Origin of the sequence: Arenibacter palladensis (genome assembly GCF_900129275.1) — a bacterium.
In the GTDB taxonomy this organism is placed as follows: Bacteria; Bacteroidota; Bacteroidia; order Flavobacteriales; family Flavobacteriaceae; genus Arenibacter; species Arenibacter palladensis.
Genome location: NZ_FQUX01000008.1, coordinates 1 through 57,671 on the forward strand (window position 1 = coordinate 1; position 57,671 = coordinate 57,671).

38 protein-coding genes (1 of these 38 running past the window's edge) are annotated in these 57,671 nt (G+C 39.9%); 12 read left to right on the forward strand and 26 right to left on the reverse strand.

Annotated elements, in window-relative coordinates; translation table 11 throughout:
* The 4 genes from BUA60_RS17900 to BUA60_RS17915 all read right to left on the reverse strand — a co-directional run.
* On the reverse strand, nt 1–462 hold a 462-nt coding region (locus BUA60_RS17900; RefSeq protein ID WP_317043213.1), incomplete at its 3' end, for a DUF2231 domain-containing protein.
* A 120-nt stretch (nt 463–582) separates the two neighbouring features.
* Nucleotides 583–2,091, reverse strand: a complete 1,509-nt coding sequence (locus BUA60_RS17905; RefSeq protein WP_072864115.1) for a RagB/SusD family nutrient uptake outer membrane protein — start codon at nt 2,089–2,091, stop codon at nt 583–585.
* A 20-nt stretch (nt 2,092–2,111) separates the two neighbouring features.
* Nucleotides 2,112–5,522 carry a TonB-dependent receptor gene (locus BUA60_RS17910; protein WP_218587950.1) on the reverse strand — a complete coding sequence of 1,137 codons (3,411 nt, stop codon included), beginning with the start codon at nt 5,520–5,522 and terminating at the stop codon, nt 2,112–2,114.
* 167 nt (nt 5,523–5,689) lie between these two features.
* Nucleotides 5,690–6,850 carry a FecR family protein gene (locus BUA60_RS17915; protein WP_072864133.1) on the reverse strand — a complete coding sequence of 387 codons (1,161 nt, stop codon included), beginning with the start codon at nt 6,848–6,850 and terminating at the stop codon, nt 5,690–5,692.
* 483 nt (nt 6,851–7,333) lie between these two features.
* Between BUA60_RS17915 and BUA60_RS17920 the strand changes: the two genes are divergently transcribed.
* Entirely contained in the window at nt 7,334–7,909 is a 576-nt protein-coding gene (locus BUA60_RS17920; protein ID WP_072864139.1) for an RNA polymerase sigma factor, read from the forward strand.
* A 395-nt stretch (nt 7,910–8,304) separates the two neighbouring features.
* On the opposite strand, the gene BUA60_RS17925 is transcribed toward BUA60_RS17920, so the two are convergent.
* The gene (locus BUA60_RS17925) at nt 8,305–11,073 is read right to left on the reverse strand and encodes an alpha-L-rhamnosidase (RefSeq protein WP_084532673.1); all 2,769 of its coding nucleotides are present in this window, start codon (nt 11,071–11,073) and stop codon (nt 8,305–8,307) included.
* Nucleotides 11,074–11,304: 231 nt separating this feature from the next.
* Here BUA60_RS17925 and BUA60_RS17930 point away from each other — a divergent pair, with 231 nt between their 5' ends.
* Complete coding sequence (locus tag BUA60_RS17930) at nt 11,305–13,059, forward strand: alpha-L-rhamnosidase-related protein (protein WP_072864141.1); 1,755 nt, start codon at nt 11,305–11,307, stop codon at nt 13,057–13,059.
* Between the two features lie 1,276 nt (nt 13,060–14,335).
* Here the strand turns inward: BUA60_RS17930 and BUA60_RS17935 are convergent.
* The 3 genes from BUA60_RS17935 to BUA60_RS17945 form a co-directional block, all read right to left on the reverse strand.
* Nucleotides 14,336–16,222: a cytochrome-c peroxidase gene (locus tag BUA60_RS17935; protein ID WP_072864143.1), complete on the reverse strand. Its 1,887-nt coding sequence runs from the start codon at nt 16,220–16,222 to the stop codon at nt 14,336–14,338.
* A 104-nt stretch (nt 16,223–16,326) separates the two neighbouring features.
* Nucleotides 16,327–17,997 (reverse strand): metallophosphoesterase, encoded by a 1,671-nt coding sequence (locus tag BUA60_RS17940; RefSeq protein ID WP_072864144.1) that lies wholly within the window; start codon nt 17,995–17,997, stop codon nt 16,327–16,329.
* Nucleotides 17,994–18,863 carry a tetratricopeptide repeat protein gene (locus tag BUA60_RS17945; protein WP_143153226.1) on the reverse strand — a complete coding sequence of 290 codons (870 nt, stop codon included), beginning with the start codon at nt 18,861–18,863 and terminating at the stop codon, nt 17,994–17,996. The genes BUA60_RS17940 and BUA60_RS17945 overlap by 4 nt, the downstream gene beginning before the upstream one ends.
* A 404-nt stretch (nt 18,864–19,267) precedes the next feature.
* On the opposite strand from BUA60_RS17945, the gene BUA60_RS17950 reads away from it, so the two are divergent.
* The 3 genes from BUA60_RS17950 (at nt 19,268) to BUA60_RS17960 (ending at nt 21,380) form a co-directional block, all read left to right on the forward strand.
* Nucleotides 19,268–20,128 carry a helix-turn-helix domain-containing protein gene (locus tag BUA60_RS17950; protein WP_072864147.1) on the forward strand — a complete coding sequence of 287 codons (861 nt, stop codon included), beginning with the start codon at nt 19,268–19,270 and terminating at the stop codon, nt 20,126–20,128.
* A gap of 96 nt (nt 20,129–20,224) precedes the next feature.
* Nucleotides 20,225–20,443: a hypothetical protein gene (locus BUA60_RS17955; RefSeq protein WP_072864149.1), complete on the forward strand. Its 219-nt coding sequence runs from the start codon at nt 20,225–20,227 to the stop codon at nt 20,441–20,443.
* A 25-nt stretch (nt 20,444–20,468) separates the two neighbouring features.
* Nucleotides 20,469–21,380, forward strand: a complete 912-nt coding sequence (locus BUA60_RS17960) for an NAD(P)/FAD-dependent oxidoreductase (protein WP_072864150.1) — start codon at nt 20,469–20,471, stop codon at nt 21,378–21,380.
* An 85-nt stretch (nt 21,381–21,465) separates the two neighbouring features.
* On the opposite strand, the gene BUA60_RS17965 is transcribed toward BUA60_RS17960, so the two are convergent.
* From BUA60_RS17965 to BUA60_RS18005, 8 genes are all read right to left on the reverse strand, one after another.
* On the reverse strand, nt 21,466–22,125 hold the full coding sequence (locus BUA60_RS17965) for a DNA alkylation repair protein (protein WP_072864152.1): 660 nt from the start codon (nt 22,123–22,125) through the stop codon (nt 21,466–21,468).
* 52 nt (nt 22,126–22,177) lie between these two features.
* Nucleotides 22,178–23,119 carry an NAD(P)-dependent alcohol dehydrogenase gene (locus tag BUA60_RS17970; protein ID WP_072864154.1) on the reverse strand — a complete coding sequence of 314 codons (942 nt, stop codon included), beginning with the start codon at nt 23,117–23,119 and terminating at the stop codon, nt 22,178–22,180.
* 652 nt (nt 23,120–23,771) lie between these two features.
* Nucleotides 23,772–24,710 (reverse strand): alpha/beta fold hydrolase, encoded by a 939-nt coding sequence (locus tag BUA60_RS17980; protein WP_072864157.1) that lies wholly within the window; start codon nt 24,708–24,710, stop codon nt 23,772–23,774.
* Between the two features lie 198 nt (nt 24,711–24,908).
* Nucleotides 24,909–25,709, reverse strand: a complete 801-nt coding sequence (locus BUA60_RS17985) for an alpha/beta hydrolase (protein WP_072864159.1) — start codon at nt 25,707–25,709, stop codon at nt 24,909–24,911.
* Between the two features lie 9 nt (nt 25,710–25,718).
* On the reverse strand, nt 25,719–26,837 hold the full coding sequence (locus tag BUA60_RS17990) for an alcohol dehydrogenase catalytic domain-containing protein (protein WP_072864160.1): 1,119 nt from the start codon (nt 26,835–26,837) through the stop codon (nt 25,719–25,721).
* 35 nt (nt 26,838–26,872) lie between these two features.
* Nucleotides 26,873–28,138: an NAD(P)/FAD-dependent oxidoreductase gene (locus tag BUA60_RS17995; RefSeq protein ID WP_072864162.1), complete on the reverse strand. Its 1,266-nt coding sequence runs from the start codon at nt 28,136–28,138 to the stop codon at nt 26,873–26,875.
* Between the two features lie 16 nt (nt 28,139–28,154).
* On the reverse strand, nt 28,155–28,463 hold the full coding sequence (locus BUA60_RS18000; protein ID WP_072864163.1) for a 2Fe-2S iron-sulfur cluster-binding protein: 309 nt from the start codon (nt 28,461–28,463) through the stop codon (nt 28,155–28,157).
* Nucleotides 28,464–28,479: 16 nt separating this feature from the next.
* On the reverse strand, nt 28,480–29,640 hold the full coding sequence (locus tag BUA60_RS18005; protein ID WP_072864404.1) for a cytochrome P450: 1,161 nt from the start codon (nt 29,638–29,640) through the stop codon (nt 28,480–28,482).
* A 227-nt stretch (nt 29,641–29,867) separates the two neighbouring features.
* Between BUA60_RS18005 and BUA60_RS18010 the strand changes: the two genes are divergently transcribed.
* From BUA60_RS18010 to BUA60_RS18040, 7 genes are all read left to right on the forward strand, one after another.
* Complete coding sequence (locus tag BUA60_RS18010; protein ID WP_072864165.1) at nt 29,868–30,710, forward strand: AraC family transcriptional regulator; 843 nt, start codon at nt 29,868–29,870, stop codon at nt 30,708–30,710.
* Nucleotides 30,711–31,026: 316 nt separating this feature from the next.
* Nucleotides 31,027–32,505, forward strand: a complete 1,479-nt coding sequence (locus BUA60_RS18015; protein WP_245802578.1) for an alpha-L-fucosidase — start codon at nt 31,027–31,029, stop codon at nt 32,503–32,505.
* A 78-nt stretch (nt 32,506–32,583) separates the two neighbouring features.
* Complete coding sequence (locus BUA60_RS18020; protein WP_072864168.1) at nt 32,584–33,591, forward strand: zinc-binding alcohol dehydrogenase family protein; 1,008 nt, start codon at nt 32,584–32,586, stop codon at nt 33,589–33,591.
* A gap of 173 nt (nt 33,592–33,764) precedes the next feature.
* Nucleotides 33,765–34,556, forward strand: a complete 792-nt coding sequence (locus BUA60_RS18025) for an SDR family oxidoreductase (RefSeq protein ID WP_072864170.1) — start codon at nt 33,765–33,767, stop codon at nt 34,554–34,556.
* Between the two features lie 29 nt (nt 34,557–34,585).
* A complete protein-coding gene (fucP, locus tag BUA60_RS18030) occupies nt 34,586–35,914 on the forward strand; it encodes an L-fucose:H+ symporter permease (protein WP_072864172.1) in 1,329 nt (442 codons plus the stop codon).
* Nucleotides 35,911–36,255, forward strand: a complete 345-nt coding sequence (locus BUA60_RS18035; protein ID WP_072864174.1) for an L-rhamnose mutarotase — start codon at nt 35,911–35,913, stop codon at nt 36,253–36,255. The genes fucP and BUA60_RS18035 overlap by 4 nt, the downstream gene beginning before the upstream one ends.
* A gap of 425 nt (nt 36,256–36,680) precedes the next feature.
* Complete coding sequence (locus BUA60_RS18040) at nt 36,681–38,246, forward strand: alpha-L-fucosidase (protein WP_245802579.1); 1,566 nt, start codon at nt 36,681–36,683, stop codon at nt 38,244–38,246.
* A gap of 170 nt (nt 38,247–38,416) precedes the next feature.
* Here the strand turns inward: BUA60_RS18040 and BUA60_RS18045 are convergent, their stop codons facing one another.
* The 10 genes from BUA60_RS18045 to BUA60_RS18090 form a co-directional block, all read right to left on the reverse strand.
* Entirely contained in the window at nt 38,417–41,719 is a 3,303-nt protein-coding gene (locus tag BUA60_RS18045) for a VCBS repeat-containing protein (protein ID WP_072864176.1), read from the reverse strand.
* A gap of 72 nt (nt 41,720–41,791) precedes the next feature.
* A complete protein-coding gene (locus BUA60_RS18050; RefSeq protein WP_072864178.1) occupies nt 41,792–43,348 on the reverse strand; it encodes a RagB/SusD family nutrient uptake outer membrane protein in 1,557 nt (518 codons plus the stop codon).
* A gap of 17 nt (nt 43,349–43,365) precedes the next feature.
* Nucleotides 43,366–46,449, reverse strand: a complete 3,084-nt coding sequence (locus BUA60_RS18055) for a SusC/RagA family TonB-linked outer membrane protein (protein ID WP_072864180.1) — start codon at nt 46,447–46,449, stop codon at nt 43,366–43,368.
* 351 nt (nt 46,450–46,800) lie between these two features.
* On the reverse strand, nt 46,801–47,796 hold the full coding sequence (locus BUA60_RS18060) for a family 43 glycosylhydrolase (RefSeq protein ID WP_072864182.1): 996 nt from the start codon (nt 47,794–47,796) through the stop codon (nt 46,801–46,803).
* A 142-nt stretch (nt 47,797–47,938) separates the two neighbouring features.
* Nucleotides 47,939–49,492 carry a sulfatase family protein gene (locus BUA60_RS18065; RefSeq protein ID WP_072864185.1) on the reverse strand — a complete coding sequence of 518 codons (1,554 nt, stop codon included), beginning with the start codon at nt 49,490–49,492 and terminating at the stop codon, nt 47,939–47,941.
* A gap of 1 nt (nt 49,493) precedes the next feature.
* On the reverse strand, nt 49,494–50,879 hold the full coding sequence (locus tag BUA60_RS18070; RefSeq protein WP_072864186.1) for a glycoside hydrolase family 28 protein: 1,386 nt from the start codon (nt 50,877–50,879) through the stop codon (nt 49,494–49,496).
* A gap of 6 nt (nt 50,880–50,885) precedes the next feature.
* Nucleotides 50,886–52,550 carry a sulfatase-like hydrolase/transferase gene (locus tag BUA60_RS18075; RefSeq protein ID WP_072864188.1) on the reverse strand — a complete coding sequence of 555 codons (1,665 nt, stop codon included), beginning with the start codon at nt 52,548–52,550 and terminating at the stop codon, nt 50,886–50,888.
* 11 nt (nt 52,551–52,561) lie between these two features.
* Nucleotides 52,562–53,314: a 3-keto-disaccharide hydrolase gene (locus BUA60_RS18080; RefSeq protein WP_178347028.1), complete on the reverse strand. Its 753-nt coding sequence runs from the start codon at nt 53,312–53,314 to the stop codon at nt 52,562–52,564.
* Between the two features lie 37 nt (nt 53,315–53,351).
* Nucleotides 53,352–54,920, reverse strand: coding sequence for a sulfatase family protein (locus BUA60_RS18085; protein WP_245802587.1), 1,569 nt, complete (start codon nt 54,918–54,920; stop codon nt 53,352–53,354).
* A gap of 235 nt (nt 54,921–55,155) precedes the next feature.
* On the reverse strand, nt 55,156–57,671 hold the 3' portion of the coding sequence (locus tag BUA60_RS18090; RefSeq protein ID WP_072864196.1) for a two-component regulator propeller domain-containing protein. It continues 1,741 nt past the right edge of the window; 2,516 of the gene's 4,257 nt are visible here — the last part of the coding sequence; its start codon lies off the right edge, out of view; it ends in the stop codon at nt 55,156–55,158.

A 57,671-nucleotide genomic window follows, 5' to 3' on the forward strand; every position in this document is an offset into this window, starting at 1 on the left:
GTAGGTATTGTTATTGCCCGGTAAAATGCTCGTCAAATAGTCTTCGCCGTGGGTTAGGTTTGCCCCCAAATGTCCTGCAATGGTCAGTACTACGACCGTTATAAAAAGTCCGAATCTATATACACGGTAATCCGGCAATTTTTTGTTTACCACATTCCTTAACAACAAGGCTGTTATTACGCCTAGGACAGCTGTTGCTATCCCCGTATATTGGTGGTAGTTCACCAGATCCCCGCTAAAGTCATCGTAATTACGAAGCAACCATCCCATTAAAGCAGCTACTGCAGCAGTCGCGGCCCCTATACACACCATCCAATAAATTCCGTCCCTTAATCCTTGACGCTTTCCTCCAATTGTGAACAGCTCAAAAATAAAGGCAACGACCAACAATCCTATTGGGAAATGTACTAGTAAAGGATGTAACCTGCCTAGAAATTGAAATATCCAATTAAAATCTTCCATATGTTATTCGTCCTTAATTCTCGTGGGATCTCCCTATATGTTAAGAGAGTAAACAATGGTTCTTCCTATGGGTATAGGAAGAACCTTATGCAAACTAATCTTTGTCAAATTAAACATAGCTTAGTACCCATTGTTTTGTTTTAATTTAGGGTTAACCAATAATTCATTTGCTGGTAATGGAAATAAAATTTCGAATTCCTCGAATATGTAATCTCCGGCTGAAAATCCGATTGAACCTCTTGGGGTTGTAGGATTTGCCATTTCTTCTTCTCCGTGTGCATTTAGAAATGCAACGAGCTCAGCAGAAGAAAGCATACGTTTGAGGTCGAACCATCTATGATTTTCAAAGGCCAGTTCAACTCTTCTCTCATCAAGTATTGCACTTTTAAATTGCTCTTTTGATAGACCTTCAGTTAATGGGCCTAAATCTGCTCTATCTCTAACTCTATTTACATGGCCATAAGCCTCAGCAGTGGGGCCAGATATTTCGTTTATTGCTTCAGCCAACATCAAAAGCACATCAGCATATCTAAAAACCGGCCAATTATCATCTGGACGCCTTACTATAGAATGCGGATTATGGAACTTCTCAATAAACGGTACAGCTACATAATCACCACTATTGTTTATATAACCTTCACTTAAAGATACGTCTTTACGTAAATCTCCACTTTCATAAGCGGCTATCATATTATTGGTAGGTATATTCCAGCCATTACCATCTATTCCTGGGAATCCGGTAACAGCTCCTTGTGAATACAAAGGGTAGAAATTATAAATAAAGCCACTGGATTCACCTAATTCATTGTTTCCTTGAAATTGAATTTCGAAAATAGATTCCGCATGGTTTTTATTGTTCGGGTCAAATATATCAGCATAATTAGGTAAAATATCATAACTATTTAAACTTACCAATTCATCTAAAGCTAATTTGCCTCCCGGAAAATCCTTTTGCGCAAACAATACTTTTGCTTTGAGCATTAAAGCGGCCCCTTTACTCAATCGACCAGCTTCGGAAGGAGGGATAATTGTAGGTAAAGTGGAAATTGCAGTTTCCAAATCACTTTCTATAAATTCATAAACCTCTGCAACTGGAGATCGCAAAAATTCAAAAGCTTCTGAAGGATTTTGTATAGGTTCATTTACGATAATAGCATCACCAAAATACTCCGCCAAAAGATAATAAAAATATGCCCGGATAAATTTTACTTCTCCTTCAAATACAGATTTAACGCCCGCATCGATATCAGCATCAGAGAGTTTAAACAACACTATGTTTATGTTTCCAATGGCTGAATATATATCAACATATATTTCATTAAATTTTCCGCTATTGGAATTATACTGCCAATATTCTATTGATTCTATGTTTGGTGCGTTTCCTCTATTCCCTTCGTTAAAATGAACAGTAGTGTTGTCGGTAATAAATTCTTGGAAAAACCATTGGTTGGCCACAACTCTTTGTAACTCACCATAAATTCCTATTACGCCTTGATTAATTTGATCTTCTGTTTGATAAAATGATTCAACACCAAGCTCTGTTGGGTTTTGCTTATCTAGAAAATCCTTACTGCAAGAAATCAGGGATACAGTTAAGACTATTGTTATGATTTTTAATGAAAATTTCATTTGTATACGTTTTAAAGTTGTTAAAATGATAGTGTTGCTCCTAGAGTTATCGACCTTGGTACAGGATAAGCTGAGTCATCCCTACCTGGATTTATTCCTCCTGCGGTACTAACTTGAGGATTACCGCCGGGAAAGGTTGTGAATACGTGAAGGTTATCACCGCTAATATACAATCTGGCATTACTGAATAGTGCATCTGATTTTAATGATAAGTTGTATCCTAATGAGATATTCCTTATCCACATATGGCTGGCATCATGCACATAAAAAGAGTTTGATTCCCTTTCCCATTTCCAGAAATTAGAGGTTGGCACTATTCCATTACCTGGGTTCTCAGCAGAACGAAAACGTTCCTTGGCCCGTACATCAACATTAAAAACACCATCTAGGTTAAGACTTGTTGATTCAAAATTTCTATATATATCATAATTTTGAGCCCCAGTCAATACCACATTAAGATCAAAGGCTTTATAATCAGCCCCAAAAGTAAATGCCCATACATATTCAGGATGCGGATTTCCAATTTCAACCCAATCGGTAGTATCATAAGACACTACTCCATCGCCAGTGTTATCAAAATAAATAAACGATCCAGGAATAGCGCCATCTTGCGTAGGTGAGGCGTCAATTTGTGCTTGATTTTGAAAAACCCCTAAATTCCTAAAGCCATGCAACATACCAATAGGGCGCCCTACTTTGGAGACATTATTCGTGCCATAAAATCCACCGTTTCTTATCTCATCATTGTCACCATTTATAGCCAATACTTTGTTTCTGTTGAATGAAATATTAAAGTTGCCTCTTAAACTTAGATCATCAATAATTTGTTTTCTGTACCCCAACGCAAATTCAAAACCTGTATTTTGCACCTTGCCAATATTAGTAAAGGTAGAGGTAAACCCCGATATTACTGGTATATTAACGGGAAGCAGCATGTTTTCAGTTTCTTTTTTATAGTATTCTGCTGTAAAATCCAGGCCATCAAGAATAGTTAAATCAAGACCGTAATTTATTTGATTGGATTCTTCCCAACCTAACTCGGTATTAGCTAAGGAACTTAAAATTTTTCCTGGTTGGAAAGTATTCCCAAACACATAGTTTTCGTTGGTAAGTGTTGAAAGACTACGATAATTTCCAATATTATTATTACCTGTTATACCGTAACTAGCCCTTAGTTTTAAATCGTTTAACCAGTAGACGTCTTGTAAAAAAGCTTCATCAGAGACTCTCCATCCCACAGAAACTGATGGAAAGCTCCCCCATCTATTGTTAGACCCAAATCTAGAACTACCTTCTTGTCGATATGTAGCAGACAGTAAATACTTATCTTTGTATGCATAATTTAGTCTCGCAAAATACGCTAACAAACTCCAACTACTTTCACTAGAATTTACGCTAAAAATCTCTGAATTTTGTAGAAATTGAATCTGATCATCAGGAAACTTTGACCCAGTTCCACTTATTTCCCGTACAGTGGCCTCTTGTGCCGAATACCCAAGTAGTACATCTACATCGTGATCTTCGTTGAATACTTTTGAATAAGAAAGTAATTGATCTGTAGACCAGTTTACTTCCTCCTGATACGTTTCACTCAATGAGGCATCTAGCGGAGGAGGTTGGTTAAATCCACCACCTGCAAGTGTTGATGGTCTAAAATTATTTGTTCTTAATCCTATAAGCGAAACATTTGCTAACGACTTGAACTTAAAAATTTTAAAGAAATCAAATTCAACATATGCATTAGTAAGCAATCTATTAATATGTCTGGAATTTTTGACCTCGTGTAACTCTTGAACTGGGTTCGAATGACCAAAAATTAAATCTCCATCACGATTATACCCTCCTAGATAATCATTAAAACTGCCATCTTCATTATAAACAGGTTCTCTAGGATCCGCCCAATATGCTTTTCCAATAACAAGATTCCTGCTACCATCATTTACAAATCTTTCATTGCTACGGGAACCAGTAACGTTTGCTCCAAATCTCAATTTATCAGTAACGTCGGTTTCTATATTCGCTCTTATATTATATCGTTCAAAATTCGTTTTTATAATGGTCCCGTCTTGATTTAAGTAACCTAATGATATAGCAGATCTTGTTTTTTCGCCACCGGAATTAATATTCAAGTTGTACTTTGTAAATAGTGCGGCCTCGTCTGTGATTTCGTCAAACCAATCGGTAGATGTAGTATACTGCTCCGGAGTTCTAATTCTTTCAGGTATTTCATTTTCAGAGGGCTCTCTACCTTCATTAAGGATAAATTTATCAATCCAGCTTTCTTTTTGAAATTGTCCAAACTCTTGAGCGTTCAACATTTTCTCCCTTCTTCCGTCTGGAATCTGCTGAAACCCTGATACAACGTCCAACGTTACGCTAGTTCGCCCTGCTTTGGCTTTTTTTGTATTGATCAAGATTACTCCATTGGAACCTCTAGCCCCATAAATAGCTGTTGAGGCAGCATCCTTTAAAACTGTAATTGATTCAATGTCGGCAGGGTCTACACTTGAACCTAATGAGTTTCCTACAGGAAAACCGTCAATAACATAAAGCGGCTTGCTAGTAGCGCCCAGTGAACTTAAACCACGTACAACGATATCCAATTCTTGCCCCGGTCTTCCCGAAGTCTGAGATACAACAACCCCCGGTGCTTGACCTAATAGTAATCGCGAAGCGTCTGATGCCGGCACATCCTTAACCTGTTTCATGTCAACCACAGAGACTGCGGAAACAATATCCTTTTTTCTTTGGGAACCATAACCTACTACTACCACTTCATCAAGTGCAGCCGTATTTTCAGAAAGAGTTACGTTAATAGTCTGTTGGCCTGCCACTGGAACCTCTTTGGTATCAAATCCTATATATGAAACTACCAAAATAGCGTCATTGACTACCTCAAGGGAATAATTGCCGTCAAAATCGGATTGTGTTCCATTCAACGTGCCTTTTTCAACAATACTTGCTCCAGGTAAAGGAGCCCCACTATCGTCAGTAATAATTCCATTTACTTTGAATTGTATAGGTAGAGTGGTTATTAAAGGTGATTTTTCTAATGTATGATCTATATCCGGAGCTTTTTTTAGAACAATTTGAGTTTCAAATACTTCAAAGTCGATTTTTTGATCTTTAAAGAGCTCTTCCAAGATTGCATTAATTGGTTTTCTTTTAAACTTTAAGGTAACTTTACGATTCAAGTCCAAATCTATATTTTTATAAAAAAATCTAAATTCTGTTAAACTCTCTATTTCAGCGAATGCTGCTTTAATCGGAACTTCGGTTAAGTTAAGACTGATTATAGTCTTTTGGCTATATCCCGAACTGGCTTTAAGTTGAAAAAATGCGACAATTAGAAGCAGGAAGGTTATCCTCATTTTTAAATCGAGTTTTGGAATTGTTCCATAAGACAATTCCTTGGCTTTGGTTTTTTTCATAATTTTGAATGATTTTCTAGTTGGTTATAAGTACTGATGTAAAATCAAATTTATTATTCGGGGAATGTTGACGCATTTCCCGATTTTTTATCAATTTTGTATAAAGTTTTAATTCATTAGCATAGGTGTTTATTTAGTGATTTGTATGGTTTTTTTTTAACTGTTAACTATAAACTAGGTTCTATAATAATCAATTCATTATTCAATTTATATTCGAATTGAGTATTCCTTTTAAACACTTCCAAAACTTGGGAAATAGTTTTATACTGAAAGGTTCCTGTATAGCGCACGCTATTTAATTCCTGATATTTATTTAGAATTTTGACGTTATAATGCCTTTCCAGTTCCTTCACAATGTCTGCGAATCTGTCATTATCAAAGTATAATATTCCTTGTGTCCAAGCTATATATTTTTCCACATCAACTTCCTCCACTGATAATTCTCCATATTGAATGGCTGCCTGCTGGTTGGGAGATATAATTGTACCGACATCTAGATTATCATTTTCATTTGGTCTTAACACCTTTACACTTCCCTCTAATAACACGGTCGAAGTGGTGTCTTCATTTTCATAACTTGAAACATTGAACTTTGTTCCAAGAACACGAACATTCATGTTTTTCGTATGTACTATAAATGGATGTTCAGGATTCTTCTGAACAGAAAAAAAAGCTTCACCTTCCAAATAAACATCCCTACTATTGGGGTCTGAAAAGGTTACTGGGTATTTTAAAATAGTGCCAGCATTGAGCTGTATAACCGTGCCGTCTGAAAGCTCAATTTCAAAACGTTTTCCAAAAGGCACCGTCAACTTATTATAAGTCAATTCAATATCTTTAGCGCCAACAGACTCATATTTAAGCTTATCCTTTTCTTGTTTAACCACTACTGCACTGCCAATCTTGTTGGAAATTGTTTTATTATTATAATCTTCAAGAACCTCTACACTACCATCACCTAATTCTAAGGTAATTTGGGATTGGGGAGGCATATCTGTTTTAGCATCAGTCTTCGTATTTCGAACTACTTCAACATTAGTATATATTAAGAAGGTGGTAGCTAATAGTAGTATTATTACCGCGGCATATTTTAATATAGGGATATATATTTTACGAATTACACTTTCTTTTTCCAATGTTTCTTCCAAAATACGGCGATAGGCCTTCTCAGAATCTATTTGTCTAAATGCTAGGTCTAACTCTTGATTTGATTTTATGAATTCCTTAAAAGAGGCCTGGTTTTCTGGTTTTTTCAACCAGATTTTTAGAGAAACTAATTCCTCTTCCGAAATCTCATTGGCAAGGTATTTAAGCACTAAAGTTTTCAATATACCGCGGTTTTGTTTATTATATTCTTAAGTATGATGCTTAAAAATTGATATACCCTTAAAATATTTTAATATATTTTTGATATAAATTGAAATTTAGCTTGTTTTATGATGTGTTTAGCTTGGATAACTTGTTAGAATAGAGCTATAGAAAACCAGAACTTTACGACCTAATTAGGAACCGCTTTATTCCAATATAAACTTACGTAACTATCATCTTGCTTAAAGTACATTTTATTGTAGTTACCTTGTTTTTGCTTTTAAAAGTATTGAATTAATAGAATTTCAGCCTGCGCTATAATTAATCATTATTGCATCTACATAAAGTTTGCATGAATGGGATTATAATCCAACCTATATTAACTTTAAATTAAAGTTTTTATGATTTATTTTTAATAATAAATATATTATCCCTAGTATTAATGTTGATTTTCATTATTGGTGGCAATAAATTATAATGTTAAAAATAATTGATGGATAAGAATGAGTGAAGAAGAATTATGGGGATGTATACAAAAAAATGATAACCATGCCCTTAAAAAGCTTTTCGATTTACATTACAGACCATTATGTGTTTATGCATTACAGTTTACCGAACGACTACCGGATGCTGAAGATATTGTTCAAACTATATTTATTAAGTTCTGGACTAAACGGAAAGAACTTAATATCAATTCTTCAATTAAGTCCTATTTATACAAGTCCGTTTTCAATGAATGTATGCAAAGCATACGTAAAACAAAAAAACTAGAAGGTTCTGTAGATAATCTCAAATATGAAATGCTTCAGTCTCAAATTGAGGAAGATTTATCATTCCAACAAGATAAAATTGATAAAATCCAGAGCTTGATAGAGGAACTTCCTGTGCGTTGTAGAGAAATATTATTGCTCAGCAAAAAGGAAGGATTAAAAAACAAAGAGATTGCCGAAAAATTGGGCATCTCAATTAAAACGGTGGAGTCTCAAATGGGAATTGCGTTCAAAAAAATACGGCAAGGGTTCGAGAATGAAGAGTTAATACTTTTTATTTATTTCCACACAAGGTGCGTAGACATTTGACCCATACATATTTAGTCAGGAGCTAACATTAGGATGAACTAAATTATTCTATTGTCTAATCCCGAGTATTAAAAGACCTTTCTTAATGTAACTGAATTACACGCTTTAAGCGCTGCCCAGTTAATATATGTGGTATCCACTATTTCCCAAACCAGTATCCCGACAATTATTAAACAAGGACCTCAACAAAGTATAACAAGTTTTTACACATTCAACCGGCCATAATAATTGTTATAATATTATTAATAAAAGACCCAAAGAAGGGATTAATAAAAATTACTAAGTCACATAGAATAAATTATTTCAGCCTGTTTCTTTATAAAAAGGTAATAATTTCTTTTACATACATTATCAACCTTTCCACCTATATTTTGGTATAAATTTTCATCCAAGAGTTACCTTACCCCCTTAACCCTAAAGAAATAAGTCCCGGAACCTATTTCAAGAATGGTTTCTTCTCCATTGGATTCCAAAATATTTATGGAGGACACCTTTGATATTGCTTTGTTTCCTTCCTTAATATTGGATGTTTCCCCCGTAGGAATATGAACTTTGGCTTTGGTGTTCACCGGTATTTCGATATTCATCTGTACTTCCCTCCCTTTCCAATTCCAGGCCGAAGATATGTTGCCGTTAATACTTTTATAGCTCCCATTTATATAATCCATCTCCTTACTAATGGCAGGTTTTATAATGATATTGCGATAGCCCGCATCTTCGGTATCTATACCTACGGCATGTTGAAACATCCATTCTGCCACCGAGCCAAAAGCATAGTGACTAAAGGAATTCATCTTGGCATTCAGGTCCGAGTTCTCCGCATCATCTTTGGTATAACTGTTCCATCGCTCCCATATGGATGTACTTCCGTTTTCTACGGAATATCCCCAACTGGGGTATTCAGTCTGCTGGAAAATTTTATAAGAAATATCGTCATAGCCATATTTGGACAAGGCCAACATTACATGTTTTGTCCCCAAAAATCCAGTTGAAAATTTAAATCCGTTTTTCTCTATTTTTTCCGCTAACCTAGCAGCGCCTTTTTCTGCCAGATCGTTGGGGTACAAATCGAAATATAGGGCAAGGGCATAACTGGTCTGGGTATCCTCTGTAGTGCGACCGTTATCTAAAATATACTTTTGGGCAAAGGCCTTTTTAATGTTTTCAAAAAGGTTGGCGTACTTTGCAGCATCTTCCGTTTTTCCCAATGCTTCTGCCATTTCAGCCATCAGTTTTGCATCATACCCATAAAAGGAAGCGCCTACAAAATCATGACTGGTCTCTTCGTTGACGGCAAGCCAATCCCCCCAATTATTTCCTCCTCCAGGTCTTAGATAATCCGTGCTGGCATCTTCCTGAAACTGCATAAATTTCTCCATTCCCTTGTACATGTATTCCACAATACGGGTATCATTATAGACCTTGTACATATTATAGGGTATAATAACCCCGGCATCCATCCAAGCAGGGGCATATTGATTTGGCCTAGAGTATGGAAATGGCGCAAAGTTGGGATAGGCCCCATACCATCGTTGGGCGTCATCCAAATCGACCAAAAACTTGGTCATAAAGGCCGCGACATCGGAATTATAGGTGGCAGAACGCATGTAGATCTCAGCATCTCCCGTCCATCCCAAACGCTCATCCCGTTGTGGGCAATCTGTAGGTATTTCAAAAAAATTGGCACTTTGGGTGGTTTTGATATTCTTGAAAAGCGTATTGTTCATGGCATTTGAAGAACCGAAGGTACTGGCATCGGTTTCTATGGAACTTAATACGTGTCCTGTAATGGTCTCCAGTGTAGGTTTTCCAGGAAAACCTGTGACCTCAACATATTGAAACCCATGATAAGTGAATTTTGGCTTCCATGTTTCCACACCCTCCCCTTTTAAAATATAAGTGTCCGTTGCCCTAGCTTTTCGTAGGTTTTCGGTCTGTATTTGGCCATCGTTCTTTAAGATTTCCCCGAACCGGAGTTGGACTTTGGTGCCTTTAGGTCCCTGTACTTTTAGTTCGGCAATACCGGCAATGTTCTTTCCAAGATCAAAGACAAAGGTTCCCGGACTAGGCTCTGTCATTGCTAAGGGCTTCAGTATCTCCGTATTCTTGACCTGGGTTCCCGGATAGGCTTGCAGTTTTCCATTGGGATAAGTGTAGACTTTAGGCTTTTTCCATTGGCTATCGTCATAGTTGGGAGCGTCCCAACCTGTATTTTCCAAACGGGCATCATAGGTCTCTCCCATAATGATATCCGCCTCACGGATAGCGCCTTCGTTGGATTTCCACGTTTGGTCCGAAGCAATGGTCTCCATACTTCCATCCTCGTATTCAATTTGTATTTGCCCCATAAAGGACGGATTTACCCCATAGAACTCACGGACCTTATCCAAACGTACCAAAAGGGCATAGCCTATATAGCCTGCATACCAACCATCGGCAATGACTGCCCCTATCACGTTCTCCCCTTCCCTTAAATTATTGGTAATGTCGAAAGTCTGGTAGTACAAGCGTTTGTCATAATCCGTCCATCCCGGTAAAAAATTAGCCTCCCCAACCTTGTTGCCGTTTAAGCGTAGTTCATAAAGACCCAATGCCGTAGTATAGGCCGTTGCCTTTTTTATTTTCTTGTTCAGGTTAAAGGATTTGCGCAAATAGCGGGCAGGTGGAAGGTATAGACTATCGTATTTATCGGCCTTATTATATCCTACATCATGACCTATAAAGAGTCCTTGCCAATTGGCAAATTTTAAAAGTCCCATGGACCAATAGGCGGGTGTACTCCAGGTGGATACCATATCCGCTTCGTCCCATACACGCACTTTCCAATAATATTTGGTCCCGGAAACCAACGGAATACCTTCGTAAATGATCTGATTGGTCTGGTTGGAAACCACCTTACCGCTATCCCAAATATCCGCTTGGTCTTGCGAAAGTTTTTCCATGGAGGAAGCCACTGTAATTTGATAGGCCGATTGCACCCTATTGCGACCTTCCCCCTTTAAAATCCAGCTAAATCGAGGCTGAAGTACATCGAGGCCTTCAGGGTTTTGGTGATACTCTACCCTAGGTTCAAGTATGGCAAGGGATTTTGAATCCTTATTTTGGCCATAGGAACTGCCAACTGTTAAGAGGGTAATAAAAAGGAGCGCAAGTCTGTTCTTCATCGATTATTTACCTTAAAAATTATAAAAATTAAAATATGGTCTTATACCACAATATTAACACCCATTGGAATGAAACCCATCCTGTACTGTGCTGTTTTAGATTTCCCCCTATAACCTTGGAGCTGTGATCCATAATCAATAGCAGCATGGTACAGGATAGATAGACTTTTTTCAAATCCTATTTTTACGAAAAATAGGATTTATTGACTTTGTGTTAACCCAATTAAAGAAATGAAAAACTTATTACCATTATTGACTGCACTGTTGTACCTAAAATTTGGCTTTGGACAATTGCCCCCTGTATTTGGAGAGGAATACAATGACAAGGCACAACATTCGCAAATGATCAAAACCTACTTAACGCCACAAAGGATTGTTTGGCAGTCCGACGACTCCAATGAATCCATGCAAAATGCCGAAAGCCTTTTGAAAAAGGGAAACGGGCAGGTGGCCGTGAACGAGGAAAACCTATTTAGATTGATAAGCACAGCGGATAAAAAACCTGCCATACTATTGGATTATGGCAAGCAGATCCATGGTGGAATAAAAATTCCCGCGGGCATCCGTGCAGATAAAACTCCGGTTAGGTTGCGATTGCGATTTGGCGAATCGGTCGGGGAAGCGATGTCCGACATTGGTGGAAAACAAAATGCGACCAACGAGCATTCCCTGCGCGATTTTATTGTTGAAGTCCCTTGGTTGGGAAGCGTGGAAGTTGGTGAAACCGGGTTTCGGTTTTTGCGCGTAGATGTGATGGACGCCGGGATAGACCTTCCCATAAAATCTATAGAGGCCGCCTTTGTGTACAGGGATATACCCTATTTGGGCAGTTTTGAAAGTAATGATGAGCGCTTGAACGAAATCTGGATTACAGGGGCCTATACCGTACAACTCAATATGCAGAATTTCCTCTGGGACGGCATTAAGCGCGACCGCTTGGTTTGGGTGGGCGATATGCACCCCGAAGTAATGACGATCAACACCGTATTCGGAAACCATGAAATCGTATCCAAAAGTTTGGACCTGGCCCGTGACCAACACCCCCTGCCACAATGGATGAACGGCATTAGCTCCTACTCTATGTGGTGGCTGCTTATCCATAAGAACATTTATGATTACCATGGGGACCTTGCCTATCTAAAGGAACAGGAAACCTATATGATAGCTTTGCTGGAGCAATTAAGTACTTTCATGGACAAGGACAACAAAGAAATTTTAAACGGACATCGGTTCTTGGATTGGCCGACCAGCGAAAAACCCGAAGCCATTCATGCGGGACTTCAGGCCATGATGGTCATGACCTTTGAGGCCGGTTCGGAGATGATGGCAATTTTTGGTAGGGAGGATCTAAAAATGAAATACGAAAAGGTAGCCAAAAAACTGAAAAAACACAGTCCAAAAAATAATACCACCAAACAGGCCGCGGCTTTGTTGGCGCTTTCAAATCTTCAGGACGCTGAAAAAATCAATAAGGAGATATTGACCAAAGATGGTTTACAGGGCATGTCCACTTTTTATGGGTACTATATATTGGAGGCCATGGCCAAAGCCCAAGATTATGATGGGGCCATAAAAGTAATCCGTGATTATTGGGGCGGAATGTTGGATTTGGGTGCTACTACCTTTTGGGAAGAATTTGACGTGATGGATGTTGTCAATAGCGGTAGAATAGATGAACTAACCCCTGCCAATAAATACGATATCCATGGCGACTTTGGTGATTATTGCTATGTGGGATACCGCCATAGCCTATGTCATGGTTGGGCCAGCGGACCTACCTCTTGGCTGAGTCAACACGTTTTGGGCGTCAACGTTTCGGAAGGGGGCGAAAAGGTTAAAATTGAACCCCACCTGGGAGATCTGGAGTGGGCAAAAGGAAGTTTCCCCACAAAATATGGAGTGTTACAAGTAAGCCATAAGAAGAATGCGGATGGCACTATAAAAACAGAAATAGACGCCCCGCAAGGGCTGACGGTAATTAACTAAAGTTAAGTCTAGGAGGCATTTCAAAAATATCTTCCAAGCTTATTTTTTGGGCGTTCCCTCCTAGGTCGGGCGGGCCCTTGGCTATATCCCTTGCGATGCTGCGGGGATGCCGCCGCGGTCCCTGCCTTCCGCAGGCAGGCCTGACTTGTCGGTAGAGAGGCGGAGCCGAAGGGTTGGACGCTTATAGCATTGAAATGAGGTCTCTCCAGATAACTTTCGGGAGAGAAGTCACACATATTTGGTCAGAGCTACTTGTGCGATTTAGCTCATGCCGTATTTATTTTAGGGGTATTCGTGAACTTTCGGTTGAGCTACTTGTGTGATTTAGCTCATGCCGTATTTATTTTACGGGAATTCGTGAACCTTCGGTTTCTCATATTCATTCGAAATGACTGTTTCGGCAACTTTCAACTTTCAACTTTTAAACATTGAGCATCAACATTGTTCATTGTAAGTAGCAGATTGCCACGCTTCGCCCACCTGACGGCCGGGCAGGCCTACCTGCCGATAGGCAGGCTCGCAATGACGACACCAAGGGCTCCTTCCCTTGGATAAGGGAAGGTGGATCCTCCACTGGATGTGGAGGAGACGGAAGGGATTGAGAGCCCAGGTCTTTAGGAGGTGACAATGGATTGGGGCTAAGCCTAGGGTGTGAGATTTCCAACTCCCCTTTCTTCCCCCGCTGTTGGCGTGGCAATTCATTCCCCTCTTCGTTCCAAGAGGGGAGCCGTTAGTTTTAGCATACAAAAAGAGTTCTTTCCCGATAGTTCATGACTAGGCTCGACCGGACAGCGCAGTCACTTCGACATGAGCCCTTTTTTTGGGCGATTGAGAAGTCGCACATATTTGGTAAGAGCCACATGTGCGATTTAGCTCATGCCGTATTTATTTTACGGGAATTCGTGAACCTTCGGTTTCTCATGTTCATTCGAAATGACTGTTTCGGCAACTTTCAACTTTCAACTTTTAAACATTGAACATAAAAACTGTTCATTGTAAGTAACAGATTGCGGCGCTTCGCCCACCTGACGGCCGGGCAGGCCTACCTGCCGGTAGGCAGGCTCGCAATGACGTCAGTTAAGAATACTGAAAACACAATCTATTGCCTATTGCCATTTGCCTAAAGATTATTGTTTACTGATCACCACTACTCCGATTTCGACTACGACTACCGGCGGTAGGCAGGCCTGTCTGACGAAAGGCAGGCTCAATCTCCGCAAGGACTTTCAACCTTCAACTTTTAAACATTGAACTTTGAACTTTGAACATCAACTAATTAATCCCCACCAACCTCATATTCGGATACATCCGTTAGGGTTTCCATAAATGCAATAATATCCTCCATTTCTTGCTGGGACAGATCCAAAGGTTCATCTGGCAGGGTTTGGTTTTCTACCTCCAATCCCATGCCTGCGCCTCCTCCCAGGTTGTAAAACGCCAGAACATCTTCCAGGGTAGCAAATAAACCATTGTGCATATAGGGTGCTGTCAGGGCTATATTTCTGACTGTAACCGTTTTGAAGGAATTTTTCAGAAAAGGATGATTGTCCATTTTTAGACCATTGCCCATGCGGCCCAAATCCGTATCCAACTTAAGGGCAATGGAATCAAAGCCCTGGGTAATGCCCAAAACCTCCGATTCCGATTCCAGATAAAAAGGAGGAACGGTACCATTGAAGACCGGGGCAAAATGACAACTTCCGCAGGCCGCTTTCCCCATAAATAAATTGAATCCCCGTTTGGCATTCTCGGGATATTCCTTGGTTTCGTTGCGCACATATTTATCGAACGGACTATTGAAGGATTTTAAAGAGTTTACATAGGCCGCAATGGCATTGCTAATGGAACGCTGATTGATATCCTCTTTGGCAATACCACCATAAGCCTCATTAAATAGTTTATTGTAATGGGCATTTTTATTGAGTTTAGCAACAATTGCATCAAAATTAGTATTGAACTCCAGATCGTTATCAATAACATGTATCACTTGTTTTTCTAGATCCAAGGCGCGCATGTCCCAAAAATATCGCGCGGAATAGCCTGCATCCATCAAAGTGGGGGCGTTCCTATCGGTAAAAACCCCTTTTTGATTGGAGACACTTTTGGGCAAACCATCCGAAAAACCTTTGTTGGGGTTATGGCAGCTGGCACAGGACATGACATTGTCCTTGGAAAGCTGGGGATCCCCGAACAACAGTTTCCCCAAGGCTATGGTCTTGGGATTGTCCAAAGGCAGATAAACCAGTTCCGAATAAAAATCCGTATTGAGAAAATCTTTGTCGAAAAGATTCTTGGCCTTATAGTTTTGGGCGTGCTTTTTATAGGGCTCCAGCGTAATCTTGTTTGCATTTTGAAATTCCAATAAGGCCGCATACAAGGGGTTTACGACCTCCTTTAAAAAGGCCAACCTATCAAAAACGTTAAAATGGGTATTGGCCTTTAATATGTTCCTGCCCTTGGTAAAGTGTTTTTTAATGGCTTCAAATTCGGCCTTGGCTTCCTGGGCCATCCCTGATTCAAAATACAAAAATGTGGTTTCCATACTTTGCCAGCTCACAACACTTTCCTTCAACCCGTTTACAGACCCTGGAGTATCATAACCTGTTAGTCCCAGGGTAAAGATCCTGACAATACCGGAGCGGATACATTCAATAATTTGGCTCGACTTTAAATGAACCGGTAAATGTATATTCGCTATAAAATTTACCCGCTCTTTGAGTCCGTTGGCCAATGCTTGTATGTGCTGCAAATTTTCATTGGAAGCTGAGTCATAAACCGCTTCATCCAATGCCTGTAATCCGCCAGGTGGAATCACTTTTTCGGCTTCAAAATACTCACTTACCTTGGACAAAGGGGCACCATTGATATAAGTGCCATTATAATAAGTTTGGTAATAATCAAAAATAAACTCGATCTCCTTATAGGCCAATCTGGTTTTTTCAACCTGACTTTTCAGCCCCTCCCACTCGTTCACAGAACTTGCCTTATTGGCTAGGGTGGCCAATGAATCGACTTCATTTTGAAACTTGATAAAATTGGCGGTATATAAAGCCGCGACTTTCTCCAGAACTGTATCCTTTTGATACGGAATAACCAGTTGCCTTCCAGACAACATCAGCAGGCAAATAAAAAAAGATCCCAATAAAATGCTTGTCTTCCTCATTTTCAACAACCGCTTTTTACCATTTAATAGGCTTTTTAATACCGCTACCCTTGCTTAAGGCTTACAATGGAAAGGTCATTTTAAATATAACCCTTTTGGCCCAACTATTCTATGGTAATCGACTCGGTATACGCTTTATTTTTTGTAATGACTTCAATTACATACATGCCTTTTGGCAGCTTGCCCACATTGATGGTTTTCTTTCTGCTTTTCTTCACCAATTTCCCTATGTTATTATAGAATTTGACTTTCTTTAGCTTGTCATTCTTATCCACCTTAAGCTTTACCACATCCTTGGCGGCATCATACACTAGACCATCACTCTTTTGTCCAGAAGCAGAGCCATCCGACTTCAACGACACCCCTGATTTGTTGATGGTAAAATAATCCTCAATATCATCATTTTCCCTAATAAACTTCACGGTCAGGTTCTGTCCTCCCCTACCGTCATCTTCCACCTCCATAACACAGGAACCCAGTTGGTTCAAGGACACAGACATGGCCTGGTGGTTTAGGTCGCCCCCTGATATTTTACCGGCAGATCCGGTAGTAATATACACAGCACCCTCCGCAGCGGCACTGGCTTTTTGGTAGGCTCCATTGCTATCCACTTTCCCGTCTCCATAGCCATTGGATCCAACGGTATGGCCACCCTTCGAAATTTCATCCGGGTTAAAAGTGTTGGCAAACCCATAATGTCCGTTCAAGAAGTAGGAGCGTTCGTAAGAATGGCTATGTCCGTTTAAGATAAGGTCCACTCCGTTGGCCTCCATCATGGGCATAAAGTTTTCCCTCATTTCTATAAGTCGGTCTTCGGTATCGGAGTCATGGGACCCTTTGGTGTATACCGGATGATGAAACAGGGTTACTATCCAATCCTGTTTGGTGTTCTGTATATCAGCCAAGGTCCAGTTGTACATGGCGCCCCCAACTTCGCGACTCGTATGATGGGAATCCAATATGATAAAATGGATGTTGGCATAATCAAAGGAATAATAGGCCTCTGTTCCCGAGGCAGTACCTCCAGCCTGGGCAGCCGTTGGGAAGGTAAATATATCATAGTAGGGACCGGATTGTGTAGCCGAATCGGCCGACTTCCCATCGTGGTTTCCCAAGCAGGACCATGCCACGGATTTTTTCAACATATCGTCATAAATGTCGAACAGGGCATTTTGATATTGCTCATCCGTACCACTGCCATAGGCGTTATCCCCTAAGAACAACATCATATCGGTCTTACCCGTATTTTTGGGAGCAGCGTCCACATAATCGTAATAGGCATCCCGTACGTTCCTCTGGTTGTTATTGGCCGTACCCGCATCACCCAAAATCCATGCACGTACAAATTGTTTGGTACCTGCTTTAGGGGCCGTTATAATGTACATATCGCCAGAAGTACTTTCGGACAACACTCCCTCTTTATTACCTATATTAAAATAATATTTGGTGTTAGGGCTTAGACCTGAAAGACGAACTTCGTGTTCGGTGGTCAAGGCAGTGTTAGATGCTTTCTTGGACAACGATTTTAATGATTTTCCGTAATGCACCACGGATTGGGTTGCTATATCCGTTCTCCATTTTACCACCACAGAGGTTGGGGTGCCGCTCTGTAAATAAGGCCCCCTTACTACATTTACCGCAGCGGAATGCTGTGGAAGGCCTACAGTGTTGCTTACCGCAACAGCACTTACATTGGGAAGATCTACATTGGAGGTTTGGGCAATTGAAACCACCGAACATAGGGCGGCTAGTAAAAAGGTACTTTTTTTGATCATGATTTTTGGTTGTTAATGGCGCTTTCCAAGCTTTTTATTTGTTCTTTTAATTCTATTATTGGGCTCATATTCTTAAACTTGGTATCCAATTGCTCAATAGCAACTGTAGCCAGTTTTAAAGATATAAAGGCCTCATGTGGTCTATTTATTTCCGCCAAATACTTGGCCTTTTTATAATACCAGAATTCGTTTCTGTTGTATTCCAGGATAAAATAATTGTACTGTTCCAAGGCTTTTTCGGTATGACCCGACTCTTTTAGGTAGTCCAATTTTTTAAGTTGAAGCGATATGGTGTGCGGGCCAAGTTGGTCCAGCCCATATTGAATGGCTTCCAAGGCCCCCTTATAGTTTTTGTTGTTTTCGGCCAGTATGATGTTGCAGTATTCCAATACATCCTCGGGCCGAATGTCCTTCATGTGATGGATAACATAACGGTACCCCTCCAAGGATTTTTTATAGGATTGAAGCTGGAACAATATTTGGGCATGCAGTTTTTTAGCGCTTAGGTCCTTGCTGTCCAAATGCAAATAGGCGGCTATACTTTGCAGGGCCTCCTGGTACGCTTCGGTGATATAGTGAACCTCGGCAATTTGATAATATAGTTCTTTGTTGGAATTTCCTAAGGATTGGGACTTTAGGTAATCTTCCAGGGCAGAGTCGAATTCCATATGCTGTTGGTACAACAGCCCTCTTTCAAAGTACAGTACTGAATTGTTGGGATCTTCGGATATGGCCACCGTTTTTTCCGCTATCCGCATACTCAAATCCCCATGGGCAAGTATGGGCATGGACAAGGACAAAAACAGCAATATTAGTAGCGTTCTTGTCATCATGTACTGTAGATTCCCCTTCGTATTAAAAATCATTGCCAATGGTTAATATAATTTCCTTTTCTCTGAACTTCCTCCATACCGTAAAATTCAAAAGAGAGACACGACTAGGGAGGTACATTTTCAACCTAAGTGGCCCCCACTTTCGTTTAAGTTCTCATTTTAAGATGGAATATTATCATTTTTAAACGGCTCCAAAGCCCCGCTATCAAACGTATTGAAACAATATTAAATGTGTTTTTCCAGCGCGTTAATTTTTTGTTAAAAGAGTAAGGAAAGGCTTTTGGCAAGCACTACTAAAGGAATGTTTTTTTTAAAAAAAAGTCTAGCTGCATTTATCCTAAAAAATAGGAAGAATTAAAGAGTTTCACTTAATTTTATGTGAGCAAATAGCATTTCCCCCAGGTATATAACTTCATGGTCAATAACATTTAAAAACAATGCAAAACATCCCCATAAGGCAACTTCCCGAAAGTAATCAAGAGCCAACCTTAGTGGGAAGTTTTAGTATTAGAAGTCTCGAAGCCATTCTGGACGGAAAGGAGTTGGTAGAGGAGCTGCACCGACATGATTTTTTTCTAATGCTCATACTCATAAAAGCTAATGGCCTACATGAAATAGATTTTGTCCCCTATGAAGTCGGCCATTATTCCATCTTTTTATTAAGGCCCGGGCAGGTGCACAGTCTACACCTTAAACATGGGAGTACTGGTTATTTGGTACAATTTAAAACGGACTATTTCCTCTCCCATAACAAATCTTCCCCACAGTTGTTGCGTAAGGTGGGCAACCAGAACCACTATCCGTTAAATGCCGACCTCTATAAAAAAATGGATCCCCTATTATCATCCGTTTTATTGGAGTATAATGAAAAGCAGGAAGAATATCATGAGGTCATCAAAGCCAATTTGAGTATTTTGTTTATTCAACTTTTAAGGCAGCGGGAAGATACTGGTCCAGACCATACCCACACCCCATATCAGCAGGAGAAACTCGAGAAATTTTTGGAACTGTTGGAAGGGAATATTACCAAATACAAGCAAGTTTCCCAATATGCGGACTTATTGCACCTCAGCGTGTATCAGCTCAATGCCATAACCAAGGCATTATTAAACAAAAATGCCTCACAACTTATCAACGAATATAGTATTCTGGAGGCCAAAAGAAATTTATTGGCCACCGTGAACCAAGTGAGCCAGATAGCCTATCATTTAGGCTATGAGGATGTCTCCTATTTTATCCGGTTTTTTAAAAAACACACGGGCTATACGCCCGATGCTTACCGACAGAATTTTAGTTAAGTACCATTCAACTTCAGTTCTGTCCTATTATGGATTCCGCAGTTGAAATTACTTTTACAACGGAAAACAATCCAATGTAGCATTAACGACATAAACATGAAAACAAAAGTAAAACTCTTGGCCTCCCTAAAGATATGGATGGCCATTTATCCTTCCATCACAGCCTTTCTTTTCCTTTTTGGCAACCAACTGGCCACCCTTCCCCTCTACCTTAGAACCTTGGTGCTTACCTTGGTATTGGTACCATGGATCGTATTTGTAGGGGTACCCTTTATTGATACCTTGATGAAGAAAATGCAAAGAAAGAACGAGTAAATCACCATTTTTAAAACAAGAAACCATGAAAAAGGAACAACATTTTGACGTCATCATCATAGGAGGAAGCTATTCCGGTCTAGCAGCCGGGATGGCTTTGGGAAGGGCCTTAAAACAGGTCTTGATCATAGATAGCCATGCGCCCTGTAACCGACAAACCCCCTACTCCCATAACTTCATTACCAATGATGGCAAAACCCCTGCCGAGATAGCTTCCGTGGCCAAACAACAGGTGGCAGCTTACCCTACGGTGAAATTTTTTAACGGACTTGCCATACAGGGCTCCGGCACCAACAATGCCTTTAAAATTGAGGTAGCCTCTGGTGAAACTTTTAGCGGTGACAAGTTAATTTTTGCCACGGGCATTAAGGATATCATGCCCAATATGGATGGCTTTTCGGAATGTTGGGGCATCTCCGTACTGCATTGCCCCTATTGCCATGGCTATGAGGTAAAAAATGAAACAACAGGTATTTTGGGCAATGGAGATTTTGCCTTCGAATTTGGAAAACTCATCTCCAATTGGACCCCGCAATTAACCATTTATACCAATGGCAGATCTACCTTGACTGCGGAACAAACCGCCCAACTTGACGCGCATCACATAAAGATAGTGGAAACTGAAATTGCACGTTTGGAGCACCAACAAGGGCAGCTGCAGAACATCATCTTTAAAAACGGTTCCAAGGCCGCCGTTACCGCCATGTATACCAAAACAGCCTTTGAACAGCATAGCGCTATACCAGAGGCCATGGGGTGCGAGTTGAACGAGGAAGGCTACCTAAAAACCGACGCCTATTTACAAACCAATGTTAACGGTATATATGCCTGCGGCGATAATGTGTCGCGCTTACGCACCGTAACCAATGCGGTAGCCATGGGTACAGCGGCAGGGATGATGGTGAACAAGGAGCTGGTTTTTGAAAGGTTTGAATGATATGATATTGCTAAATTAGCCATATGCTGGACAAGGCTACATATGGCATGGAAAAGAGGTGAAGCTATAGTTATACTTAAGCCGATTATTGTGGATTCATTTTGCCCAATCCCAAATAATGCTTTCGCGTCTCAGGGCTGAACTTCTCAATGGCATATCTTAAGGTTATCCTAGCTAGGGTTGGGGCATACTCATCCAGAAAGTCTTTGAGTCTATTTTCATCCCTCTTGCCTGCTTCCCTGATCCAGCTACCCACTGCTTTTTGGACAAGTTCTTCCGAATCATTAGCCAGAATTTCGGCAATTTTAAAGGTGTCCTCCAATTCATTCTTTCTTATAAAATAGTAGGTACTTACTATGGCTGTCCTTCTTTCCATGGGATTTGGGGATTTTGCCAAATTGTATAAGGGCGTTCTGTCCTTATCAAACAAATACCCACCCACTACATAGGGTGCGGCCCTATCTACCAACCCCCAATCGTCTATATATTTATGATTTTCAATATAGGCCAGGTAAGCATCCCGCTTCTCCCCTTCTGAGGTTTTCTTATTGCGTGCTTTCCAGTCCAAGATGGATACGGCACCAAGTCGGTGGTCGTTATTTTCGTCTCTTAGTAATTTAACCACCTCAGCCACCGGCATGTACTGAAAATCTTTCGCTAAATAAAACACCTCCCTTTTGGGAAGTACTCCCGAATATTGCTGGCCAATGTCTTTTAAAGTGTCAATGAATTCTTTTGCCGTCATTATCCTATGGTTTCATTGTTCCGTTTTGCTTTCGAATTCATTTGTCCATATTTTATCCCTCCACCGTTATAATTACTTTGCCTTGTGCATGACCTTCACTTAAATATTGCATGGCTTCAGCTGTCCTGTCAAGTGAATATCTTCTTTCTATCACCGACTTTATCTTTTGGTTCTCTAAGAGCTTTACTACAAAATCCAAATCCTTCTGGTTTGATTTGGCCGAAAGATATCGCATTTTCTTTTTTCCGAACGACAACAGCCAACCGAAAAAAATAGACTTCATAATTTGCAATAACCCCCCACCTACCATGACATATGTACCGTTCGAACTTAAGATTTTTCTATAGCCCAAAAGTGGATAATTGCCATTGATGGCCACTATTAGATCATAACGTTCATTACTTTTGGTGAAATCCTCCCTGGTATAATCAATTACATGATCTGCGCCCAAGGCAGTTGCTTGTGCTATATTTTTAGGACCACATACTGCTGTTATTATCGTCCCGTAATACTTGGCAAGTTGCACAGCAAAGGTGCCTACTCCACCGGCAGCACCAACAATTAACACCTTCTGTTCTTTCTGGATATTGCCTTTGTCGCGTAATGCTTTTAAGGCTGTGGTAGCTGCAACGGGTAAAGTAACAGCTTCTTCAAACAAAATTTTCGCAGGTTTTAGTACCAAGGCTTTTTCAGGTGCCACGGCGTATTCTGCCAATCCACCAAAACCAACATCAGAAAGGTCTCCGAGCACTTCATCCCCGGGCTTGAACTGTCGGATATTTTTTCCCACAGATTCTATCCTACCCGCTATAGCGGATCCGAAGATTTTTTTCTTCGGTGTAATTCCCATTTTCATGGAACGGTAATCCGCTGCGTTTAAGGAGGCACAAACAATTTTTATCAATATTTCGTTGTCGGTCGGCCTAGGCTTTTCAACATCGCAATAGATTAACTTATCGGATGAATGTTTCTTATAGTATACTATTGCTTTCATTACTGGAGCTCTGATGGCTGATTTTTCAACATATTCTGTAATCTTAAATGAAACCCAACGTATGGATATATGTAACGGCACCTATAATTCCATTCCAAGGGATATCCCTAAATACACTTTAGGGTCTTATAATTATTCTAATTCCAATAAAATTATCGCTGCTGTAAAGAGGGGAATCAATACAACCAGGTATTTGGTTCTAAGTTAGTAAATATTGAATTTAGTATCCGCTATATTTATATTGGTTGATAATAACCATGGAATGGTATTCCTTTGATTTGGTAAGTAGGCTGCATTCGCTTTGAAAAAGAATAGGATAAATGTATGCAGATTGTGTTACAAAATTTTATGGTGCTGTGGTCTAGGTAGTTTCTTTTTTTCATCACAGCTTCACCCGCCCATAACTGAGATATTTTTCGTATATTACATGTATGGATTTACCAATTGAGGCTTACGAGATACTTATTCCTGTGGCTATAATTAGTGTAGCGCTGGTTGTGGTGCATTACCTAACAAAAGGTAGTAGGAATTTCAGAAGCAGTAGAAATAAAAAGGCTAGGAAGCTGTTCTAATCTGCTGTATCCGAATTTTGCATTTTTTCTAGGCCAACCCTTGTTCAAAAAGCAATGCACTCTCCGAACGGACAGGGTCCTTATTTTAAAAAATCAAGCATTTTTTGATTCACTGTTTCCGCTTGATCGATAGATAAAAAATGTCCTGCATTTTGTATAACTTCACCTTTCCCTTTCGGCAGCATATTGGCTATAGCGACGGTTCTTTTTTCATTGATCATATCGTCGTCCCCAATTAAAACCAGAACAGGCATTTGTAACGATTTTAGTTCGTCATTGGAAAAAGGTTGCATGCTGGTGACAAATTTGTTCTCAGACTTCAATTCCGTACCCAATTTGTATTGCTTAAGGTAGGCATCGTTAATATTGGCTACATTACTGGACATACTTTCCAGGCTCTGCTCCATCTGCTTTTCCTTGGATGAAAATATCCTGACGATATTCTTTAATAAATCCGTACTGGGTTTGATCCAGGTAAAAGTTTGGGCCGGACTTAACAGTACTAGGCTTTTTATTTTTTTCTGATCGTTCAACGCTAGTTTGACCGCCAACCACCCCCCTCGGGAAGCACCAATGAGATGAAAGCTATCCAACTCCAGGGCAAACAAAACTTCCTTATACCAATCGGTAACCTTTTCCACACTTTCAATATCATTGTACAAATAAGATTTCCCTGCTTCCAAAATAAAGTCGATCGCAAACACCCTATAGTTTTTGGTCAAGGCTCCTATATTTGGATACCACATGGTAGAACTGGCATTCATTCCGTGAAGCAATACCAACGGTTCTGCATTTTTAGGGCCACTTACAATAACATGGGCAATTCCGTTGGTGGTAGGAATATATAATTCCTCAAAAGGGACATTCCATAATTTTAAAGTCTGGTTATAGGCCTCATAATAAGCTCCATTTGCAGCAGATGGGGTTGTAATATATTCTGGTGGATTTTTATACTTACCGTATTGGTCGGTACAACCCGTCAGTAAAACAAAAAAAGCGAACAATAGTGGTAGTCTCATAGAGTGAAATATACATTATTTAAATCTAACCATATTCAGGCGTAACACCATACTATTGGAACCTTATTTTTATAACTAAACATTGGTTTTTTCACCCCAGAAGGATTACCTGCGGTGATCCTCAATTATCAATGTTGCAAATTCTAAAGGTTCCATAATGAGCCAATATGTTATCTAAGCTAGTGGTAACCTCAAACTCTAGCCAATCCGCTCATCAAAAAACCTTAAGGTTTGTTCCAAATGCTTTTGCCAATAGGGCCATTCGTGACCACCTTCAGATTCTTCGTAGATGTGGTTAATACTCAATGCGGACATTTCCCTGTGCAAAGTTCTATTGGCCTCCAGGAGACTATCCTTGGTTCCGCAATCCAACCTAATTGCCGGTAAGTTTTTTTTGTTCTTTTGAAGAACATCAATAACGTTGATATTCTTATTTTGAATAGTATATTTCTCCAATGGTTCTTCCACAAAATTGGCCATTTGCTCAAATTTGGTAATAGCACTGTGGGCCGAAATAGCCTTAAATTTATGGGGGTTTTGCCCCCCAAGCATCAATGCTCCATATCCGCCCATAGACAAGCCGCCAATACACAATCGGGATTTATTGCTTGCTCCGGCTATAGTTTCAATTATGGCCTCTGGCACATCGGATACAATCCATTGGGAAAAGTCTTTTTCCTTATGGGACAAGTAGCCAGAACCATCACCCCAAAGTCCGTCCGAAGGCATGGCAATAATGGCCGGACGAATGTCCCCATTATGCATTAATCGTTTTGCTGTGAGATGCGCCCCACCTTTCATGGCCCAGGCCCAAGAACTTCCGTAAACCCCGTGCAGAAGGATATAGATGGGAAGATCGGTTAATTCTTCATCTACCTCCGGTATAAATAGACAAATGTCCCCCCTACCCTTCAAGTTTTTGGTTTTGATGGTTAGAAACCTTAGTCCAGCATTTTCAAACGCTTCGTCTGAAAGTTCAACAGTTCTAAAATTGCTCATGCCCTAAATTTATTTGAAAACTATTACACCCTTTGCATTTTTTCCTTGAAGCATATCGTCCAATGCCTGCTGTAAATCTTCGAGTTGATATTCCCGAGTAATCATCTGATCTAATTTTAAATCTCCCTTTTTGTATAATCGCATCAATTTTGGGAAATCTATTTCAGGTCGACATTTTCCATAAAGGGGATTGATGTATATTTTGTCCCATTCAAAGAGGCGCATATCAACAGTAATTTCCTCTTCAATCCCACTCACCTGAACCGCTGTTCCTGCGTTCCTGATCATTGCCAAAGGTGCAGCTCCCAAGGAGGGAATTGCAGTGCATTCAAAGGCGTAATCGGCACCGCGGCCATTAAATAACTGCTTAACTTTTTTGGCCAATTGGTTGAGACCTTTGTCCGATTTGTCGGCCAACATAACATCCGTAGCTCCAAATTGTTTGGCTAATTCCAATTTATTAGGATTTACGTCTACCGCTAAAATACTTGCTGCACCGGAAATGGCACAAGCGTTGATGACGTTCAATCCAACCCCGCCACAACCTAGTACCACCACAGAGCTACCTGCCTTTAATTTTGCCGCATTTACTACGGAACCATAACCCGTCATTACGCCACAGCTAATAATACTTGCCGCAGAAAAATTTAGATTGTCCTGATCAACTTTTACCAGTGCGGATTCCTTAACCAAGGCGTACTCGCTAAGTGTGCCCAAATTGAACGAGCGCACTATGGGCTTTCCTTTCCACAGGGTACCTTCCAAATGGGCATGGCCAGGTGTATATCCATTACCACCCGCGACGACAGGCGAATTATTCTCGCAGATATGCTGATTGTCTTCCTGACATTGGAAACAGCTCATACATGGTGTTGCCCAATTTAAGATGACCTGGTCCCCTTGCTTGAAATTTTTCACTGCTGAACCTACTTTTGTCACAATTCCAGCTCCTTCATGGCCCATAAGCACCGGCTTTCCCCAACTAAGGGAATCATAGTCGGTATGACAGAGCCCGGCTGCCTTCATTTTTACCAAAACCTCATTTTCCAATGGATCGCCGAGGGTAACTTGATCAATAATAAATTTGCCTTCACCGGTAGCAATGGCACTCTTGGATGTTATGGACATACTTTTATTTTTTTACTTTTTAAAAAGAGGGCGTTCTAACTAATTTTGGAGCTAATAAGGTGTGCGATTTTCAAATCTGCTTCACAATCCAACAGTTTTTCTTTATTGATCCTTTCCCCACTTTTAATCAACTTGGTGCCATAGACATAGGCTTTGGCATTGTTCACTGCATCAACGGCCAACAGGATTTCGCCCTTAAAATACCAAAAAGACAGACACTTATTGTCATTTTTTTCCTTTCGTACAATAACTTGGTCATACCCCTGGGATAAGCCCACCATTTGCAACTTTATATCGTATTGGTCCGACCAGAACCAAGGAATGGTATCATATCGTGTTTCTTTGCCACATATGGAGGTGGCTGCTACTTTGGCTTGGTCAACTGCATTCTGAACCGATTCTAAGCGGATATAACGCCCATAATGTGGATTATAATGAAAAGTACAGTCGCCTATGGCATAAATATCTTCGTCATTGGTCTTGGCTGTTTCATCCACTTTTATACCGTTTTCGATATCCAATCCGGCAGCCATAGCTAATTCCTTATTCACAAATATACCTACTCCTATTATGATTATATCCGTTGGATAACACGTGCCATCATCACAACATACTATCTTTTCCCCATTGTTTGTCTCAATTGCGATTACATTTTTATTGGTACATATTTCCACCCCTTTTTCTAAATGCAAATTCTGAAAGAGGGCGGACATTTCGGGAGCAGTTACCCGGGCCAAAATTCGTTCTTCACGCTCGAGCACCGTTACCTTTGCTCCAAGCTTTTTTAACGAGGCTGCTATTTCAAGTCCTATATAACCGCCACCAACAACTACAACTTGTTTTTTATTGCTATTCTTAACGGCATGGCGGATGTTGGCAACATCGGTAGCCGTACGAAGTGGAAAAGCATTATTGGAATTGGCCAAGCCCGGAATTGACGGTATAATTGGTCTGGCACCAGTGGCAATAACAAGTTTGTCATATGATTGAATACTGCCATCCCCCAAAATGATATTTTTATGTGTTCGGTCGATGGCCTTGACAGAAACACCCAGGTTTAAACTTATACCCTCCTTTTCATAACTTTCTGCCGATTTCAGTAAGTTTTTATCAATGTCATCATCAGAGGTTAGATATGCTTTGGATAAGGGGGGACGATGATATGGAAGCAATGGATCGGCATCATATAAGATGATATCACCATCCCATCCTTCGCGCCTTAAGGCAAAAGCACAATTTACCCCTGCATGACTTGCCCCTACAACGACACAAGTTTTGTTTTTGATCAGGCGATTGGACATCTGAACAGAGATTTTATTAATTGGCAACTTTTAGCACAATTCCGTCTAGGGAATCGCTTATTTCCAATTGACAACACAAACGACTAAATTCATTTACGTTATCATCCAGCTCTAACATATCCGCTTCAATTTGGCTTGCCGATCCCGTTTTGGACATATCTTCTGGAGCAACATGAACGTGACAAGTGGCACAGGAGCAAACCCCTCCACAATCTCCGTCAATGCCTTTTATTCCGTTATCAACAGCCAAGGCCATAACGGATCCGGATTTTCCTTCCAGTGTAATAGTTTCATTGTCGCTTGTTATAAATGTGATTTTTACCATTGTTGATTATTTATATTTAGGTTAAACTTTTAAATTTCACATGGATACTGTTAAAGCCCACTTTACGCTCAAACTCATCCAGGTGTTCAATATTTTCCTTGCAATCCTTAATTTCGATAGACCCAACTTTTTCAGCAAGCGTCTTAAGTAAAATTTTCAGAATTTGTCTAGCATGTGTGGCTCCAAGACAATTATGATGACTGAAACCGAACCCAACATGGGGGTTAATTTTCCGATCCAACACAATTTCGTTCGGGTTCTCAAAGACGGTAGTATCCCTATTGGCAGAAGCCCAACACAAGGAAATTCGGCTATCAGCTTTTATAGCATGTTCGCACACCTCAGTGTCTTCGGTTACTACTCTGCCCATCTGTGTCAATGGAGAGAAATATCGAATAAATTCTTCTACAGCTTTTCCAATAATTTCAGGTTCCTGACGAAAACGTTCAAGTGCTTCCGGATGTTCCGCCAGATAGGATATTGAGTTTGTAACGGCGTTGATAACGGTGTCGCGACCACCAGCAAAGGTCAAGACCATTACCCCTTTCACTTCCTCTCTGGTAAGTTTTTTTCCTTGAAATTCCGAAGATAGCAGTAAAGAATACATGTCGTCTCCCGGATTTTTTAAAGCTCGGTCTATCTGTTCATCAATATAATTGTAAAGTATGTTGGCTTTGTCGCCATCTAGTGCTTCCCCTTCACTGCGAAAAACATGCGTTCCCCAGGAAATCCATGTTTCGGCCTCTGAAAAAGGCGTATTTAATAAAAGGGTAAGGGCCCTTGACTGAAGCGGCAATGCAAATTCATTGACAACTTCCAAACTATCTTTGTTTAGTATCCCATCCACCAAAGTTGAAATTTGGGCTGTCAGTTTTTCCTGATACTCCGGTAATAATGGGCGCTTGAACCATGGTTCAATTATGGCCCTATACTCCCCATGTAGTGGAGGGTCTACTTCGAAAGGTATTTGTCGGGCATCACGTATATTCACTTCAGATGGCACAACAATCCTACCCGGTTGGGCCCCAGATTGAAAGGTTTTGTAATTATGTGCACTTTTGCGGACATCCTTATGTCGCAAAAGCATAGTAACCGGATCATTTTGATCGTTCAAATTGCCGTAACCTTTATCCAATCTGGCTTTTTCGAACGGATCTGGAAGCTCACTTTTTTTCATATGATACTTTTGATTCAATGTTCTTGTGAATAGTATTTCTCCAATAGTTTCACAAAATTGTAAATAATTTGTTCCTGATAAGTAACCATTTTTAACCAATAAATAAACTATTCTGTTCATTTTATGATAATTATCAGTATTTTGGGGTAAAATAAATCAATGATTGAAACCATTTCCTTAAATGCGCTGTCATTTGTAATGTTGCCCGACCTAATATTATTTAAATAATGAAGCCAATTTTAGAACCCATTCCTTTAGGGGAACAACAGACCATAAAAGGGTTTCACCATGTTAAAAAAGACTTTGAAACTCCATGGCATTTTCATCCTCAACATGAATTGACCTATATAGAAGCTAGTGTAGGAACTAAGTTTATTGGGGATTATGTTGGTCCATATGAACCGGGGGAGTTGGTACTAATTCGGTCCAATGTACCTCATTGTTGGCGTAATCACCAACAACAAATTACAGATTCAAAGTCGATTGTTATTCAATGGAACAGGGGTGTTTTTGCCAAAGCCCCAGAACTTGCTCCAGTTTTTGAAATGCTGAAAATGGCTTCCAAGGGTATTATTTTTGACCAAAGAGAAATAGCTCCGATTATTCCGCAATTGAAAAATATGATGCGATTAAAGGGGCAATACTTATATCTGGAATTGCTGCAAGTACTTATAAAGTTGTCTACAACTACATTTAGGACCTTATCAGCATCAAGCTTCATTGAGGACTTGCCAACGGAGTATGGCACACGTATGATAAAAATCCATGATTTTGTGGGTGCACAGTATCACCGGAAAATTTATTTAAAAGAGTTGGCCGATCTGGTCAATATGACCGAGCAATCATTTTCGAGATTTTTCACCAATATGATGGGTCGCTCATTCTTTACCTTTTTAAACGAATATCGTATTAATGTAGCCGCTAGAATGTTATTGGACACAGAAGATTCGGTTTCGCAAATTAGCTTTGCCTGTGGGTATGAATCCCCTCCCTTCTTTTTTAAAAAATTTAAAGATATATACAAAGTTTCCCCGGCTAAGTATAGGAAAACTCATGTAGCCCAGGGCTAAACAACAGCTTATGCAACTTATAAGGAAACCCACTATCATTAATTTATTGTAGATCGTCACCAAAATAGAATAAATTCCTTATTAGAAGACTTACGACACCCCATTTAGCTGATTATCAATCACCTAATAATTACACTAAAACTGGCATAAAAACCATTTGTTGCAGAAATTGGGACATACGGTATCTTGGAAAGATGCCATATAATTGATATTTGTCCAATCGAATAAAGGGGACACTTAAAACGTCCTTTCAATAAAATATAAAATGGTGGGTATAACGAAACAAATTATAATACTAGGCTCAATTTTAGTATTGATGTCATGTAAAACGGAGAATAAGAAAGAGGCCGAACCAGCTCCCGTAACGGTAAAAAAGTATGAGCCCAATTGGGAATCCATTAAGGCCAATTACAAGGATCCAGTATGGTTTAACAATCAAAAATTCGGAATCTTTATTCACTGGGGCGCATATTCTGTTCCCGCCTTCGGATCAGAATGGTACCCAAGGCAAATGTATATGGATACCGCAACCTTTTCCGCCCAATTGAAATTGGGTAAAAAGGGACCAAATGACACCTATTTACATCATAAGAAAAAATGGGGCGATCAAAAGGAATTTGGCTATAAAGATTTTATTCCTATGTTCAAGGCAGAAAAATTTAATGCTAAGGATTGGATCGATCTGTTTAAAAAATCCGGCGCCAAGTATGTTATTCCTGTGGCCGATCATCACGATGGATTTGCTATGTACAAATCCAACACTACTCGATGGAATGCTTTTGATATGGGACCAAAACGGGATGTTCTGGGAGAACTTTTTAAGGAAGGCCGCCAACAAGGTTTAATTATGGGAGCCTCTAGCCACTACGCTTTCAACTGGTCTTTTTATAATAAGAAAGATAAATTTGATACTACTGATCCCGAATTTTCAGACTTGTATTCAACTAAAGGCAAAAACTTGGAGGAGCCCGTTTCTGCTGAATTCAAACAAAAATGGTGGGATAGGACTGTAGATCTTATAGATAATTATCAACCAGATATACTTTGGTTCGATTTTTATTTGGATACGCCTGATTTTGCTGATTTACGACCAAAGCTTGCTGCTTATTATTACAATAAAGGATTGGAATGGGGCAAGGAAGTGGTTATAAATGACAAAAATTTTGATCACGAAGCTTTTCCGGAAGGAACCGTTATCTATGATTTGGAACGCGGAAAGCTCCCTGGAATTCGAAAACTTCCTTGGCAGACGGATACTTCTATTGGCAAAAATTCTTGGTCATATGTAACCGACTGGGATTCCAAGACAGCCAATCAACTCATTGATGATCTGGTTGATATAGTTTCCAAAAATGGTAATTTATTATTGAATGTTGGACCTAAGGCAGATGGAACCATACCGGATGATCAAAAGGAAATTCTTCTGCAGATAGGTGATTGGCTAGCAATTAACGGAGAGGCCATATACGATACGAAATATTGGAGAACTTTTGGAGAAGGACCTACGGAAGTTAAGAAAGGACATCACTCAGAAGGTCAGAATAAGGATTTTACTGGACAGGATATTCGTTTTACACAGAAGGATGGAAAACTATATGCCATTATGATGGCCTGGCCAGAAGGCGATAATGTTGTTATTAAATCCATTACTTCCAATGATGAAAAGATTAAGGAAATACGCATGCTGGGAAGCACGGAAAAAATTGTCTGGAAACAAGATAAAAGCGGATTAACAGTTACTATGCCTAAGGACAAACCTGGCGATTTTGCCTATACGCTTGAATTGTCGTTATAAAAAAAATTGAGTTAGATTAGTTAGATGTTGGGGGCATATTTTTAATATGTCCCTTTAGTTTTAAATTTTATCAGCATTATGAAATACATAGTTTGTGAGGAACCTGGAGACTTTCAATTAAAGGAAAAAGAAGCCCCAATACGGAAAAAAGGGGAAGCCCTGTTAAAAGTGAACAAGGTGGGCATCTGCGGTACCGATCTTCACGCCTATACCGGCAACCAGGCCTTTTTTACCTACCCCAGGATCCTTGGACATGAACTGGCCACCACTGTGCTAGAGATCGACGAAAACGACAAGGGCATAGCGGCAGGTGACAATGTGGTTATTATGCCCTACCTAAGCTGTGGCCATTGTGTTGCCTGTAGGAACGGAAAGACCAATTGCTGTACCCAGATCCAGGTCCTGGGCATTCATACGGACGGCGGTATGCAGGAACAGATTACCGTACCGGTGGATATATTGTTGCCCGCCAAGCACCTGACCAACGAACAGATGGCCATTGTGGAGCCTTTGGCGATAGCGGCCCATTCCATCCGCAGGGCACAGCTAGTTCCGGGAGAAACGATAGTGGTCGTGGGCTGTGGACCCATAGGTATCGGTATCATGAAACTGGCCCAGATCGAAGGGGCCAAGGTCATTGCCCTGGACATGAACCAGGACCGACTCCAATATGCCAAGGAAAAGATTGGGGTGGACCATATTGTAAACGTGACCGAAGACCCCGTAAAACAGATTTCAGAGATTACCAATGGCGATATGGCGACAGCGGTTTTCGATGCCTCTGGCCATAAAGGAGCCCTGGAACAGGGACCCAATTATATGTCGCACGGAGGAAGGTACATCTTGGTAGGACTCTCTAAAGGGGAGCTTATCTTTACCCATCCTGCCATACACGCCAAGGAGACCACCCTTATGTGCAGCAGGAATGCCACGGTGACCGATTTTGAACGGGTCATCGCCATTCTGGACCAGTTCCCAACCGATTCGTTCATTACCCACAATGTGCATTTCTCAGAGATGAAGGAGAATTTCGACATCTGGTTAAAACCCGCTACAGGAGTGATAAAAGCTACGGTAGAATTTTAATACTGTGTAAGGTCTCCTCCTACTCATGTTAAAGTATTCAATTTTGGAATAATTGGAATTGAAATACTTATTATCGAAACTGTAATCTTGATATTGAGCTGACCAGATTTTTATAAAAAAATATACTTGGATTATTAATAATTTAGGAAGAGCGAACTTTATAACATATAGCAATGGATTTAGAATTAAAGGACAGAATTGTAGTGGTCACGGGTGCAGCCGGGATAAAGGGCAGTATAGGCGAAACCATTGTTCGGGCTCTGGCCGAAGAAGGGGCGATACCCGTTATTGTCTGCAGGAACGACCGTGGATATGGATATGCCCAAGAATTACAGGAACGCGGAATAGATTCCATTTTTGTCAAGACCGATCTTTCCGATCCAAAGCAAATTGAAAAGGCCGTTGCGAAAATTGGGGCCAAATACGGCAGAATAGACGTCCTAATAAATAATGTTGGCGTGAACGACGGGGCAGGACTTGACGCTTCCATTGAAGACTTTATGTGGTCCTTAAAACTAAATCTTGTGAGTTTCTTTGCCATGACCAAATATTGTTTGCCATACATCAAAAAAACCAAGGGAAATATTCTTAATATTGGTTCCAAGGTAGGGCTTACCGGACAGGGAGGTACTTCCGGCTATGCGGCCTCCAAAGGTGGGGTATTGGGGCTGACCAGGGAATGGGCGGTGGACCTGATAAAGCATGGTATAAGGGTGAACGCCATAATTATTGCCGAGAGTTGGACCCCGGCCTATGACAATTGGATCAAGACCCTGGAGAACGGGGAGGAAAAATTAAAATCGATCGTAAAGAAAATTCCGTTCGAAAACAGGATGACCACCCCTCAGGAAATTGCGGACAGCTGTCTGTTTGCCATATCCAACAAATCCTCACATACCACTGGGCAGTTTATTACAGTGGATGGAGGTTATATTCACCTGGACCGTTCCCTATTGACGGAATAATTGAGACCAACAAAAAACCGACCATTAAAATGTCCAAGAAAATACCTGTTGTCAGTAAAGAACTATTGTTCCCCTTTATCATCATCACTTCCCTATTTGCCTTATGGGGGATTGCCAATGATCTTACCAATCCAATGGTCTCGGCCTTTAAAAAGGTTATGCCGGAACTTACCAATGTGCAGGCGTCCTTGGTACAGTTCGCTTTTTATTTCGGCTATTTCTTTATGGCCCTTCCGGCGGCATTGTTTATAAGAAAATTCAGTTATAAGTCCGGTATCGTGGTAGGTTTGTTATTATACGCTACCGGAGCCTTTTTGTTCTATCCTGCGGCGGCCTTTGAGGAATACACCTATTTTTTGATATCACTTTGGGTATTGACCTGTGGTCTGGCATTTTTGGAGACCACCTCCAACCCACTGGTACTTTCATTGGGAGCCAGCGAGACGGCCACCCAGCGATTGAACCTTGCGCAAGCCTTTAACCCTATGGGTTCCCTAACAGGGATGATCATCGCCCAGGTCTTTGTGATTTCGGCACTCCGATCGGACGATTATACGGCCGAGGCGTTCAACGTCATGTCTTCCGAGGAACTTGCGATAATCAGGGAAAACGACCTTGGGATCATAAGTGTTCCCTATATCGCATTGGGGATAGTGGTTCTGATTATTATGGGCATTATCATATTTACCAAAATACCGAAGACCTTGGAATCTGAAAAAATAAACCTGAAGGATTCATTTAAAACTTTGTTACGGAACAAACGATATATACAAGGTGTTCTGGCACAGGCATTTTACGTGGGTGCACAAATTATGTGCTGGACCTATATATTTCAGTACGTGGACCATATGAACGAGAATCTTCCAGAAGCTGATAAGCTTACCGCCACTTGGTTCAATGTTGCCGCTATGGTCATCTTTTTAATAGGTAGGTGGATAGGCACCTGGCTTATGAAGAAAATTGATCCGGCCAAACTCTTGATGTTGTTCGGTATTGGCGGGGTTATTATGTCTGCCGGAGCGATCTTATTGCCCGGAATGGGAGGACTTATCTCCCTTGTAGGGATATCCGTATTTATGTCCATTATGTTTCCCACTATTTACGGTATAGCACTAAAGGATATGGGCGATGAGGCCAAAATAGGCTCTGCTGGCCTGGTCATGGCGATTGTTGGAGGAGCATTGATGCCCGTTCTACAAGGAAGTATATTGGATTGGGGCGGCGACGGTTTTGCCGATGTACAGGTGATGGGTTTTATTCCCGAGGTTAAATTCTCCTTTATACTTCCACTAATTTGTTTGGCAGTAGTTGCTTGGTATGGATACAGTAGTTCTAAAATCAATAATATAACCAAATGAACACAAGAAGACTTTGCTTTTCCTGCGACCTCAGGGACAACCCAAAACTAATAGAGGAATATAAGCAGTACCACGCCAAAGGGAATGCTTGGCCCGAAATAACCAAAAGTATCAAAGATGGGGGCATTATCGATCTTCAAATATATCTTACAGGAAATAGAATGTTCATGATCATGGATGTTGACGAAACCTTTGACCCCATTAAAAAGGCCAAAGAGGATGCCCACAACCCCAAGGTACAGGAATGGGAAGAACTAATGTGGAATTATCAGCAAGCATTGCCTTGGGCCAAAGAAGGTGAAAAATGGGTGCCCATGGAACAGGTTTTCCAATTGGAATAATCCGCATTAGCCAGAAATAGTATGAATAAAAATACGAAGTTTAAGAATGTGAATGCTAATCTGTTTACAAAAAGCTGTGACCAAATTTGCCAATCCAGAGGTCGACATTGTGATTGCTGCAGCTCTGCGTTAAAATAACATGAAATTGAATGACTTTTTTATACTTCACTAGACTTTCAGTAAAATCTTGATAATCCAACTATTCAGTGCACGTAAAATTAATTGTCTGTGCTTAATTTTAACCATTTGTATTGTCTTTTAAACCATTACCACCCCCCTATTATATTAAATTCAATGATCTTTATAAAGTTGTTTTCTGAACAATCAAGGACCAATTGACACTAAGCTTTAGTATTGGTTAGGAAGTGGAAAATTTCGGAGACAAAACAATGTATATATGAAATCATTAATTTAATTACTTCAAAATGGAAAGTGAGAAATCCTTTGGGCAGATGGCAATAGCCAGATGTAACTTGGCTAAAGTTCTGCTATTTTTTTGCCTAGTTGGCAATGGACAAAATACCCCTTACGATGCGGACTGGGAATCCTTGACCAAACATGAAAATCCAGAATGGTTCCTGGACGCTAAATTTGGTATATATTGTCATTGGGGACCCTACTCGGTTCCCGAATTTAAAAATGAATGGTACTCCCATTGGATGTACGTAAATAAAGACAATCCAGAGGCGAAAAACGGAAAGGCAAGTGAGTTTTATGAGCACCATGTTAAAACTTATGGTCCTTTGGATAAGTTTGGGTATAAAGATTTTATTCCCATGTTCACTGCCGAAAAGTTTAATGCGGCCGAGTGGGCAGACCTTTTTCAAAAGGCAGGAGCAAAATTTGCAGGACCCGTTTCCGAACACGCCGACGGTTTTGCCATGTGGGACAGTGACCTTACCAAATGGGATGCGAAGGATATGGGGCCAAAAAGGGATATTATGGGCGAATTGTCGGCCGAGATCCGCAAAAGGGATATGAAATTTATTGCTACTTTCCACCGCCATTGGCTGCTAGGCTGGTTCCCAACTTGGGACAAAACCACGGATGCCTCCAACCCGGAATATGCCGGACTCTACGGTCCAAAACTAAAAAAAGGTGATTTTCAATACCCACCCAATCCACATGAAATCGACGAAGGGGTTAAAAGATACTATCCAATGGCCGATGATGCTTTCAATTCCGAATGGTTGGCACGTTTGAAAGAAATCATTGACAAGTACAATCCTGATTTGGTATGGTTTGATAATAAAATGGATGTTATTGGGGAGCAATACCGAAAAGAATTCCTGAAATACTATTACAACCATGCCGCTAAGAACAAGCAAGAGGTAGTTTCTACTTATAAATTCTACGATTTTGCAAAAGGTGCTGCCATACTTGATCTAGAACGTTCAAGAATGAGTGAGATGAGGGACTTTCCATGGTTGACAGACGATTCCATAGATTGGAATTCCTGGAGCCATATCAAGAATCCGAATTACAAAACTACCAACAGATTAATCGATTTTTTGGTGGATGTGGTCAGCAAAAATGGAGCAGTTCTCTTGAACATTACTCCGAAGGCCAATGGAGAAATACCGCTACCCGTAAAAGAACGACTATTGGAGATGGGCCAATGGTTACAGATAAACGGTGAAGCCATATACGGCACCAGAACATTTAAAATTTATGGGGAGGGAGAAGCTGAAGTTACGGAAGGACATTTAAGTGAGGAAAAGAATCCTGACAATACGGCCAAGGATATAAGGTTTACCACTAAGGGCGAAATACTGTATGCCATTGCACTCGATTGGCCTGAGAATGGTGAATTATACATTAGCTCGCTTAAAAAAGGAAACATGCTTTACACAAAAACTATTAAAAGCATAGAACTGCTAGGGAATAAAGGGATTTTGGATTTTACAATAGATCCAGATGGCTTAAGAATAAAATTGCCCAAACAGAAGGTAGGTTCCCATGCCTTTGTCTTTAAGATTCAATCAAAGTAAAACTGGCCTACGTTTGCAATTAGCATCCATAAAATGCCATATACCTAACCCTTAAAGTGGGAAAACATTTTGATATTACATTAATGGCCTGACCAAAAGCAACTACAACGGAATTCATAATATTGAATTTATGTGCCAATATCACAATATTATTGATAAGGGAGTATTTGCTATTTAGTTTGCAACTGAAATAATCTTAATGGGCCTTTGTTCGCCGAAAACAAAAAACCGGACGACTTTTGTTGTTCCAATTTTATAGTCGCGATATTTCTGATGTCCCCTTCTATTAGGAGACCACTTTCTTTAGGAGGCACCACAATAGGACCATTCTTGGAACCTACAAGCACCAACCCTAAACTGGAATCGTTACGTGGTGTTTCCACCTCCGATCCATATAGATTACCGGCTAGAAGAACATCGGGATATTTATCGCCATTATAATCGAAGACTGTAAACACATTGATCGATGAGAATTGAGTTCTGTTGGGCAGCTGATGTATTTGAAAGGTGCCATCTCCCTTATTTTCTATCCACTGATGCCCAAAGGTACGGGCCTGGTAATGTAAGGAAGAATTCAACATTTTTTCACCATAGATTTCATTCAGGTCAGCATTTGCAAAAGCTTCAAAAGTTTTAAATCGTTGTTTAATAATGGGTACCTGTTGGGAAGAACACTCTCGACCTCGAAGGGGAAGTTTTATTCCCTGCTTTTCGTAACTTAAAACTATATCCATGGAACCATTCTCGTCGAAATCGTTGGCATAGACCTCAAATGGTGCTTTTTCACTGGCTTTGTACTTATAATTAAGGCCTAAATTTCCTGCTAGATAGTCCATATCCCCATCAGCATCCAAATCTACTTTTTGCAGACCGTACCACCAGCCTGTATTTTCTTTAAAACCCAATTCTTCCGTAACTTCTTCAAATTTGACTCCCTTATTTTTAAAAAAGCGTATTGGCATCCATTCCCCTGTAATAATCAAATCCAGAATTCCATCGGCATCAAAATCGTCCCATAAGGCAGATGTAACCAGACCTGCTTCCTGCAGCTCTGGTATTACCTCTGCGGTTACATTGGTATAGCGAAGTGCCAAGTCCTTTCCACCATCATTGCGAAGTAAATAACTTTGGGCTGGAAATGGATATTTGCCAGGTACTATCCTTCCCCCTATAAAAAGATCTAGATCTCCATCCCCATCATAATCACCTGATATTACTTTTAAACCACTAGCAGTGATTTCTGGTAATACATTTTTTGATTTAATAAATCCATTGTCCGTATTTAAATATAGCCTATCTTGATAAAAGTCTGCTGGTTTTAGTTTATCGTTACCACCATTAACTACATAAAGGTCAAGGTCACCGTCGTTATCGGCATCATAGATTAAGGCACCCGTGTCCTCATAATCCGCATCCTCAATCCAAGGACCATGCAACTCGCTAAATTGACCATCAGAATTTTGAATATACATTACACTATGACTCTTGGCGGCATTACCCGTAAAAAAATCGTCTAGACCGTCCCCATTCACATCTCCAATAGCCAAGGCGGGGCCCAATTGGGAATTCTTATGTGGAAGCAAAGGTTCATGTGCAAAATCGTCATAATTATCCTCTTCGTGATTAAAATTGACACCGGAAGCTTCCGTTAATTCTATAAACTTTGATTGATGTATACCCTCTTCCGCAATTGCATTATTAGAGCCGTCAAATTCAATTTCAAGCAATTGGTTTGGGGCAATATCATTTAATATCTGTAGACTTCCATTGGGCCAGATTATCCTTATCTCGTTGATAATATTGGATTCTCCAATACCAAAATGGAGAATTGCCTCACCGCTGGACTGGTAACCACGGGTCAAGGTAAGTTCTGCAGTTTGAATAAGGCTGTCCGTTTTTATGGAAACCTTTGTTCCGATACCGAACGGATTATGTTGTGGTCCCTTAAATTTAATGCGTAGATAACCATTCTTTCCGTTGTTTGCCTTGTTGATTAAGACGGATGCTGGCTGGTCTATATTATTGATAACCAGGTCCAGGTCTCCATCTTGATCCAAATCTGCAAAGGCAAAACCATTGGAAAAGCCTTTTTGGTCTAATCCCCATTTCTGGGTAACATTGGAAAAGGTAAAATCTCCATTATTTGCAAAGGCATAATTGCTAATCGGGGTACTGGGCATTAATTTAAAATCGGGATTTTCTTTCCTGCCAAAAAAAGTCTCATTGTCATATTTGGCATTTATATCGTTGTTGTTTACATCCCTTTTTACTCCGTTGGAGATAAAAACGTCTTTGTTGGTATCATTATCCAAATCAGCAAAAATGGCGCCCCAGCTCCAATCTGTAGTGGACATACCGGCTATTCTTGAAATATCACCGAACATGGGAATGCCAGTAGCATCAATACCTTGGTTCAATTGTAATGAATTTTGCATGTATTGATGGTTGAGACCCATATCCACGGCTTCATAAAAACTTTCTGGACTCATACTGGCCATATTGGTCTTGGATCTTTTATAATCTTCTGCCGTCATGTCTACCTGTAAAAGATCAATAAGTCCATCATTGTTGAAATCCGAAGCGTCTATTCCCATTCCAAACATGGAAGTGTGTCGAGTGGAATTCAGGGATATTTCAGAAAAGGTACCATCCCCATTATTTTGGTATAAGTAATCTGGAACATTAAAATCGTTGGATAGGTATAAATCTTTAAAACCGTCGTTATTGAAGTCCGTAGCGACCAAACCCAAGGTCAGCCCAAATTTTTGGACTCCTGCTTCAACAGTGACATCAGTAAACGTACCATTGCCATTGTTCCTATACAAATGTCCCGAATCTTCAAATCTGTTCTGATCCATTTTGGCTTTGTAGTAAGTATTCCCCATACTTACTTGGACAATTGGATAGTTGGCTACAAATAGATCTAAATAGCCATCATTGTCATAATCAAAAAAAGTAGATTGTATGGAAGTACTTTTGTCAGCTACGCCATAAGCTTCGGCGGCTTCCATAAAAGTATTGTCCCCGTTGTTGATATAAAGTTGGTTGGCACTGTTGCCAAATTTTCCCGATACACTTAAATAGATATCCAAGAGCCCATCATTATTTACATCGGCCATGGTAGTTCCGGAATACCATCGTGAATCCCCGGCCACACCTGCAGTTTCTGTAATATCTTCGAATTGAAGATTACCTCTGTTTAAGTAAAGTTTGTTAGAAACTAAGTTCCCTGTAAAGTATAGATCTGGAAGTCCGTCATTATTTATATCGGCTGTGGAAACTCCTCCTCCGAGATAGAGGTAAGGAAAATCGAAATAATTTAGAGTGTCATTTTCAATAATGGTATTGGAAAAGTTTATACCCGTCAATTCTGCATCAATTTGATTAAAACGAAAGGCACTATCGCCTTGTGATTCCTTTTTGCAGGAAAAAATTAAAATGGATGCCAAAAAAAATAGGATTGCTCTCTGCATAACTAAATATAAAAAGGATAAATGGAACCACTAACTAAAGTGGCTCCATTCTTAACAACTAACTCAATATTATTAATACCCAGGATTCTGCTTGAATACTGGATTTGCGTCTATTTCGTTCTGTGGGATTGCAATGTATTCCCTACCCGGTTTATAAGAACTTGTTCCTGCACTCTCGGATTTTAATTCTGGTTTGTTTACAATGTATTCTTCAACTTTTCCCCATCGGAGAATATCGAAATAACGTGTGCGTTCCAAAGATAATTCCTTAACTCGCTCATCCTCTATATCTTGCATGGTAATTGAAGATAAGGCTGGCATATCTACTCTTTCTCGAACTTCATTTATAGCATCCAATGCTGGGGTTGTAGATCCATTCAATTTAAATTCAGCTTCTGCAAACATTAGCAAAACATCTGCATAACGCAATAATCTAAGATTATTCCCGGACTGGTGCCATCCACCATCTTGGGAACCTGTTTTGTTGTCGAATGTAATGTCCAACCACTTGTTTCCCCAAACAAAAGTCTCTCCTGGAAAAACTTCTTGATAGGTTAAATCGCCATAAGTTTTGGAAGACAGTTCTTTTCCATTGTAAGTTGTTGTTTCATCCGTATCGAAAAATAAGGTGGTAAAGGTCCTTGGGTCTATTTCGTTATTGACAGTTCTTTCATCCAAGAATAAATCAAGTACCCAGTTGTTGATACGCATACCATCCTGTCCGGTAAATCCTCTTGGCGCAATGTCAGGATGAAATGCTGCACCTTTCCCAAGACCGGCATTATCTCCTCCCCAACCGCTATTTCCGTCGGCAACCAATTGAACTTCAAAAAGGGATTCCTTGTTATTTTCTGATGCTTCGGTAAAGTTGTCGGCATAATCATCCATCAACTCGTAACGGCCGTCCATAATTTTTGCGAACTCTGCCTTAGCTTCTGAATATTTATTCTGGTACAAAAATACCTTGCCCAACAAACCTGTAGCAGCCCCATTGGTAATCCTTCCTTTCATATCTGAAGGCCATGAATCTGGTGCAAGTTCCTGTGCTTCCATTAGGTCGTTCTCAATTTGTGCCCAAACATCAGCAGGATCTGCCTGAGGTACGGATTTCGGGTTTTCTATCTCACTAATTGGAGTGGTGATTAGGGGTACGTTCCTCCAACCGTTCAATAGATTAAAATAATTGTAGGCCCTTATAAAATAAGCTTCCCCAAGAATATTATTCTTTTTTACCTGGTCCATTTCAATGTTGGGAACGTTGGCAAGGACTTCATTTGCCCTTGTTACACCTTGGAACATGGCACTCCACACCCAAAAGGCTCCGTTACTCTGAGGAACACCATTAAAAGAACCTGCAGCGGTACGTTCAGAGGTTGCAAAGGCGTTTACAACATCATCCCTGTAATCCGATAGGAAAATTTCAAATCTGGTATAATACCAAATATGGGTGAATGGACTATAGGCTCCAATGATTCCTTTTGTAGCATCATCTTCGGTTTTCCAAAATGACTGTGGTGTAACTGCATTTGGATTTTCTTGCTCAAGAATATCTGTTCTACAACTATTGGTCGTCATCATCAACAACACTAGTGCAGCCAGAGTACTTTTTGATAATATTTTATTTTTCATGATTTTTTGTTATAATGTTAAAATGCAATCTGTAAACCTAGTTGAATAGTTCTAGCTGTTGGATAAGCACTCTCATCCACACCTGAACTAAAAATTCTTCTGGCAGATCTTGTATTTCTACCAACTTCTGGATAGTACCCGGTATACTCGGTTAACGTAAAGAGATTCGTTGCTGAAGCGTATATCCTTAATTTGGTCATTTTCATTTTTTCTGACAAATCTGAGGGAATAGTATAACCTAACTGCATATTCTTTAACCTAAAATAATCTCCTTTTTCCAAATAGAAATCAGATGGCCTTCTATTGAATCCTGGGTCAGTCTGTGTATTTCTTGGTATATCGGTGTTGGTGTTCGATGGTGTCCAAGCATTTAATGCATCGGTCAAATATGGACCTTCGGTGTCAAAATATCCTCTGTAACGATTACCATTCAATATTTTATTTCCGGCCACACCGTTAAAAAATAAGCTTATGTCCAAATTCTTGTACGTGGCTGAAATATTAAGACCATATTCAAAGTTTGGTGCAGGGTTACCCAAGAACTTCTGATCATTTTCATCAATAATACCATCAGGAGCACTACCATCTGGACCAGCAATATCCTTAAATCTAATGTCCCCAGCTTGTGGGTTGTTGTTGTCATTGGCAGCAAGGGCTTCGGCATCTGTTTGATAAATACCATCCACTGCATATCCAAAGAACGAAGAAACGGGTTGACCAACATCTGTTTTGGTTCCTTTCAATCCGTTGGATGTAAATTGTCCTTCTATAATTGGAGTGGCATCACCCAAGGCTGTAACCGTATTTTTCAAAGTTGTAAAGTTTCCACTTATGTTAAAGGAAAAATCTTCATTAACATATTCGGAATAATTTGCCAAGAATTCGAACCCTTTGTTTTCTATACTTGCAGTATTAAAAGGAACCCTATTACCAAAACCAGTATAAAGGGGCAGACCCAGCTCTACTAGAACATCTTCAGATTTTTTAAAGAAGTAGTCCATAGTAATATTTAATTTCTTGTTCAAAGCATTAAACTCAAGACCTATATCGGTAGTCTTACTAGTTTCCCATGTAATATCGTCGTTTATACCTTTTGTAATTGAGTATCCAGTGGCACGACCTTGATCTACACCTATCGGATATTCACTGTTAAGGTTTAACTCTGGACTTAAGGAATAGATAGGGACATTGTCCGATCCTACTTCACCATAACTGGCCCTCAGTTTTAAGTCTGTAATGGCACTTACATTTTCCATAAAGGATTCGTTACCTATATTCCATCCCAAGGCAAAAGAAGGAAAAGTACCCCATCTCAAATCCTTCTTGAACAATGAAGATCCATCTCTACGTATTGTAGCGGTAAATAAATATCGACTATCAAAACCATAACTTAACCTACCAAAATAGGACTGAATGGTTTTTGTAAGATCTTCTGAAGGAAAATCAACTTTGTCCTCTGCAGCGGAAGCTACACGAACGTCATTGGAAGGAAATTTCCTAGCCAATGCACCTAAAGATCTGGTGTTCGATACTTGATCGGTATATCCTGCCACGGCGTTGATATTATGCTTGTTGAACTCTTTACTGTATGTCAGCGTGTGTTCTATAAGGGTCGAAAGAAAGTTAGTGTTCACCTCCTGTAATTCAGCAAATTTGTTATTTCCAAAAGTGGCTGCATTGAAAAAATAGGTAGGGGTAAATCTAAAATTGTTATTGGAATAATAGTCTAAACCTAAGTTTAATTTATAGGTTAGTCCATCAAAAATCTCGAAAGATCCAGCGATATTACCCAAAACAGAATTACGAGTAACAGTTCGGTCTTCTACGGTTGCAAGGCCTAAGGAGTTCCCTACATTACCAACTCCATAAAAGGAACCAACGGCAACGTTGTCCGGTTGGTCAGAAGCACTAAAGTTACCTTCTTCATCATATATAGCAATGGTCGGCACCAAATCCCTTTCCCTATTAAAGTATGGGTTTGGGTTATCTACGGTACGCGTTAGACCAATGGTGTTCTCGAGTTTAAACCTTCCCATGCTCATGGTGGCGTTTACCCTTGCGGTGGTACGCTTGTAATCCGATTGTTTTACGATACCTTCTTGGTCGTAATGGTTTAAGGAAAGACTATATGTGCTTTTTTCATTTCCACCATATATTCTTGCATTGGCATTCATTACTCCGGCCGTACGCAAAGATTCTCTCTGGATATCGCTATCTATATTGGGATTGAACTGTGTATCATTTGCTGGAAACCTTGGGTTGCCATCATTGTCCCTAGCTCGGTTAACGATGTCGGCATAGTCCCTAGCATTGGCCCAATCGATATTTTTCACCGATTTTTGAAGACCGTAACTGTAATCCAAATCTACCTTCATTTCCCCACCTTTTGTTCCTTTTTTAGTAGTTACAATAATTACCCCGTTGGCAGCCCTTGAACCATAAATAGCACTGGCTGAGGCATCTTTCAATACAGAGATGCTTTCAATATCACCAGGGTTAAGTGAGGTCATATCCCCTGTAAGCATTCCGTCTATAACATATAACGGACCGGCATCGGATAAGGTACTTGACCCTCGGATGGTAACTAAGGCGTTTGCACCGGGAGAACCTCCATTTGCCTCTACCCTAACACCGGCAGTTCTACCTTGAATGGCCTGAGCAGCATCGTTATAAGTAAATTTACTGATCTCATCACCGTCTATTGTACTTACCGATCCTGTTAAGTCCGATTTCTTTTGGGTACCATACCCAATTACAACAACTTCTTCAAGTTGACTAGCATCTTCTTCCAAGGATACATTTATAGTGGACTTTCCGTTTACAGCCACTTCTTGGGAAACAAAACCTATATAACTTATTACTAAGGTTGAATTGTTGTCCGCAGTTATAGTATAGTTCCCATCAAAATCAGTCTGGGTTCCGTTGGTGGTTCCTTTCACCAAGACGTTGGCGCCAGGTAAGGGTTGCCCCAAATTGTCATTAATTGTTCCGTTCACGGTAATATCCTGAGAATACCCCATGGTAATGACCAATAGCCAAAACAATGAAAACAGATAAATCCGAGGATTACGTTTTCTGTTAAAAAGTTGTGTTAGTTTCATAAGCTTTTTAGTTTGTTATAATATTAAAGTTTCGTTAAGACAATATTAACAAAGCCTTATGCACAAGGACTAAACATATGGTTCTATGAACACAACAAATGGTTTTCTACTCTTCAGAAAGCTAATTATTCTATCATTTGGCAATTATTATGGTCCTTTACTAAACCAAATACCTATTATTGATTAATAGTTTATATTAAATTGGTTGATCCCAATAAAATAACAAGCCCACTTTTAAAATTAAGTGGGCTTGTTGATTACAGAAAGACAGACCATTAGGCCTTATATGTTGTTTTTAAAAAGAATAATCAGAATATATATTATGTATGATTTTTCAATTGGGCCTATATTTTATCTCTGCACTTCCCAATTCAACTTATCAATACTGACCCCTCTATATGGCCATTCCACACTGGAGATGTACCATTGACCATCCTCTCCCTGAAAGATTTCTGGGGCATGTGAATTTAGAACCGTAATTTCCTTCTCATCATCAATACCAAAATCGGATAAATCATCTGAATTATATACGTAAGCTTTATGGGTATATGCTCCTTGAATATCGGTACCATCCCAATCATCTACCCATGCACAGACAAATAGGTAAAAGGTGTTCTTGTAAAAAATCAATGAAGGCGATTCTGGGTCAAACTTATTGGTTTTAAGAATTGTTTTGGGTTTGCTCCAATGTATCAAGTCCTTGGATGTGACCATTCGGACACTTTTAATGGAACAGTAGGTTAAATAATAGGTTCCTTTGTATAGCAGTAAATTAGGGTCTCGGGCTCCATCCGGGTCGGAAAACAGTTCCCCTTTTGGCTCCCAATCATATAAATTGGATGACACTGCCAAGCGAATGGGACTATGGCCGTAGACCATCTGATATAGTCCGTCTTTTCTTATAATGTACGGTGCATGATTTGCAGGAATTTCACCTGGCCGATCCTTTGGGGCCAATATCTTTGGCAAATCATTGTAGTGGTGTTCTTTTACCGTTTCTTTAAAACTCGTTGATGTCGACACTGCATGAAAAGAGGCATATTCCCCCTCATGAATACCTTTGTTCAGCGGTTTGGTTTCTACTAGTGGATGGGTAATACCAAAAATATGCCACTTGCCGTCATCGGCCTTTACGAATGTATGGTCGTTGGGCACCCATTCATCATACCATTTGCCCTCTTTTAGGTTGGGAGTGTCAGGTCCAAAAAAGTAATCACCGTCAGGTTTATAGACCCTAATATATTCATTGGCCTGTTTGGGGATGTATTTTTTTTCCTGGGCTTTGGTAATATTACAATTTAATATTAAGAATAATATTCCCCCTAATAAGTAATTGTTTGTCTTCATAAGTCAATTCTTTATTTGGTTGCTGCTTTTATATTCAAAGTATCCCTTCATCACATTATACAAACCTTGGTAAAAAACTATTGAGTAATACATCCGCATTGGTTATCCTAAATCGGCATATTGTAAATGATTTTTTCGAATATTAATAAAACTCCCAAAACCCATATTTTTCGCCCTCAACATTCTTTTTGTCGTCTCCTAGCTCAATAGCCTTCTCTCTCATTTCCTTCCTCATAATCACTAGCTTTTCTGAAAATTCTGGAAAGAATGAAAGGTCATATACCTCCCAGGGGTCATTTTTTATGTTAAATAATTGAGTGACACGAGATCCCTTTATGGACTCGCCACTGTCTTTGTCGTAATTGTTGGCACGTACATATTCAATTAGCTTATAGTCTCCTTTTCTATAAGCTCTTTGAAATTGTTTATATGCATGGTAGGAATAATCCCGAACGCTCGTTTTTTCCTTGTTAATAATGGGCAACAGGCTTTTGCCAGTTACGGAACTAGGGACGTTAATTCCAATAAAATCGCAGATCGTTGGATAAATATCGAAATTGTAAACCAGGGCATCCCTCTCGCCACCTTTGTCTTTTATGAGATTACCTGCAAAAACAAAAGGAATATGAACTCCGTCTTCATCGTAAATATTTTGCTTTCCCATCAGCCCGTGATTGCCAACGGCCAAACCACTATCCCCGGCAAAAACTATCAAGGTATTGTCATAAGCACCACTTTCTTTCAAGGAAGCTATTACTTTACCTATCTGGTCATCTAAATGCGTAATGATGGCGTAATAATCCGATAATTGCTGTTTTGCTACTTCTGGCGTTCGGGGCCAAACAGCCAGTTCTTCATCCCTTAAAAACATATCACCGTTATCAAAAGGATGTTGTGCCATATACGATGGTGGTAGTACGATATCCTCACCGGGATACATGTCTTTGTATTTTAGGGGCGCCTGTCTTGGGTCATGCGGTGCATGAAATGCCAAATACATAAAAAAAGGATCTTTTTTTTTATAACCCTTAATAAATTGGGCAGCACTTTCCGCAAATATTTCAGAAGAATGCGGACCATTTCTTTCCGTACCAAAAGGTCCTCTTTTTTCATCTTTGGTCACCGGTCTACGTATTACTTTTCTGTTGTCATCATAAACCAATAAATAACCGTCTTCAGCTCTGTAGTCACCGTCCTTTTTCCAGTCCCACATGGGCATACGAAAGTGGTCTACAAGGTAAACTCCCCTAGACATAAGTCTGTCTCCCGCATCGAAAGAGCGTGCCAAAGAGGCATTATCCTGATGCCATTTTCCAACTATGTGCGTTTGATAATTATTGGACTGTAATGCTTCTCCTATGGTTTTGTGTTCTGTTGGAATAATGTTCCCCTGCCCTTGAAGCTCAAATACATTCCGACCGGTTAACAACATAGCTCTACTGGGTACACAGGTTGCCCCAGAGAAGGCTCCCATTAAATAACCATTGGTAAAAGATATGCCATCGGCAATTAAAGCATCAATATTTGGAGTTTTTACTTGCATACCGCCCAGGGCATGAACACCCGAATACCTATGATCATCGGTATAAATCACCAAAATATTGGGTTTTTCAGATTGTCTCTTTTGTGCGTTTAGGGGTGTTAGTAGTAATACTCCGAACAACCATATTACATACTTAAACAATTGTTTTTTCATTTTATCTTATGGTAATTTGTTCTGAAGAAATTAGTTTTTTATTTAAGCGTACCTGATTAATTTCGGCGTGTTTTACATCGTGCAACACCACAGGATTTCGCAGATCGGTATCCACAACCGTTAGGTTAAAGTTGTCAACGACAAGTCCGTCTAGGTGACGTGCAAAGATTCCCGACGCTTGCAAGGTGCCTACTAAGCTAAATTCCGGCCACCAACCCTTTAAAATTTCCTGGGTATATTCATTTACTTCAGTCTTCTCGGCATCTTCCATACCTGCTCCACCTGAAACGGTGAACTGTACATCTTTAATTACCACATCCTCAATATAATTTCCGGGAAAACCCGTTAAGAAGAATGCTGAATTTTTATCGAGTTGGGAATTGTCCACTACTATATTGCTAAAGGTAAAATCGTGCATTCTTTTTAAGGGCTCAAGTTCATGTTCTGGAGTATCCACATTGGCCCTTTGTGGGGCGAAGGTCATAAAAACAGGCCTTGGTACATTTTCCATTACCAGATTGGAAAAAACCATATTCTTCATTTCCCCACCTTCGCCTTGTTGAATTTTTAATCCGGAATCCTGAATATCCTTAAAGGTGCAATTGGTGACTGCTATCGATTCAATATTACCTCTGGATAATAATCCTATCCGCATACCGCCCCATTTGGTGCTGAAATGGCAGTTGCTTATAGTAATGTTTTTACAAGGTCTGTCCGGTCGTGATGCCTGCAAGCATATACTATCATCACTATTGTCAAAATTGCTATTAACTACCCTTACGTTGGTACATCCGTCAAAATCGAGTCCATCGCCATTATTGTTTACTCTGCTTATAATGTTGATCCCATTTACGCTTATATTATCACAATATAACCAAGCAGATGTCCAGGCAGCGGGATTGATCAAGGTAATATCATTTAAATGAATGTCTCTACAATTTAAAAAGCGTATCAACATAGGCCTACCTTTGTCGAAATTCTCCCGATGTCCGTTACCATCTATTGTACCATAGCCTTCAATGGCAACGGATCTGGCATCCTTTGCAAAAATGAGGCAGCGATCCATATGGGGTTCGTTTTTGTACATGTTTTTATGGGTGTCCGTGGTGTAGTCATCGTAATTAGCACTTCCTAATAATACTGCCCCATTTTCAATATGTAAAGTCACAAAATCTTTGAGATAAATAGTACCGATTAATACCTTTTTACCAGAGGGTATCAGGACCTTCCCACCACCATTTAGGGTGCAGGCATCTATTGCGGCCTGCACGGCTTTGGTGTCCAGGGTTATCCCATCTGCTTCGGCGCCATAATCGAGGACATTAAAGTCCTTTGCTACCAACTGATAATGAAAGCAAATAAGAATAATAATAAACAATTTTCCCATAATAAATTATTTGGGTTCAATTACTAGCCCACGCTCAGATTCGCTGTCGGCAGTATAACGAAGTACCAATTGAGGGTCTTCCCCCCTTGCCTTTTGTATTTCCATTCCCCATACGGTTCTCATCTTTTCGAGCACTTTGGCATGGACATCAATCATGGCTAAATTGGTAGTTTCGTCTGGGTCGTTTTTTAGATCGAAAAGCTCTTCATAAACAGCTTGCTCTCCCCTTATTGGCCCTTCTATAAAATCTCGATATACGGCAATGTCCGGGTCGTGCACCTTATAGAGCATGCTGTTGATATCTATTCCCATTGTTTTCGCCGTGGCTATCTTTTTACGTGCCGACAAATTTTCATTTTTGTAATATCTTATGTATTTCCATTCCATATCCTGTACTGCTTCACATCTGGGGTTACCAAATTGAGTTGACCATAAATTTTCGGTATATAGAAAGGGACGCACTGCGGTTTCCGTTCCTGAAAGGATTCCGGTTAAATTCTTACCCTGGTAACTTTCTGGAATGGATACACTGGCCATGCTCATCATTGTTGGTGCTATATCTATGCTCTGAACTAAGGCGTCGGAAGTTTTTCCACGATTGGATTTTTTGGATTTTGGATTAAAAATGATCATGGGTACATGGGTAGTGACCTCATAGCAAAATGCTTTTCCTCCAAGGCCGAATTGCCCCATAAAAAGACCATGATCGGAGGTAAATACAATTACCGTATTACTCTCCAATTTTTCTTTTTTCAAAGTTTCCCTTAGCTCACCTATCAAACGGTCGATCCCTGTCATAGCCTCCATTTGTCTAATATACCGTTCACGGAGCCCTTCAGGCGTATCTACATAATTATAACCTTCCTGTCTGTCCTCGGCTTTGTGTATTGCCCTTGGGAGCTTAGCAGTTTTAATATCTTTCCTAGCGAGGTAGTTTTTGGGCAGGGGTATATTCTTATCGCGATACAAGGTTTTGTAGATTTCATCATCCGAATCCCGCATTTGCATAGATCCAGTTCCGGCTCCATGTGGAAGATTAAAACATACCGAGAGCATAAACGGTTTGTCGGAAGGGCGTTGATCAATGAATTTCACCACACCTTGCAGTTTTTGTTCGTTCGATAGAAAATCTTGAATGCCTTCTCCTACAACTTCTACCTGGGTATCTAATTTTGCGTCCTTAAAAATTTTATGGCGGTCTTTAGGATAGAAACCCAAGTGTCCATGGCCTGCATACCAATAGTCAAAACTTTTTTCCATAACGCCGCTGTCATAACCACCTTCACCAACGGGTACATGGTTCTTGCCAATCCATCCCGTAAAGTAACCGTTGTTCCTCATCACCATGGGATATGTGTTTTTCCACCCCTCCTCTGAGATACTAGTGCCCGAATTAAAATTTATACCGTGTTTTCGTTCAAATTGGCTGGTGAGTATACTTGCCCTACTGGGCGTGCAAATGGCACTGGTAATATGGGCATTGGTAAAGAGAACCCCTTCCTTGGCCAACTTATCCAAATTAGGGGTCTGTACAATATCATTTCCAGTACAACCCATCATACCGTATTGCTGGTCATCCGTAAGGATGAATATAAAATTAGGCTGTTCTTGAGCAGCACTAATAGGAATTATGGCCAGATAAATTATAAGATTTAAGATTAAATATTTCATAGTATTGCCATCTAATTATTTATGAGTATTTCTTGCAACCTAATATTTCTATAGGTTATTTCAGAACCCTCTGCTTGCAAGGCAATATTTCCTTTGGTCAACGGATTTCCATCGGAATCCAAAAGATCTTTAATTTCGTTTACCAAGTGACCGTTTTCATAAAATTTTGCTCCTTCAGCTCCCCTTACTTCAACCCGTATTTTATTCCAACCTTCGAGTTCGTAATTGGCATATTTATCTCCTTCCAAAAAGTGGGGTTTAATTCCGGAGTCAATTAATTTTTCAGAGCCAACTTTATTAATCCAGGTTACTTGATGGCCTTTTATCACCCATAAATCCCCAGTATCACCTTCCTGTATCTGACATTCCAAACAAGTAGGCCATACAACATTTTCTCCCTTTATATGAAAAATTATTCCCGCATCACGCTTGGCTTCCAATCGGGGTTCAAATTTTCTTTCACCCCACTTATATTCCAATTCAAGATTATAAGAGCTGTATTTCTTGGTAGCGGTAATGGTTCCGAAAGGAGCTTTTTGTCCTTTCCAATCGTAAAGCACTTCAATGCTGTTTTTCTTTACCTCGAATAATTTTTGACCATCTGGAATATCCGTGGGGGCAGTTATATAGGTTTTTCCCATTTCGCCCTTGGGAAATGGGTTTACCCATGGTGCATCATCCTCGGGAATGTTCTGTAGCTGGGCCATACCCAAAAATGGGATCACAAAAAATAAGGTCGCAAAATATAAGCAAGTGGTTCTCATCTTCCTTAGTTTGATCAAAAGGATAGGGTTGATTCTTTTAATCATTCCAATGCGCGTCGATTACTTTTTGAATGTGCGGATAGTTGACATCGGTCTCGTTTAAATCTTCCCTTTGTTTAATTAACTGTTGCTTTAAATCGGCAATGACATCTTTATATGCACTTTCCCCGTAGGCATTGTTCATTTCCTTAGGGTCTTTTTTAAGGTCATAAAACTCCCAGGCCGGAGGGGTGTGATTGGCAAAATCATTTCCCCAACTATCCTTGTTCCAAGTAGCCGTAGGGTCATCGGTATCCACCCAATATTTCCCATAGAAAAATATCAATTTATAATCCTTTGTCCTAATACCAAAATGGGCCGGGTTTTGGTGGCGGTGTGCCATATGCATCCAATAGCGGTAGTAGGTAGATTTTTGCCAATTATCTGGTTCCTTACCCGTTTCCAAAATGGTTTTAAAACTATGCCCTTGCATGTAATCGGGGGTCTTCCCACCTGCCATTTCAATTAATGTTGGTGCAAAATCAGTATTGTTGATAATGGCATCGGTACGCAATCCTCCTTGGATCGCTTTGGGATATCTTACAAAAAATGGCATCCTCATAGATTCTTCATACATCCATCTTTTGTCTATATAATCATGCTCGCCCAACATAAATCCTTGATCCCCGGTATAGACAATAATGGTATTTTCCAACAATCCTTCCTGCTCCAAATAATCCAATAGCCGCTTTACATTATCATCCACGCCCTTTACACATCGCAGGTATTTCTTCAAATAATCTTGGTAGACTTTGCTGGTGTATTCTTTTTCGTCACCTGTCATTTCCCACTTTACATATTCCGATGGGGCAATGTCCCCGGCATTTCTATATTTTTTATAGACTGTGGTATCGTTCCAATATATATTGTTGGCCTGATGACGTATTAGATTCCTGTGTGAAACAGAGGACCCAATGATCCTAGTAAGGGAATCGTTCTTACCTCTGGTAGCCACTGAACCGTTGTTACCGTTGTCATAAAGGCTCTCCGGCTCAGGAATAAAGGTATCCGCCAAATAGTCTTCATATCTTGGTGCATATTCAAAATCATCATGGGGAGCCTTAAAATGGTGCATTAGGAAAAACGGTTTGTTGGGATCCCTTTCGTTTTTTAAATAATCCAAGGTGATATCCATGATGTTGTCCGAAGAATGACCTTTGGTCTGAACCACATTTTGGGGCCATGATTTTTCTCCTCTTACAAGAAATTCAGGATCAAAATAATTTCCCTGTCCTGGCAAAACCTTATAATAATCAAAAGCTGCAGGCTCATCGTGCAAGTGCCATTTACCCACAATGGCCGTTTGATACCCCAATTTCTTCATCTCCTTGGGCAGATACTGTTTTTCCAGTCCAATAACTCCCTCTAGATCCAAAACTCCGTTGGCCTGTGAATTCTGTCCCGAAATAATTGCCGCTCTGCTGGGCGTACAAATCGCATTATTTACAAAGCAATTGTCAAATATTATTCCCTCTTTGGCAATCTTGTCCAGGTTTGGTGTCGGATCTAACTGTGCCAGCCTACTTCCATAAATACCGAAGCCTTGGGTAGTATGGTCATCTGACATAATGAATATGATATTGGGTTTTGTAATTTCCTGTTTTGCGGTCTTGTCCCCACACGAGAAAAGTGACAAAGCAACTAATACAATTAATAAGGCGGTTGGAGTATTCGGTTTTTTCAAAATAATAATTTTTGGTTCGAGTTATAAAATTAACGGATTTTAAGCTTGTGTAAATTCACATATGTTTTAATTAATACCACATATGGTTCTTAGTATTACTTATTGTAATGAATCTTTCTTATTTTGACTGCAAGCTTTGTTGATCCAAATATTCACTTGGAATAACCCCAAACTGCTTTTTAAAACATTTGGAAAAGTAGGAAGCTGTATTAAAACCGGTCATATACATAATCTCCTTTACGGACATATCGCTCTTTTCCAATAGTTGCACCGCTCTTTTTAAACGAATGTTACGAATAAATTCGCTGGAGGATAAACCTGTGAGCTCCTTAAATTTAAGATACAGGTTACTTCTGCTGATTCCCATTTCCTTGACCAACATTTCCACACTGAAATCTGTGTTCATCATATGTTTTTCCACAGTGTCTATTGCCAATTGCAGAAAGGTCTCATCAGCAGAAGTTACTGTAACATCTGTGGGATTAAGGGTGATATCCCTATTGAATCTTTTTCTCAGCTCTTCCCTGGTCTTAATTATATTCGTTAATTTGAGACGTAAGGAATCTATGGAAAAAGGTTTGGAAATATAGTCGTCCGCCCCTTTAATAAGTCCTTCTATCTCACTTTCTTCCGACGATTTGGCGGTTAGCATCACAATTGGAATATGACTTGTTTCTTTTTTTGATTTTAATATTCCACATAACTCAATTCCGTCCATTACGGGCATAATGACATCTGTTAATATTATATTTGGAATTAATTTATTGGCCACTTGTAAGCCCACTTCTCCGTTTTCAGCTTCATAAACGGTGTAGCTATCACCCAAGGTCTGTTTAATAAAAGCCCTAATGTCGGCATTATCATCTACTACCAATAGGACGGGCAATTTTGATCTGGATTTAGATATATTGGAATCTTCCATTTCATCATTTATGCCAATAGCAAAATATTCTGCCTCCGTTGAGCGCATAGAATAATCGCTATCATTTACTTCTTTACAAGTTATTTCCAGATTGTTTTCATAGGCCACTTTTTCAATGGGTAGGCGTACTATAAAATTAGCCCCTTTATTGGGTTCACTAATAATATCTATTTTTCCTTGGTGTAGCTCAACAAGACTTTTGGTAAAAGAAAGTCCAATTCCTGCGCCTTCCGGGTTAAGTTTTTTATCATCTTTTTCAACATAAAACCTCTTGAAAATACTGTCCATCCTGTCTGGTGTAATACCAATACCGGAATCTTGGACCTGAATTATTAGGGCACCAAGATTAAGTGGTTGCGCTTTTAGAATACCATAGGTATCCAATTCACGTTCTTCGGAAATTTTTATACTTATAGTCCCATTTTCCGGGGTAAATTTAAAAGCGTTGGACAGTAAATTGTTTAGAATTTTTTCCAAGGCGTCTTGATCAAACCAAGACATAATCTTGTCTTGTTCGGAAATTATCTTAAAATCTATGGATTGTTTTCGTGCCAAAAACTGAAAGGGCTCAGCGACCACTTTTACAAAATCCAATACATTACCATGTCTTACTACTAAATGCATTTTGCCCTGATTGATTTTTCTAAAATCCAACAATTGGTTTATTAAACGCATTAGGTAGTTTGTATTTTTATACATTAACCCATATTGCTCCAAAACAATCTTCTTCTCCAGCTTTTCTACGTTTTTTTGCAGATATTCCAAAGGACCTTTAATCAAGGTTAATGGAGTTTTAAACTCATGGGAAATATTTGTAAAAAATTCCAACTTTATCCGTTGTAGCTCTTCAGCTTTTTCTTTCTCCAAATACTCCAATTCCAATTGATGTTTCTTAGTGGTACTTATAAATGTATACCTCCAAAAAAGCCATAACATTCCTAGAAATAAAAGGGTATATAAAACATAGGCCGAATTGGTTCTCCACCATGGTGGAATTACCCTAATACGTACTTCTGAGGGTGATGAATCCCATATTCCGTCATTGTTGGAAGCCTTGACCTTCAAAGTGTACCATCCAGGCTCAATATTGGTGTAGGTGGCAAATCGTTTTTCAGAAGAAGTTTGTATCCAACCCTTATCAAAACCTTCCAGCATATAGGCAAATACATTCTTTTCAGGAGCAGCATAATGTATGGACGCAAATTCAAAAGAAAAATTATTTTCTCCGTATTTCAAATGTAATTCCTTTGTTTCCTCTATACTTTTGTTTAAAATGACCCTTCCGTTAATTTCTTCATCGATCTTAACCGGCTTATTGGAGATTGAAAAATTGGTGATTACGGTCTCCGCTTCAAAACTATTTTCGGTAATTTTTTCAGGATAAAAGGTATTGAAACCATTTATACCTCCGAAAAGCATTTCTCCATCCTTTCTTTTAAGAGCGGCCAATTCCTGGAATTCGTTGTTTTGGAGCCCATCATTGACATCATAATTCTTAAATGTGACTTCTTTTGGATTAAATTTGGATAGGCCTTGGTTGGTGGACAGCCACAAATATCCCATATTATCCTCCAATATTCCTTTGATTACATTATTGGGAAGTCCGTCCGTTTCAGTATAGGAAATAAAACTATCAAGCCCATTGCCGTCGGACTGAACTAATTTGTTGAGTCCACCCCCAAAAGTCCCTACCCATAAATCACCGGCTGTAC

Bases quoted from the DNA above. Each gene is read 5' to 3' on its own strand.
- BUA60_RS18025 (WP_072864170.1), top strand. From the start codon at position 33,765: ATGGATTTAGAATTAAAGGACAGAATTGTAGTGGTCACGGGTGCAGCC.
- BUA60_RS18080 (WP_178347028.1), bottom strand. From the start codon at position 53,314: ATGAGAACCACTTGCTTATATTTTGCGACCTTATTTTTTGTGATCCCA.
- BUA60_RS18040 (WP_245802579.1), top strand. From the start codon at position 36,681: ATGGAAAGTGAGAAATCCTTTGGGCAGATGGCAATAGCCAGATGTAAC.
- BUA60_RS17995 (WP_072864162.1), bottom strand. From the start codon at position 28,138: ATGTCCAATCGCCTGATCAAAAACAAAACTTGTGTCGTTGTAGGGGCA.
- BUA60_RS17920 (WP_072864139.1), top strand. From the start codon at position 7,334: ATGAGTGAAGAAGAATTATGGGGATGTATACAAAAAAATGATAACCAT.
- BUA60_RS18035 (WP_072864174.1), top strand. From the start codon at position 35,911: ATGAACACAAGAAGACTTTGCTTTTCCTGCGACCTCAGGGACAACCCA.
- BUA60_RS18070 (WP_072864186.1), bottom strand. From the start codon at position 50,879: ATGGGAAAATTGTTTATTATTATTCTTATTTGCTTTCATTATCAGTTG.
- BUA60_RS17935 (WP_072864143.1), bottom strand. From the start codon at position 16,222: ATGAGGAAGACAAGCATTTTATTGGGATCTTTTTTTATTTGCCTGCTG.
- BUA60_RS18010 (WP_072864165.1), top strand. From the start codon at position 29,868: ATGAAGCCAATTTTAGAACCCATTCCTTTAGGGGAACAACAGACCATA.
- BUA60_RS18015 (WP_245802578.1), top strand. From the start codon at position 31,027: ATGTCATGTAAAACGGAGAATAAGAAAGAGGCCGAACCAGCTCCCGTA.
- BUA60_RS18045 (WP_072864176.1), bottom strand. From the start codon at position 41,719: ATGCAGAGAGCAATCCTATTTTTTTTGGCATCCATTTTAATTTTTTCC.
- BUA60_RS17965 (WP_072864152.1), bottom strand. From the start codon at position 22,125: ATGACGGCAAAAGAATTCATTGACACTTTAAAAGACATTGGCCAGCAA.
- BUA60_RS17960 (WP_072864150.1), top strand. From the start codon at position 20,469: ATGAAAAAGGAACAACATTTTGACGTCATCATCATAGGAGGAAGCTAT.
- BUA60_RS17940 (WP_072864144.1), bottom strand. From the start codon at position 17,997: ATGATCAAAAAAAGTACCTTTTTACTAGCCGCCCTATGTTCGGTGGTT.
- BUA60_RS17905 (WP_072864115.1), bottom strand. From the start codon at position 2,091: ATGAAATTTTCATTAAAAATCATAACAATAGTCTTAACTGTATCCCTG.
- BUA60_RS17950 (WP_072864147.1), top strand. From the start codon at position 19,268: ATGCAAAACATCCCCATAAGGCAACTTCCCGAAAGTAATCAAGAGCCA.
- BUA60_RS17985 (WP_072864159.1), bottom strand. From the start codon at position 25,709: ATGAGCAATTTTAGAACTGTTGAACTTTCAGACGAAGCGTTTGAAAAT.
- BUA60_RS17955 (WP_072864149.1), top strand. From the start codon at position 20,225: ATGAAAACAAAAGTAAAACTCTTGGCCTCCCTAAAGATATGGATGGCC.
- BUA60_RS18060 (WP_072864182.1), bottom strand. From the start codon at position 47,796: ATGAAGACAAACAATTACTTATTAGGGGGAATATTATTCTTAATATTA.
- BUA60_RS17970 (WP_072864154.1), bottom strand. From the start codon at position 23,119: ATGAAAGCAATAGTATACTATAAGAAACATTCATCCGATAAGTTAATC.
- BUA60_RS17945 (WP_143153226.1), bottom strand. From the start codon at position 18,863: ATGATTTTTAATACGAAGGGGAATCTACAGTACATGATGACAAGAACG.
- BUA60_RS18005 (WP_072864404.1), bottom strand. From the start codon at position 29,640: ATGAAAAAAAGTGAGCTTCCAGATCCGTTCGAAAAAGCCAGATTGGAT.
- BUA60_RS17910 (WP_218587950.1), bottom strand. From the start codon at position 5,522: ATGAAAAAAACCAAAGCCAAGGAATTGTCTTATGGAACAATTCCAAAA.
- BUA60_RS18085 (WP_245802587.1), bottom strand. From the start codon at position 54,920: ATGTCAGATGACCATACTACCCAAGGCTTCGGTATTTATGGAAGTAGG.
- BUA60_RS18055 (WP_072864180.1), bottom strand. From the start codon at position 46,449: ATGAAACTAACACAACTTTTTAACAGAAAACGTAATCCTCGGATTTAT.
- fucP (WP_072864172.1), top strand. From the start codon at position 34,586: ATGTCCAAGAAAATACCTGTTGTCAGTAAAGAACTATTGTTCCCCTTT.
- BUA60_RS18065 (WP_072864185.1), bottom strand. From the start codon at position 49,492: ATGAAAAAACAATTGTTTAAGTATGTAATATGGTTGTTCGGAGTATTA.
- BUA60_RS18050 (WP_072864178.1), bottom strand. From the start codon at position 43,348: ATGAAAAATAAAATATTATCAAAAAGTACTCTGGCTGCACTAGTGTTG.
- BUA60_RS18075 (WP_072864188.1), bottom strand. From the start codon at position 52,550: ATGAAATATTTAATCTTAAATCTTATAATTTATCTGGCCATAATTCCT.
- BUA60_RS17980 (WP_072864157.1), bottom strand. From the start codon at position 24,710: ATGAGACTACCACTATTGTTCGCTTTTTTTGTTTTACTGACGGGTTGT.
- BUA60_RS17930 (WP_072864141.1), top strand. From the start codon at position 11,305: ATGAAAAACTTATTACCATTATTGACTGCACTGTTGTACCTAAAATTT.
- BUA60_RS17990 (WP_072864160.1), bottom strand. From the start codon at position 26,837: ATGTCCATAACATCCAAGAGTGCCATTGCTACCGGTGAAGGCAAATTT.
- BUA60_RS17925 (WP_084532673.1), bottom strand. From the start codon at position 11,073: ATGAAGAACAGACTTGCGCTCCTTTTTATTACCCTCTTAACAGTTGGC.
- BUA60_RS18020 (WP_072864168.1), top strand. From the start codon at position 32,584: ATGAAATACATAGTTTGTGAGGAACCTGGAGACTTTCAATTAAAGGAA.
- BUA60_RS18000 (WP_072864163.1), bottom strand. From the start codon at position 28,463: ATGGTAAAAATCACATTTATAACAAGCGACAATGAAACTATTACACTG.